Source organism: Aurantimonas sp. E1-2-R+4 (assembly GCF_036549515.1).
GTDB classification, from domain to species: domain Bacteria; phylum Pseudomonadota; class Alphaproteobacteria; order Rhizobiales; family Rhizobiaceae; genus Aurantimonas; species Aurantimonas coralicida_A.
Window position 1 is genome coordinate 1 of the sequence record NZ_JAZHLK010000023.1, and the last position, 56,431, is coordinate 56,431.

The window sequence follows — 56,431 nt, forward strand, 5'->3', positions numbered from 1 at the left end:
GTGTGAAGGGGAACCGGTGCTGCCATGACAAACCTCCGTTTGTCACAGTGATTCAGAATTCTGTCAGCTTGGGAATCCCCGAAGAGTCGGCCTTCGCTCCCGTTGGTATAAGATGCTGATCGAAGTGCCGGACACAGGAATCCGCACGCTTTGGGACAAGCTCTACTTCGATGCCATATTCAAGCGTGCGCGAAAGGAAGGACTTGGCCGCCACGACGCCAAGGAAGTGGCCAGAACTTTCATTGGACAAGTTCGGGACTTAGCGAGGTTTCAGATGAGATCCCGCGCTTCTCATGACAGCCTATAGATATGAGCCCCCTCGCGGACATTCGCCTGCCGATCCACAACGCCCTCATCTACGTCCGGAACACCGGGGACTGGGATGTGCCGGGGATCGACGGCATCGGACATCTGTGGACGAGCAAGACCTGCGTCGCGGTAGGGTGCCTGCCGGACATCGACGGAGCCACACGGATCATCGTCGGCGATGCCGCCGACGTTCCGCGAACCGAGCACGAAACCTTCGATGGGCGGATTGAGACGCCGTCGAAATCCGTGACCGTCGAATCTGTCTACGACCATGACCTTGCGGTCGTCACGACAGGGACATCGTCGACGCGCGTTCAGATCTGGACGGACGGAACGTCGCTTTCCTCAATCATTATCGTCGGCGTGCATCGACATGACTGAGATCATTCACTGGACCGCCCGTCATCCCATCCAAAATTCTCTTATCTTTATCCACGATGACGGGAATTATGATCTTCCCGAGATCGATGGAATTGGGCGGCATTGGATTACGCCGACATGCGTCGCGGTCAGTTGCAGCCCCGGCTGCGACGCGGATACGATCGTCGAAATTGGCGACCCATCCGATGTCCGGCAGTCCGAACCCGACTGACGATTTGGACAGACGGACATAAATGCTCCGAATTCGTGTCGATCGGCGTCAGCCTCAGACAGAAATAGCGAACGGGAACGATATCGGCACCGCAGGAAGGAGGTCGGAATTGACGGATTCCATTCAACTCGCTCCTCCAAACTCCCTCTTCTTTCTGTCGGACATAGAGGATGACGGAACGGGACCGGAATTCGTCCCGGATCGCCTGATCCTGTCGACCCCATCCTGCATCTCGATCGGATGTCTCGCCTTTGTCGACGGCAAGACGACGTTGACGCTGGCGCCATCGACGGAACTCGATCTGAAGCTGCCGCCAGCGTTCACCGGCTTCCTGAAAACACCCAATCGTGGTGTACGTATCTCGACGGTCGAGCATCCCTCGCTGCTGAGACTGACAACGGGCACAGTGTCGAGCAAAGTCCGAATCTGGGTCAATCGGCCCATCGAGCCGGACCGCATTATCATCGGGATCGGAGCGGCCTCCTGAGAGCCCCTCCCCCGCGTGACCCGGCCGCCTTACGCACTCTCCGGCACGAATGCCTGCTCCATCTCGCGGCGCAGATCATAGGCCCTGGAGCCGGTGGGCGCCGCGACGTCGGCGTAGGTCACCGGCGAGCCGGCGCTGACCGGCCGGGTCAGCGTCACGCGATGGGCGAGGCCGATCGGCAGCGCGCCGTTAGCGAAGCTCCGGGCCGCCGGTATGGCCTTGCCATAGACCGTGTAGCCACCTTCCCCGTCGAGAACCTCGCCCACGCGAAGCTCTCGCTTGGCGATCGCCACCGCGTCGCCGCGCCAGGTTTCCGACACGCCGGTCGCCTCGCCGCGCAGCGCCGCGTTGAGCACCGAGATCGACAGTTCCAACCCGATCAAGTGAAACGGCTTGTACATCGACGCGTAGCGGCCGGTGGCGTCGGTCGGCAGCCCATATTGCTTGAAACAGGCGGCGGCGTAGTCATTCGGCGCTTTCAGGACGACATAGACGCCCCAACGCAGATCCCGGTAGACGGGACGGCCGTCCCGCTCCAGCGAGGAGACGACCTCGACCATGCCGTCGCGGTCGAGTTGCCCGCCAACGTCCCGGGGGCGAAGGATGTGGGCGAGATCGTCGACGCCGCAGGGCGGAAATGTCAGCCCGTCATCAGGCACCGACAGGTCGCAGGCATTGGCGATGGCGGCCATCTCGATCGCCGACTTGGTGCCGTCGAGAAAGGAGTTGAACATCTGCGGGTTCATGCCGGCCGCGGCCGCCTCCTCCGGCGACAGGCCGTAATGGGTCCAGACGTCGTCGGGCGTCACCTGGTGATAGGCTGGCAGATATTTCGTACCCTTGCCCGCCGCCGCGATGGTGAAGCCGGCCGAGCGCCCCCAGTCGACCATCTCGGCGACCAGCGCCGGTTGGTCGCCATAGGCCATCGAATAGACCACACCGGCCTCGCGGGCGCGCCGGGCCAGAAGCGGACCGCAGAGAACGTCCGTCTCGACATTGACCATGACCAGATGCTTGCCCGCGGCGATACATGCCAGCGCATGGGTAACGCCGGCCTCCGGCATCCCCGTCGCCTCGATCACCACCTCGACCCCCTCGGCCGAACAGGCATCGACACCGGAATCGACGAAGCGCGTTTCGCCGATCCGCGCCTCATCCCAGCCGACGTTTCGGCAGGTCTGGCGCGCCCTGTCGGTGTCGAGGTCGGCGATGACCGCGATCTCGAGGCCCGGAATTGTCGGCACCTGCGACAGGAACATCGAGCCGAATTTGCCGGCGCCGATCAGCGCGACCGTAACCGGCCGGCCATCCTCATGGCGGCGGCGAAGCAGATGTTGCAGATTCAAGCGGTCGGCTCCTCTCCTCCCGGCGCGTCTCGACCTCCATCGAACGAAGCGCCTGTCCTCACCGGCCGGACGGTACGCGGAGCTTACGTTTCAGGCAACGGGGCGTGCCCTAGCCGAACCGCGCCGCCAGTTCCGCCGCCAGCGCCGCGTCCTCGCAATCCCGCTCGACCGTCTTCGAGCGCACCAGACAGGCTTCCGACTTCAGGATCACGCCGTCGGTAAGGATCTTCAGATGGTTGGCGGTCAGCGTCGATCCGGTCGAGGTGATGTCGACGATGATGTCGGCCGAACCTGCCGCCGGCGCACCTTCGGTAGCACCCAGGCTCTCGACGATCCGATAGCTCTGGATGCCATGCAGGCGGGTGAAGAAGCTCTGTGTCAGCCGCCAGTATTTGGTGGCGATCCGCAAGCGCCGCCCATGCCGGGCGCGGTAGGAGCCGGCGACGTCGCTCAGATCCTCCATCGTCTCGACATCGACCCAGGCATCGGGGACGGCGACGACCACGTCGGCATGGCCGAAACCGAGCCGCGCGATGATCTCGACGGCGGCGTCGGGCTCCGCGATCGTCTCCCGGACCAGATCCTCGCCGGTGATGCCGAAATCGATCGCCCCGTCGCGCAGCTCCCGCGCGATTTCCGAGGCCGACAACAGCAGCACCTCGAGGCCCGGCGCGCCGCTGACCACGGTGCGGTAGCTGCGGGCGTTCTCCGCCGTCGCGACACTGATCCCGGCCGCCGCCAGCGCCGCGATCGCCTTTTCGTTCAACCGCCCCTTGGACGGGATCGCCAGCGATACGGTCATGACTTTTCTCCCGCCTGGCCGGTCGCGGCGCCAATGCGGTCGAGCCAGAGCGCGAAGCCCACGGCCGGGATCGGCGCAGCGGCACCCAGCATCGTCAGCAGACGGTCGTAGCGCCCGCCGCCGGCCAGCGTCTCGTCGGAACCCTTTTGCCGCGCCTCGAAGACCAGCCCGGTATAATAGTCGATCGGCCGGCCGAAGGCGGCGCGATAGCGCACCGAGGCCAGATCGACGCCGGCGGCGCGCAGCGCCAGATTGCGGGTCTCGAAGAACAGCGCCGCGCGGCCGAGATCGAGATCGGCCGATTCCGCCAGACCGCGCAGCCGGTCGCCGGCCTCCCCGAGCGGGCAGTCGATCGCAAGGAACTGCCGCAAAAGGTTCAGCGGCGCGTCGTCGAGCCGCGCCTCGGCGACAGCGAGCTTTTCGATCAGCCGCACCGCGACCTCGCCGGGCGAGCGGCCGGCATGGGGCGGCAGTCCCGCCTCCTCCATACGCGTGCGGATCGTCCGGGTCAGCGCGCCCTCCTCGCGGCGGCGGGCGAGATCGGCAAGCTCCGGATTGAGCCGCTCCAGCGTGCCGGCACCGCCGGTTGCCAGCGCGTTGAGCGCCGCGTCGAGCAGCCCGTCATGGCCGAAAGTGCGCACCAGCCGGCGCTGCCAGCCCTCGGGCAGGCCGAGCGCCTTCAAGAACGCCTCGAACAGACCCTGATCGCCGAGCACGATGTCGAGGTCGGCCGGATCGATGCCGCAGGCGGCAAGCCCCGCCAGCGCATCGGCCAGCGCCCTTGCGTCGGCGGTGGCGCGGTTGGCCTCGCCGAGATCCTCGATGCCGGCCTGGAAGAACTCACCCGGCCCGCTGGGGCGCTGGCGGAAGACGAGGCCGAGATAGGAATAGCGGCGCGGCAGCGCCTCGCCCGCGCCGACATGGCCGAGGCAGACGGGAATGGTGAAATCGGGGCGCAGGCACAGATGCTCGCCGGCCTCGCCGCGGGTGAGAAAAATGCGGCGGCGCAGCGCCTCGCCGGCGGTGTCGAGATAGGGGTCGGCCGGCTGGATGATCGGCGCATGGACGCGGCGCGCCCCGCGTGCCTCGAACAGGGCGCCGAGCGCGGTCTGGAACGGAGCGGGCGCGGTGTCGCTCACTGGCTCAGGCTCCGGAAGCGCCGGACGCGCGATCCTCGGCATGGCGGGCGAGGATGCGGCGTACGGCTTCGATCATCTCACCTTCGTCCACCATCTCCTGGCCGGCGCGGGCCTCGCGCCATTCGGCATTGTCCTCGATGGTTTCGGCGATGCGCTTGCCCTCGATCAGATCCTTGATCTGGACCTTTCCGGCCGCCTTCTCGTCGCCGCCCTGGATGATCACGACGGGCGCGTTGCGGCGGTCGGCATATTGCAGCTGCTTGCCGAACTGTTTCGGGTTGCCCTGAAAGACCTCGACCGGCACCGGCGGCTTTGACGGATCGCCGTTGAGCGCGTCGCGCAGCTTCGTCGCCATAGCCTGATAATCGGCCATGCGGTCGCGATCCATCACCGTGACCACCACCGGGCCGGGTCGTTCCGACACATCGAGGCGGCCGAGATTCTTCAGCGCCGTCTGCAATCGCGAGACGCCGATGGAAAAGCCGGTCGCCGGCACCGGCTGGCTCATGAAGCGCGAGACGAGGCCGTCATAGCGCCCGCCGCCGCCGACCGAGCCGAACTGGACTTTCTGGCCCTTGTCGTTGACGACGTCGAACAGGAGCTCGGCCTCGAAAACCGGGCCGGTGTAGTATTCGAGACCACGGACGACTGAGGGGTCGATGCGGATTCGGTCGGGGCCGTAGCCAGCCGCATCGAATAACTTCGCCATATCTTCCAATTCTTTTGCACCGTCCGCGCCAATTTGTCGGAAATCGACACGATCGCCAAATCTCCGAGCGATGGCGGCATTCACGTCATAGCCATCTTCTTTGAAAGTACCGAATTCCCATTCAACGCCATCCTCACCGGTGACGATCCGTGTGTCGGCTGGATTGCCAGGAACCAGCCTTTTAGTATCGAATTTGAAATCTGAGATTGTTTTCAATACCCAGCCTATTGACCTAGCGTTGAGCTCCGCCCCCGGCGTGAAATCGCCCTCGCCCTCTTTGCCTCCGTCCCAACGGCCCTCACCCAGCAACAGCCGCACGCCTTCGATGCCGAACTTGTCGAGTTTGTCGATCGCCCGCAGCACAGTCAGCCGCCTCCCGGCGTTCTCCGCGCCGCCGAGGCCGATCGCCTCCAGGACGCCGTCGAGCACCTTGCGGTTGTTTACCCGGATCACATACTGGCCGCGCGGAATCCCCAGCGCCTCCATCGTGTCGGCCATCATCATCGCCATTTCGGCGTCGGCCGAGACGTTCGGCGCGCCGACGATGTCGGCGTCGAACTGCATGAACTGGCGAAACCGCCCCGGCCCCGGCTTCTCGTTGCGGAAGACATGCCCCGCCCGGTAGCTGCGATAGGGTTTCGGCAGGGTCTCGTAATGTTCCGCGACATGGCGGGCGAGCGGCGCGGTGAGGTCGTAGCGCAGGCTCAGCCACTGCTCATCGTCGTCCTGCAGCGAGAACACGCCGGCATTCGGCCGGTCGGCGTCGGGCAGGAATTTGCCGAGCGCGTCGGTGTATTCGAATAGCGGGGTCTCGACCGGCTCAAAACCATACGTCTCGTAGACGCGCCGAATGGTGGCGAGCATGTCCGCCTCGGCGCGCAGATCGTCGGCGGTCCGATCGACAAAGCCGCGCGGCACCCGCGCCTGGACCCTCGTCGGTTTCTTCTTCTTTTCAGCCATGATGACGCAGCGATCCGGATGGGTTCGATGGGCGCGCGGGGCGCCGACAGTTGCGGGCGTTCCCGTAACCCGTGCGGCAAATTTCGGCAAGGCGACGGGTTTGGGTGGGGGCGCCATCGGGCATGGCTGGGTGACATCGGATGGCTGGACGTCGCCGAGATCGGCGCCTTCTCGCCCCTTGTGGGAGAGAAAGCCTTTTCGCGGGCTTAGGGCGAGCGCAGCGAGGTCTAAACCGCAGAAAAGGCAAGAGCGGGGTGTCACCAGACCAACCGCCGCCGCGATGGCGGACAAGTCGCCCAACACCCACCCATCCTTCACCCTCGACGATGAGGGCGCCGGCATCCAAACCTCGTCATCCCGGCCTTGAGCCGGGATCCATGCCGCGACGTTTATTCCCTCTCGTCCGTCACCGGATTGGCGGCTCGCACGGCCTGGAATGGGTCCCGGCTCAAGGCCGGGATGACGACCGTGTTTGGTGTCGCGGCCTTCCTATCCACCGTGGCAACAGACACTATGGCTCTGACGAAGTCGGCCTAGAGGCGCTTGTTGAACAAGGAGTTCTGAAACCGTGACGCTAGTGTCAGAAAAGAATCTCGGCGGGATGGCAGTTGATGAGCTTTTGGCAGCCTACGTCGCTTTGTGTCTGCGGCAGTTCGATGCAAACGAGGTCGAGGATTCTCGCCGCTACAACGCGACATTTCCCATCATGATGGCGATCGAGACGGAACTTGAGAGCCGCGCAGGCGATCAAAGACGGGCGCTGAAGGGGCTGTTCGATCATCAGAACATCCAGGTGCGACTACAAGCCGCTCGTGCATGCCGCTCAGTCGCCCCCGTAGCTGCCGCCGCGTTGTTAGAGGAAATCAGAGCCTCCCAACGTTTCCCACAAGCAGCCGACGCCGGCATGTGGCTTCGCGGCGGGCGGAAAGATGCGGCCAAGCGGAAGCACTGAAGCCATGACACGAGCGAAAAGCGGCGATATGACGATCGAACAGTTGGTCGCCCACTACTCCGAAATCGGAGTGGCGCAGGACAGGGCCCTGCTGGATAATTTCGTCGGTCAGTTCAACCGGCTCTACGATGAGGCGCAGGCGGTTGAGGACGAACTGAAACGCCGCGAAGGCGACCAGCGCCGCGCGCTGCTTGCGCTCTATGGGCACCCTAATTGGCAAGTCCGTCTCAACGCGGCTCAGGCTACGCGACCGGTGGCTCCGCAGGCCGCACGCCGGATGATCGAGGAGATCGCAGACTCGCGGCACTTTCCGCAGGCAGGCCATGCCGGCATGGCGCTCTATGCTATGGACAGGGGTATCTACAAGCCGGAGTGAGGCTCATGGCAACCATTCGGCCCGACGATCAAACGGTTCCGGAGCTCGTCGCGGCGTTCGTCGCCGTCAGCCTCGCCCAATCGAAAGCCATCGATGACGACAATCACCGGCGCTACAACAAGCTGGTCGATGACTATCTTGCCTTGGAAGCGGAGCTACGGTCACGCCAAGGCGACCAACGGCGAGCCTTGCTGCCCTTGTTCAATCACAGGAACGTCCAGGTCCGTATGAACGCGGCTCTCTCGACGCTGGCCGCATTACCGGACGAGGCGCGAGAGACGCTTCGACTGATCCATGCCCGGCGCGAATATCCGCAAGCCGCCGATGCGATCGGTCTGCTCAATGCATTGGAGCGGGGAACCTACTTGCCGACATAAGGCGATGCCGGCGCTACGAAATGCGAAGGTTCTGAAATGGCGATCGTCCCCCAACTTACCGAACTCACGGTCGACGAGATCGTCCGAAAGTACATCGCGATCGGCCTTGCCCAGGACAAGGCGATAGAAGCGGACGACACCAGCACGTTCAATCGGCTGGCGCGTCGCCAGTTCGCGTATGAGAAAGAACTGAAACGCCGCGAAGGCGATCAGCGACGGGCGCTGGTTCCGCTTCTCGAACATTCCAACGCGCAAATCCGTTTGAACGCGGCCCATGCGACACTCATTGTGGCACCGCTCCTGGCGCGCGAGACGCTGGAAGCCGTCGCGGCATGGGAGTCCGGCCCCCAGGCTCTCGATGCGGGGATGGCGATTCAGATGCTCGACGAGGGACGGTTCGTTCCCAAGTGAGGCTCGCCGTACGCAGCGGGAACTGACAGACGCGATTTGCAGATCGGCCTAGCCAGGCTCAGGAACGAAGGGATTCTCAAGCCGTGAGACCGATCAATCTGACGACCGCGAGCGTCGACGATCTCGTCGCCTATTTTGCCGAATTGGGGTTGGCGGAGGACGAGGCGGAGTTGCGAGCCGCCCAAACGACGATCAACCGGCTGGTGCGGCGGCGATTTGCCGTGGAGAACGAATTGAAGGCGCGCGCCGGCGACCAGCGGCGCCAGCTCAGCCGCTATTTCAACCATCCGAACATTCAGGTGCAGCTGAACGCGGCGACCGCGACGCTGGCATTGTTTCCGGCGGAGGCGCGCAGCAAGATCGAGGAGATCGCGAGCTGGAGGGTCGGACCCTATGAGCTGGAGGCTGGCATGCGATTGGCCGCTTTGGACGACGGAACCTTCATCCCGCAGTAGCGATCCTACGTTCGCACCGGCCGCGCGAATGCCGCGCGCTCGGCCTCACAGGCCACACGCACGCAACACCCCTCGACATGGTCGTTGACGAAGCCCATCGACTGCATGAAGGCATAGACGGTGGTCGGACCGACGAAGCTGAATCCGGCCTTCTTCAGAGCCTTGGACAGACACGTCGAGGCCGGCGTTACCGGGTTGGCGGCAAGCCAGGCGCCGGTCAGGACCTCCGGCCGTTCGTCGGAACCGGGTTCATGCGCCCACAGGAAGGCGGCGAGCGAGCCGTGCTCGGCGCGGATGTCGCGCGCGCGGCGAGCGTTGTTGATCGCCGAGACGATCTTGCCGCGATGCCGGATGATGCGGGCATCGAGAACGAGGCGCTCGATGTCGGTCTCGGTCATCGCCGCGACCCGGTCGATGGAAAAGCCCTGGAAGACTTCGCGAAAGGCATCGCGCTTTCTGAGGATGGTCAGCCAGGAGAGCCCCGCCTGAAACCCTTCCAGGCAAAGCTTTTCGTAAAGCCGGTCGTCGTCGGCCGAGAGGCGGCCCCATTCGCGGTCGTGATAGGCGCGATAGGCCGGGTCGCCGCCGTGCCAGGCGCAGCGCAAGAGGCCATCCTCGCCGCGGATCAGGCCGGCGGGAACGGGTGCGTCGAGGGCGGACGGCTGCGAAACGGTGGCGTTCATCGGGGCAGTCATCGCAGCCCTCATTGTGGGGGGCAAGTACGCTCTTGTGCGCTCCTGCCAACCTACGGCGATAAGGAAGCATTAACCCTACCGCGATCTTGCTGAGCGTCCGCATTCGATCCGTCCGCGAATTTACGGTTTTCTCGTTCTTTCCCGCCAGTCTGGGCATCAAGGGGCCTCGTGCCCCGCGACCGATCAACGGAACGAGTCCCATGAAGCGAACGAAAGCCTGCTTGATTCTCGCGGCCTTGGTGGGGGCGTTGGCGGCCCCTTCGACCACCCTGGCCCATGACAGCTATCACGATCTGGCCGCCGTGCCGCTGCCGCCGCATCTCAGCGCCGAGCGGGTGTTGCAGCTAACGCCGGGCAGCGGCGTCGTACCGGGCTATTATGGCGCCGCCGTGCGACGCCCGGACGTCGCCCGCTCCGGCGTCATTCTTGCGACGACGCCGGTGCTGATCGAACAGCCGGTGCGGATACCTACCGTCTACGCCGCGCCGGGGGCGGTCGCCGCTCCGCAGGGCGTGGTTCTAGCGCACGCCCAAGGTCGACCCGTGGCGCCGCAGCGCGCGCTCGACCCCGTGTATTTGCCGCAGGACGTCGCCTATGGCGGCAAGGAGGCGCCCGGCACGATCGTCATCGATACAAAATCGAAATTTCTCTATCACGTCGGCAAGAACGGCAAGGCCCGCCGCTACGGCGTCGGCGTCGGCAAGCAGGGCTTTAGCTGGCGCGGCACCGAAAAGATCAGCCGCAGGGCCGAATGGCCGAGTTGGACGCCGCCGAAGGAAATGATCGCCCGCGAACGCAAGAAGGGCCGCATCCTGCCGGCGCGCATGGAAGGCGGCGAGGCCAATCCGCTCGGCGCCCGCGCGCTCTATCTCGGCTCGACGCTTTACCGCATCCACGGCACCAACCAGCCCTGGACGATCGGCAAGGCCGTCTCCTCCGGCTGCATCCGCATGCGCAACCAGGACGTAGTGGAGCTCTACAGCAAGGTAAAGGTCGGCACCAAGGTCATCGTCCGCTGACCGGACGGCCGGCGCGCAGGCACGGATCCGTGTAGCGCTCTTTCCGAAACAGCACCGAATAACATAACGTAGCGGCAGGGATCCGCTTGGGACGCGGCATCCGCGCTGGAAGAGGGAACGCAAGCAATGAACAAATGGACGCAATGGGCGGCAGCCGGCCTGGGAGCGGCCTTGGCGCTGGTGCTGACCGTCGAGGCCGGCGCACAGGAAACCCGGCGCTACGATTACGCCACCAACTCCTGGGTGACGGCAAGCGCTGCCACGCCCCAGGGCCGGCGACTTTCCCAGCGCCGCCCGGCGGCCAAGTTCGAGCGGACGCAAGTGCGCATCGAAACCAAGGAAAAGCCCGGCACGGTGATCGTCGATTCGAGCAAGAAGTATCTGTATTTCGTCGAGGGCAACGGCATGGCGACCCGCTACGGCGTCGGCGTCGGCAAGGAAGGCTTCGGCTGGTCCGGCCGCATGAGCGTTGGCCGTAAGGCGGAATGGCCGGGCTGGACACCGCCCGCCACGATGATCGCGCGTGAGCGCAAGAAGGGGCGCATCCTGCCTGCCTACATGAAGGGCGGCCCGGCCAATCCGCTCGGCGCGCGGGCTCTGTATCTTTATCGCGGCGGTCGCGATTCGCTGTTCCGCATCCATGGCACCAACCAGCCCTGGACCATCGGCCAGAACATGTCGTCGGGCTGCATCCGGATGATGAACGAAGACGTCGAGCACCTCTACAGCCGGGTGCCGAGCGGCTCGAAGGTGGTCGTCATCGGCCCTCGCGGCGAGGGATCGAAGGGCGTTTATGCCGAGCGCGGCGCGGTCAAGACCGACGTCCTCTCGGCGCTGTTCGGCGGCTGATCGCCGCATCCGATCCGAACCATATATCTCGGCCCGCCGGCGACGGCGGGCCGTTTCGCGTTCGGCGACAACGTTTCTTATTCAGCGGCCTGCAGAGCGGGCTCGACGCGTGGCTCGACGCCGGCAAGGCTGGCCGGTTTCTCGCCGCCGAACGCCCAGTCCAGCAACTCGACCGTGTGCAGGATCGGGATCGCCGTCGCCGAGCCGATCTGCGTCATGCAACCGATATTGCCGGTGGCGATCGCTTGCGGTGCGAGACTCTCGATGTTCTTCACCTTGCGGTCGCGCAACGTGGCGGCGATCTCCGGCTGCAGGATGTTGTACGTGCCGGCCGAGCCACAGCACAGGTGCCCTTCCGGGACATCGCGAACCGTGAAACCGGCTTGGGCGAGCAGCACCTTCGGCGCCATGGTGATCTTCTGGCCATGCTGCATCGAGCAGGCCGAGTGGTAGGCGACGACGAGGTCGGTCACGTTCACCGGCAGCGGCAATGCGAGGTCCGACAAAAACTCGGTGACGTCCTTGGCCAGCGCCGAGACCTTCGCGGCCTTTTCGGCATAGGCGGGGTCGAGCCGGAGCATGTGGCCGTAATCCTTGATCGTCGTGCCGCAACCGGACGCCGTGATCAGCACCGCGTCGAGCCCGTCTTCCTCCGCGGTGCGCGTCCAGACATCGACATTGCGACGGGCGAAGCCGAGCGCTTCGTCCTCCTGGCCCATGTGATGGACGAGGGCGCCGCAACAGCCCTCCCCCTTCGGCACCACGACCTCGACGCCGAGCCGGTTGAGCAGCCGCACCGTCGCCTCGTTGATCTTCGGGTCGAGCACCGACTGAGCGCAGCCGGTGAGAAGCGCGACGCGTTTTTGGCGTGCTCCCTCGGCGATGTGGACCGCCGGATCGTTGATCGCCGCTTTCGCCGGCACGCTGGACGGCGCGAGCCTGAGCATCGCGGCGAAGGGTTTCAGCGGCTTGATCGCGGCAAAGAGCGGCGCGAGCGGGCGGCCGAGCCGCGCCATCGTCAGGCTGGCGCGGAAGCGGGCCGGATAGGGCAGCGTCATCGCCAGGACGCGGCGGATCATCCGGTCCATGAACGGCCGGCGATAGGTCTTGGCGATATGGACGCGGGCGTGATCAACGAGGTGCATGTAGTTCACATCGGCCGGGCAGGTGGTCATGCAGGCAAGGCAGGACAGGCACCGGTCGATATGGGTGACGGTCTTTGCGTCCGCCGGCCGGTCGTTCTCCAGCATCTCCTTGATCAGGTAGATGCGGCCGCGCGGGCTATCGAGCTCGTTGCCGAGCGTGACATAGGTCGGGCAGGTCGCGGTGCAGAAGCCGCAATGCACGCATTTGCGAATGATCTGTTCGGAATGCGCGACGTCGGGATTGTCGAGCTGGGCGGGTGTGAAGGTGGTTTGCATGGTTATCCCATCTTGCCCGGATTGAGCACGCCCATCGGGTCGAACTGCTCCTTCAGCCGGCGCGACAGCGCGGCGAGCGGACCGGGCTGCGGCTGGAACACCTCTGTCGCGGTCCTGACGCTGTCGGATGCGCGCACCAGCGTCGCGTGACCGCCACCAAAGCGGGCGATTGTCTCGCGCACCAGCGCCGCTGCGGGCTCGCCCTCCAAGCGCATCCAGACGAGACCGCCCTGCCAGTCGTAATAGGCGTCGATGCCAGTTTGCACCCGTAGGCTCATGACGATCTCATGGCCGCGCGTCGGCATGACCGACAGGCGCCAGACCGGCTTGGTCGTGCCGTCGACGAAGGGCCGCACGTCCCGGACGTCGCGCCAGACCGCGCGGGATGCCTCGGCCTCGAGCGTCTCCAACGGCGCCACCTTGGCGAGCGCCGCGCCGAGATAGGCGGCGCGCGCCTTGACCGAAGGGCCGAAGCCCTCGAGCCGGATCAGCGTCGCCGCGTCCTTGCCGAGCGCCCCGTCCGCGACGCGCCCCGCCACATAGGCCGGCAGATGCGCGGCCCCCGATGCCTCGGCGGAGGAGCCCATCGCCGCCGCCATCGCTCCGGCCGCCGCGTCGTCGTCGAGACCGCGCAGCACCAGCGTCGTCTCGGTTTCGGTTTTCGGCAGCACCTTGATCGTCACGTCGGTCAGCACGGCGAGCGTGCCATAGGAGCCGGTGAGCCCCTTGGACAGGTCGTAGCCGGTGACGTTCTTGACCACCCGGCCGCCGGACTTGAACATTTCGGCGCGACCGGAGACCGCGTGAACGCCAAGGATGTGGTCCCGCGCCGCGCCCTGTTTCAGGCGGCGGGGACCGGCAAGATTGCAGGCAATGACGCCGCCGATCGTCCCCTGCCCCGGCTCCAACCCGTGCAGCGGGCCGTAGTCCATCGGCTCGAATTCGAGGCGCTGGTTGTTGTCGTCGAGCAGGCGCTCGATCTCGGCCAGCGGCGTGCCGGCCCTGGCCGACAGCACCAGTTCCTCGGGCTCGTACAAGGTGACGCCGGTCATCCTGGCCAGCGACAGCGTGCGCGCCGCCTGCACGGGACGGCCGAGGCCGCGCTTGGAGCCGGAGCCCTCGACGACGAGCGGCGCTTCCTGCGAAACCGCCGCGGCGACGATGTCACGAAGATCGCCGGGCGTTTCAGGGCGGAGCGTCGCTTGAGCGACCTCGCTTGCCTTACGGGAAGGAATAACGGTCATGCCAGATCCGTCCGCGCGTAAAGATCACGAAGGGCGCAGGAGAAGCCGAATTCAGGCAGTTCAATGCGATCGTCGCCCGAACGGAAGACGCGGCCCCGCCACTCGTCGGACCGCGACCAGACTTCGACGGCCATGTCGGTCTGCGAGAGGATCAGGACGTGCAGGCAGTCAGGGTGATCGGCATAGCGAAGGCGTTTGGTGCTGATGTAATCGCGGGTGTTGGTGTCCGACAGAACCTCTCCGGCCAAGTAAAACCTTTCGGCGAAATACACACCTGTCGGAATGCGATCAACGACAGCGACATCGACCTGAGGACGGAAGCCCGGATGGGCCGGAACCGACAGGCCGATTTCCCGCATGGCGTCGAGATCGTGTCGCGACGCGTCGAGCGCGTCGTTAAGAAGCCGTTCCAGATTCGATCCAATTCGTTGATGCTTCAAACTCGGCGGATGCATCATCTGGATCGGCTCCCCATCGATCAACTCCCATCGTTCGTCCTCCGAACGTGCCTCCAGAAATCTGAGGAAGCGCGCCTCGTCCATCGGCGGGTCGTCTTTCAGCGACGGCAGCATTTCGATCGCGCCCATGATCAGAACCTCGGCAGGTCGGGGAAAGCGACCTGCCCCTTGTGAACATGCATGCGGCCGAGTTCGGCGCAGCGGTGAAGAACGGGGAACATCTTGCCCGGGTTGAGCAGGTGCTTGTTGTCGAAGGCGCATTTGACCCGCTGCTGGTGCTTCAGATCGTCCTCGGAGAACATCTCCGGCATCAGATCGCGCTTTTCGACCCCGACCCCATGCTCACCGGTCAAGACGCCGCCGACTTCCACACAGAGCCGCAAGATGTCGTTGCCGAATTCCTCGGCCCGGTGCAGTTCGCCCTCCTTGTTGGCGTCGTAGAGGATTAGCGGATGGAGGTTACCGTCGCCGGCGTGGAAGACGTTGGCGACACGCAGATCGTATTTTTCCGACAGCGCCTTCATGCCGGCGAGCACCCTCGGCAGCTGCTTGCGGGGGATGGTGCCGTCCATGCAGTAATAATCCGGCGAAATCCGCCCGACCGCCGGGAAGGCCGCCTTGCGCCCGGCCCAGAAGGCCGTGCGTTCTTCTTCCGACTGCGAGACCTTGGCGGTGACCGCACCATTGGCCTTGGCGATCGCCTCGACCTCGACAAGCAGATGGTCGACCTCGGCGGCGGGACCGTCGAGCTCGACGATCAAGAGCGCCTCGACATCGCGCGGGTAGCCGGCATGAACGAAGTCTTCCGCCGCATTGATGGCGAGGCGGTCCATCATCTCCATGCCGCCGGGGATGATGCCCTTGGCGATGATCGCGGCAACGCATTCGCCGGCCTGTTCGGAGGTCGGGAAGCCCAGCAGCACGGCACGCGCCGTCTCCGGGCTTTGCAGGATGCGCACGGTCACCTCGGTGACGACGCCGAGCAGGCCTTCCGAGCCGGTCATCAGGCCGAGCAGATCGTAGCCTTCGGAGTCGAGATGCTTGCCGCCGAGGCGCATCACCTCGCCCTCGATAGTGACCAGTTCCACCCCGATCACGTTGTTAGCCGTCAGCCCGTATTTGAGGCAGTGGACGCCGCCGGAGTTCTCCGCGACGTTGCCACCGATCGAACAGGCGATCTGCGAGGACGGATCGGGCGCGTAGTAAAAGCCCTGGCCCTCGACGGCCTTGGTGATGCCGAGATTGGTCACGCCCGGCTGCACCACCGCGCAGCGATTGTCGTAGTCGATCTCGAGGATACGGTTGAACTTCGACAGGACCAGCAGGACGCCGTCCTCGAGCGGCAGCGCGCCGCCGGACAGTGACGTGCCGGAGCCGCGCGGCACCACTGGGATTTCCTCGGCGTGACAATATTTCAGAACCCTGGCGACCTGGGCGACCGTCTCCGGCAGCACCACGACCAGCGGCATCTGGCGATAGGCGGTCAAGCCGTCGCTTTCGAAGACGCGCATCTCGTTCGCTGCATCGACGACGCCTTCGCCGGGCACGATCGCCCTGAGCGACGTAACGATCGCGGCGCGGCGATCGAGGATCGCCTGGCTCGGCTTCGGCATCATGACCGACATGGACGGAACTCCCTAAACTGCGGCCCGAAGGTAAGCCCGCGGCGGCGCTTCGTCCACCGCGACCGCCCTTCTGTCCATCATTCTCAATGGTCGGCGGCGGAACGGTTCATATGCCGCTTGCGGATGCGGCGCACGACCAGCCAGACGCCGAGTAGCGCGACCGGCACGAAGGCGGCGATCAACACCGGCTGGGCGATCGGGAAACCTTCGTATTCCAGACCCTTGGCGACATAGGCGAAGAGGCCGACCACGTAATAGCCGATCGCCGCGACCGACAGGCCCTCGACCGTCTGTTGCAGGCGCAGCTGCAGCTGCGCGCGGTTGTCCATCGAGCGCAGGAGATCGCGATTCTGGTGCTCCAGCTCGACGTCGATGCGGGTGCGCAGGAGATTGGCTGCCCGCGCCAGCTTTTTCGACAGCGTCGCCTGGCGCTCCTCGATGGACCGGCAGGTGCGCATCGCCGGCGCCATGCGTCGTTTGAGAAACGCCGACCAGCTTTCCTGACCCGGGATCGGCTGTTCCACCAAGGCGTTGAGCCTTTCGCGGACGATTTCGTCATAGGCCCGGCTCGCCCCGAATCGGTAGAGAACCGAGGCTGACGACGCTTCGACCTCGGCCGCGGCGAGAGTGATTTCCTGAAGCAGCGAGCGGCTGTCCTCGCCGCCCTCCCGCATCTCCTCGGTAATGCCGGCGAGCCGCGCCTCCAGCTGCGTGACCACCGGGCCGATGGATTGCGCCAGCGGCAGGCCGAGCAGCGCTAAAGTGCGGTAGATCTCGATTTCGACCAGCCGCATGGCGAGCGCCCCGGCGCGTGCGGGCGGCAGGCCGTCGTCGAGCACCAGGATGCGGGTCAGTCCATCGCCGTCCTGACGAAAGTCGGTCGCGGCATGGGCCAGCCCGCCATCCATGATGGAATAGCAAAAGCTCGCCTTGTCGAAGCCGGTCAGCGAGGCCTCGCCGGCCTCGTCATGGGGCCGGATTTCCAGGCGGACGCCGGCGATGAAGGGACCGGGCGCGCGAAACTCGGCGCCGAAAGGATGCCCCTCGAACGGGTCGCCGAAGCGCGCGGGCGGCGGCCCTTCCCAGGAATAGGTCGAAAACTCGGTGTGACGCTCCCAACGCAGCCGGCCCTTGCCGAAGTCGAAGGAGTGGGTTCGGGCACCGGAGGCGGGCGGCGCCACGCCTCGGCGCGTCGACATTTCGGAGAGGATCGCGATGTCGCGTTCGCCTTGATCTTCCATCATGAAAGCCAGAACGATCAGCGCGCCGGGCGTCTCGATCAGCGGGAACGGGCGCGCGTGCAGTTCACCGAGTACCGCCGCGCGGCGCGGATCAGGCTCGAACGTCTCGAAGGCGCTTTGCTTGAATGTCGTTTTGGCCATCATCCCTTGCGCCTTTCGTGTCGCGAGCGTGCTAGCCGAAACGAGAGATGAACGGAAGCCGCCGAGCGCGGGAAGATATTGCAGCGCAGACAAAACGAGCCCAAAAGGAGCGGAATGGGCGCCTGGGCGCCGGGAGCTTGGCGGGCGGCATATGTGCCGCAGGAAATCATCTGGGAGAGGGCATGGCCGACATCGACCATACAACCGATCAAAACGAAGCGAGGTCCACCACGCCCGAGGTGGCGCTCTTCGTCACCTGCCTCGTCGATTTGTTCCGGCCGAGCGTCGGCTTCGCGGCGATCAAGCTGATCGAGGATTCCGGCTGCCTGGTGAGCGTGCCGACGGCACAGACCTGCTGCGGCCAGCCCGCTTATAATTCCGGCGACCGGGCCGATACGCGCGCCATTGCCGAGCAGGTCATCGCCACGTTCGAGGGCTTCGACTATGTCGTGGCGCCGTCCGGCTCCTGTTCGGCGATGCTGAAGAAGCATTATCCCGAACTCTTCACCGGCGACGCCGAATGGGAGGCGCGGGCGGCGGCGTTTTCCGACAAGGTCCACGAACTCGTCAGCTTCCTTGCCGATGTCCGTGGTGTCACCGCCGTCGAAGCCAAGGTCGCGGGCACGGCAACCTATCACGATTCCTGTTCGGGCCTGCGCGAACTCGGTGTCAAGGCGCAGCCGCGAAAGCTGCTCGAATCGATCGATGGGCTCGAACTGACCGAACTGAAGGAAGCCGAGGTCTGCTGCGGCTTCGGCGGGACCTTCTGCGTGAAATATCCCGATATCTCCAACGCCATCGTCACCAAGAAGGCCAAACATGTCGCCGCCAGCGGCGCCGACATGCTGCTGGCCGGCGATCTCGGCTGCCTGATGAACATGGACGGCAAACTGAAGCGCGAAGGCATCGCCGTGGAAGTACGCCATGTCGCCGAGGTGCTGGCCGGCATGACCGACACGCCGCCGATCGGCGGCAGGCTATGACACGGATCGTCAACGGCGAGACCTTCTTGCCCCTTTCCAAGTTCCCCGCCGAATGTCCCTATACGATCGAGCAATCGCGCGATCACGACTGGATGCCCGAGTAACCGATGCAAATCACCTCCCAGACCTTCAAGGCCAATTCCGTCAAGGCGCTCGCTGACGTCGAGCTGCAGCGCGCGCTCGGCAATGTCGAGCGCGGCTTCATCGCCAAGCGGCAGAAGGCCGTCGATGCGTTGCCCGAATTCGACGCGTTGCGCGACAAGGCGCGCGAGATCAAGAATCACACGCTGAAGCACCTCGATCTCTACATCGAGGCCTATGTGGCGAAGGTCGAGGCATCCGGCGGCATCGTGCATTTCGCCGAGGATTCCGAGCACGCCCGGCGGATCTTCCTCGACATCGCCAAGCGGCGAAAGGCGAAGACCGTCACCAAGGGCAAGACGATGATCTCCGAGGAGATCGGGCTCAACGAGTTCCTCGAGGCCAATGGCATCACCCCGGTCGAGACCGACCTCGGCGAATACATCATCCAGCTCCGCGGCGAGCATCCGAGCCACATCATCGCGCCCGCCGTCCACGTCAACCGCGACCAGGTCGAGGCGGATTTCCGCCGCGTCCATGTCGATCTCGACCCGAAACGCGACCTGACCGCGCCGGAGACGCTGCTCGGCGAAGCCCGGCAGATCCTGCGCCAGAAATACGGCGAGGCCGACGTCGGCGTCACCGGCGCGAACTTCCTGATCGCCGAAACCGGTTCCTCGGTGATCGTCACCAACGAGGGCAATGGCGACCTCACCCAGCTTCTGGGCAAATGCCACGTGGTGCTCGCCTCGATCGAGAAGCTGGTGCCGACGCTGGAAGACACCGCCCAGATTCTGCGCGTTCTCGCCCGCTCCGCCACCGGCCAAGACATGAGCGTCTACACCACCTTGTCGACCGGGCCGAAGCGGGCGGAAGACCCGGACGGGCCGGAGGAATACCACGTCATCCTGCTCGACAACGGCCGCTCCAACATGCTCGGCACCGAGTTCGAGGAGATGCTACGCTGCATTCGCTGCGGCGCCTGCATGAACCACTGCCCGGTCTATCACGCCGTCGGCGGCCACTCCTATGGCTGGGTCTATCCCGGCCCGATGGGCGCCGTGCTCACCCCGTCGCTGATCGGCGTCGACAAGGCCGGGCATCTGCCAAATGCCTCGACCTTCTGCGGCCGCTGCGAGAGCGTCTGCCCGATGCGGATTCCGCTGCCGAAGATGATGCGGCACTGGCGCGAGAAGGAATTCGAGAGCCATCTGCAGCCGACCACTCAGCGCGCCGGCCTTGGCGCCTGGGCGTTTTTGGCGCGGCGGCCGAAGCTATACCGCGCCGCCGTCTCCGTCGCGATGCCGATGCTCAAAGCCCTCGGCGGCAAAAAGCGCCGCTTTACGTCGCTGCCGCTGGCCGGCGGCTGGACCAAATGGCGCGACCTTCCTGCTCCGGAGGGCCGCACCTTCATGCAGGAATACGCGCAACGAACGGGCGGAACGGAGGCAAACCGATGAGCGGCTCGACACGCGACGCGGTGCTCGGCCGCATCCGCCGGTCCAACGGCGCCCGGCCCGGCGACCCGGAGCGCCAACGCATCGTCGAGGAGCGGCTTGCCGGCGCGCCGAAAGGCATCGTGCCGCAGCGCGGGCAGTTGCCGCATGCGGATCAGGTGTCGCTGTTCGTCAAGATGGCCGAGAAGGCTGACGCCACGACGGCGCGGATCGCCAGCTATGGCGATCTGCCCGCCGAAGTCTCGCGCTGGCTGCGCGACAACAATTTTCCCGCAGATCTACGTCTCGCCGAGGATCCGCGCCTCGCCGGCGCCGATTTCGGCGCCACCGCGCTGACCCTGCGACGCGGCGCATCGGACGGCAACGACCTTAACGCCCTCTCCCATGCCGAAAGCGGCATCGCCGAGACCGGCACGCTGGTGCTCGTCTCCGGCGCGGAGAACCCGACCAGCCTCAACTTCCTGCCCGAGAACCACATCGTCGTCGTCAAGGCCGAGGACATCGCCGGCGACATGGAGGCGACCTTTCCCGCGGTCAGGCAGCGTTACGGCAAGGGCGAGATGCCGCGCTCGCTGAACTTCGTCACCGGCCCGTCGCGCTCCGGCGACATCGAGCAAACGCTGCTGCTCGGCGCGCATGGCCCGCGGGCGCTGCACATCATCGTGGTGGGGTGATGGAGGGGCGGCAGGCGATCAATCGAAGCGATTTCCGGCCGACATTCCCTCAGGCGAGATAGGGTCCTGTCGGAAATTCGACGCCGTCGAAAATCTCCGCCAGCGGCAGTTCGATGCCGAGCGCCGGGACCGGCGCGGCCGTGTCCATACCGGCGAGACGGCTCTCGATCCATTCGCCGCCTTCGTTCCGCTCGAAAACGAACACCTCCGGCCGGTTCGGCTCGACATAGAGGATGGTGCGGAGCGAGGCGACAGTCTTGTATTCGGCGAGCTTGCCGGCCGTGTCGAAATCCCGCGTCGTCGGCGAAAACACTTCGACAACCAAGACCGGGTCACTGGCAATGAGCCCGTCGGGATCACGAGGACCGCAATCGACGCCGGCGTCGGGGCGGCGTATTTGGCCCGGCAGGGTCTCGACGCACAGGTCGGCCGTAAAAGGTCGGCACGGTTTTCCACGCTGCCTCTGCCGGAGTTCCGCCAAGATATTCAGAACAATGTCATCATGCCGGATCGTGGCCCCCGTCATCATTTCGACCGGAAATCCGCCGACGAGCTCGAAACGCCCAGGCCGGCCCAACTGCCAGGCGAGAAATTCCTCCACCGACCAGTGACGCGCTGCCGCCTGGCTCATCGTCTCGATGTCTCCCGGGATCGTCGATCTAGGCGGGAAATGTATCACGAAACAAGCTTGCCGCCATAGAACGGGCAAGGCGTCCTGCCCGCATCGCACAGCGATGTCGGTCGGCCCCGCCAAATCGCACGACCGTCTTGGGCCGGAGTCCACCTCTGGACAAAGGCCCCGAAAGCAGGATTTGTGGCGCGGAAATCCATTCCCCGGAGTTTCTGGCCATGCCCGTCGATCCCACCGTCCTCGCCGCCTTCGTCCTCGCCTCGGCGATCCTTGTGGTCATTCCCGGCCCGACCATCGTCATGGTCGTCGGCCAAGCGCTTGCCCATGGCCGGCGCACGGCGCTCGCCAGCGTCGCCGGCGTCGGACTCGGCGATCTGATCGCGGCCAGCCTGTCGCTGGCCGGCGTCGGGGCGCTGCTCGCCACCTCGGCCGGCGCCTTCGCCGCGCTGAAATGGCTGGGCGCGGCCTATCTGATCACTATCGGCATCAGGATGTGGCGCTCCCCGGTGAGCTTTACCGCCGAAGCGGCGACTATCGTCGAGACGCGCCGACGCCTCGTCTTTCGCGACGCCTTCCTGGTCACCCTGTTCAACCCCAAGGGCATCGTGTTCTTCGTCGCCTTCGTGCCGCAGTTCATCGACCCGGCGAAGCCCTATGCGGCGCAGGCAATGGTCTTCATCGGCATATTCGTGCTGCTTGGCATTGTGAACGCGTATCTCTACGCGCTGCTGGCAACGACGGCCCGCGGCTTCATCCGGCGACCGCGCGTTCTACGGTCGGCGACGCGCACCGGCGCCGCCTGCCTCATCGGCGCGGGCGTTCTCTCCGCCTTCGCGCCCCGGCCGGCTTGAGAAAGGTCCGTCCGCAGATGCCGAGTCATGACTTCCGGAGCCCGCGGCTGTTTGTTGAGAGCGATTTGTCCGAAGGGCAGGCCGTGCCCGCAACGCCGGTGCAGGCGAACTATCTCCACAATGTCATGCGCCTCGGCGAAGGCGATACGGTGCTTGCCTTCAACAGCCGCGACGGCGAATGGCGCTGCGATCTCACCAAGCCGTCCAAGAAGAAGCTCGAACTTTTGCCGCGCGAACGGGTGCGCGACCAGACGCCGCCGGCGGGTCTGCATTATCTGTTCGCGCCGCTGAAGCACGCCCGCCTCGACTACACGGTGCAGAAGGCCGTCGAGATGGGCGCTGGCGTGTTACAGCCGGTAATGACGCAGCATGTGCAGGCCTCGCGGCTCAATATCGAGCGGATGCGAGCGAATGCCGTCGAGGCAGCGGAACAATGCGGCATCCTGTCGATCCCCGAATGCCGCGAGCCGGTGAAGTTCACCGACATGATCGCCGGTTGGGACCACGCCCGGAGTCTGGTCTTCTGCGACGAGCGCGAGGAGGCCGAGAGCCCGATCGATACGCTGCGGGCGATACCACAGGGGCCGCTGGCGCTGCTCATCGGCCCCGAGGGCGGCTTTTCGGCGAAGGAGCGCGCAACGCTCCAGACCGCCGAATTCGTCACCACGATCTCGCTCGGGCCGCGAATCCTGCGCGCCGACACAGCGGCGGTCGCCGCTCTGGCCGTGCTGCAGGCGAGCATCGGCGACTGGCGTGAGGGATGATGCCATCTGGAGCTGGCCGCCATTGAGCCACAGATGGCGACGCACAGGTCCGCCTCATTCCTCAGAGGATAGCTTCAATGCCCTTCTTCTGAGCCAGCGAGAGCAGCTTCAGGGAAGGACCACCAGGCCTCTTTTCCCCCTGTTCCCATTTGCTGACCACGGATTTGCTGACATTCAGCACCTGCGCAAAAACCGCCTGGCTCATCTGCGCGGTCTCTCGAATCCCTCGGATGTCGTCAGCCGCGAGTTCCTCGACTGTCGTCAGACAGGCGGCGTCAAAGCGCCTCTTGGTTTTTCGATCGACGGCGCCGACCTTGTAAAGTCCGGTGACAGCCTCGTGAGCGGAGCGAAGCGCATCACTCCGATAAGCCCGCTTGCTCTTTTCCATGGTCAATCTCTATCCATTCCTTGGTTTCGAGCAGGCGTTCGACTTGCTCGGGGGCGAGATCGGCAATGATCTTGGCAAGGTCCCGATAGGTCTCCAATTCCTCGCCGGTAAGGTTCGCTCTCGCGCTCTTTGCAAACAGGTGAACGAAAACGATACGGTCCCCATACTTGTGAACGATGATGGCGCGGTGGCCTCCCGTCCGGCCTCCTTCGCCCTGTGAAACTCTTTGCTTGACGAGGTGCGCTCCAAGATCGGCATCGATCTTTCCCGCCAAGATGCGGGCCACCGATTTCCCCAACTCGGCGTCTGCCACCCCCGCCTTCCGGGCACCGCGGTTAAATGTCTTCGTCTTGAAAACCCGCATTGTAGCCTCGCGATGAACTCGTGATCAAAAACATAGCGTTCTATCCGATTCCAAGGCGACCATTCAAAATGGGCCATTTGGTCGACTGCCCAACCAGCGCTAACCGCACCCCGAAATCTATATCACTTAGTCCTATATTTCAATCGCAATTTCCGAACCCAGGTCTAACTCGGTGCCGGAACCGCAAGCACTGGCCGCACCGTCAACCCGAATTATGTTGCGATCGGGCGAAAAACTGGGCACGTCCCCACCTGAACGATGAACTCGTCCGTGCGGGCGACTCCAGGCGAAGATTTTAGAGGGCTCCTGCATGGCGCGCGACACGACCGATCTGACGCCGGTCACCTCGGTCGAGGATTTGACCGCCTATCTGAAAGGCGGCGAAAAACCGGCGTCGCTCTTCCGGATCGGCACCGAGCACGAAAAGTTCGGCTATTATATCGACGACCTCTCGCCGGTGCCTTACGAGGGCGAGCGCGGCATCGGAAAGCTTCTGGAGAAGATGCAGGCGCTGTCCGGCTGGGAAGCGATCGTCGATGACGGCCGCATCATCGGCCTCTACGGCAGCGATGGCCAGGGCGCGATCTCGCTGGAGCCCGGCGGACAGTTCGAGCTGTCCGGCGCGCCGCTGGAGACCATCCACGCGACCTGTCAGGAATCCAACGGGCACCTGGCCCAGGTCCGCGCGGTCGCCAAGGATCTCGGCATCGGCTTTCTCGGCATCGGTTCCTCGCCGACATGGACGATCGATGAAACCCCGATCATGCCGAAATCGCGCTACGAGATCATGCGACGCTACATGCCGAAGGTCGGCACGCGCGGCCTCGACATGATGTTCCGCACGGCGACGATCCAGGTCAATCTCGACTTCGCGTCGGAAGCCGACATGCGCCGCAAGATGCAGATCGGCATGCGGCTGCAGCCGGTCGCCTCCGCGCTGTTCGCCCATTCGCCCTTCACCGAGGGCAAGCCCAATGGCCTGTGTTCCTGGCGCTCGGAGGTGTGGTCCGACGTCGACAACCAGCGCTCCGGCCTCCTGCCCTTCGTCTTCAAGGACGATTTCACCTACCGGGATTATGCCGAGTGGGCGCTCGACGTGCCGATGTATTTCGTCACCCGCGACGGCCGCTACACCGACGCGACCGACGTCACCTTCCGGCAATTCATGGACGGCGCCCTCAAGGGCCGGGTCAGCGACCCCGAGCCGCAGATGGGCGATTGGGTCAACCATCTGTCGACGCTGTTTCCGGACGTCCGCCTGAAGCGCTTCATCGAAATGCGCGGCGCCGACGGCGGCCCGTGGCGGCGGATCTGCGCCCTGCCCGCCTATTGGGTCGGCCTGCTCTATGACGAAGCGACGCTCGCCGCGGTCGAGGCGCTGACGCGCGACTGGAGCTTTGAAGAAGTGTCGGCCATGCGCGCAGAGGTCCCAAGGAGCGGCTTCCGCACACCGTTCAGGGACGGCACGGTGCTCGATCTCGCCCGCGAGACGCTGAAACTGTCGCGTCAGGGCCTCGTCGCCCGGCGTTGCCTGAACGAGGAAGGCAACGACGAGAGCCATTTTCTCGCGCCGCTCGAGGAAGTGGCCGCCCGTGGCACAACGTCGGGGGAAGAGCTGATCCGGCTTTACGAAGAGCAATGGGACCGTTCGATGGAACGTGTCTTCAAGCACCTCAGCTACTGAGCCGTCGGCGGCCGCGGTCGCACGAGACGCCGCCGGGTCCCGTTCGCGCGACGTTTTGCCGCTGATGGGAGAAGAACCGGTTGCTCCGCTTTGACAGGGAGCGCATGGTGTGCCCGGATGTGGACGGGCACGCTGCGATCGAGGTCACAATGACCGATTTCTTCGACTGGCTGACTGTAGGCGATTCCGGCCTTGGCGCCGATCGTCTGGCGGATGCTTTCAAGCTCAGCCATCGGGAGATGCGAGAGACGACCGAGGCGCTGGCCCCCGCCTTCACCCTGGCGCTGCAACGCGCGATGTTGGATCCCGCCGCCTGGACGGAGCTCTCGCACCGGTTCCTGCCGTTCATGGACGGCACCACCATGCCGGGACCGGAAACCGCCAGGAGCCCGGCTGCGAAGGATCTGGCCAACGCGCTGTTCGGCTCGCGCGACATTTCCAACGCGGTGGCGCGGAAGGTCTCGCTTGCCAGCGGAATCGCTCCGGACACGGTCGAGAAGCTGATGCGCAACCTCTCGATCATGACCATGCAGACCATGGTCAAGATGATGCTCGCCAATGTCGCGCGAAATCAGCCCGCGGGGCTGGCCGACGGCAATTATCCCGGGGCGATCGCGGAAATGATGCGGCGCGGCGCCAATGCGATGGAAGCCATGGGGCGCCCATCCGACAGTCCGCAGCGCCGGCAGCCGAGCTTCCCGGGCGCGGCCGGATCGGATTATCTCGCCGGTCTTTTCGCCGATGCGCTGAATGGCAAGCTGCCCCTCATGCCGCCGGTCGCCGAGGCAACCGAGCGCCCGCCTTCGGCAAGCCGGCGCACAAGCGACGACGCCCCGCCAGCGTCAGATTTCATCCCCTTCCAGCCCTTCGAGGCTATGATGGAAGGCTTCGCGCGCGGGCTGCAATCCGGCGACGGTGCCGCGACGGACGAACCCGAAAGTCAGGCGCCCGCTCCGGAGCCCGAAGCCACCGCCGCCAGTACCTTCGACGATCTGGCCCGCGCCGGCCAGAAAATGCAGGACGACTACGCCCGCCAGATGACCGAGCTGTTCCAGCGCTTCCAGGGTGGGCTCGGAAACGACAAGGACCACTGATCGTCCGCGCTCGGGCCGGGACGAGCGCCAGTATCGTGATGCGGCAACGGGGGACGGGCGCCATGCCCGTTTGCGAACCGCGCCTCGCGCCGAGCGGCGGCTGAATGCCTTGCCGCTTGCTTCGGGTCGTCGCGCCTCCATCTTCAAGCGCCGGTCCCGCATCCACCTCAAGGTCGCCTTTTGCTCCTCACCAAATTCCTGATCATCCTCCTGCTCATCGTCCTCAACGGCTTCTTCGCCATGTCGGAGATCGCCATCGTATCGGCACGCAAATCGCGGCTGGAACAGATGCGGAAGGAAGGGCGACGCGGCGCGGCCAGCGCCATCCGTCTGATGGAGGACCCGACGGGCTTCCTGTCGACCGTCCAGATCGGCATCACCCTCGTCGGCATCTTCGCCGGCGCTTACGGCGGATCGGTTTTCGCCGCGCCGTTGGCCGAAATGATACGGGACTGGCCGGTGGTCGGCCCCTATGCGGGCACCGTCGCCTTCGTCCTTGTCGTCGTCGTCATCACCTATCTGTCGCTAATTGTCGGCGAGCTGGCGCCCAAGCGCTTCGCGCTGAGCCGTGCCGAGGCGATCGCCGTCAAGGTCGCGCCGGTGATGGCGCTGATCGCAAAGGCCGGGGCACCACTGGTCTGGTTGCTGCGGGTCTCGACCAACGCGGTGATCCTGCTGCTGGGCGGCGATCGCGAGGAGGGCGACGGCGTTACTGAAGAAGACGTCCGGGCGATGATCGCCGAGGGGACACAGACCGGCGTGTTCAAGCCGAAGGAACGGGAGATGCTGGAAGGCGTCATCCGAATCGCCGATCGCACCGTTCGCTCGATCATGGTGCCGCGTCCGGACACGACATGGCTCGACCGGCGGGACGACGCCGACACACTTTTCGACAAGATCCTGAAGTCCGGCCATTCGCGCTATCCGGTAATCGACACCGACACCGACACGGTCGTTGGCATCGTCCAGACCAAGGATCTGCTCGAACAACAGCGCCGCACTGGCACGATCGACCTAGCCGAGGCGATGCGCGAGCCGCTCTACGTCCATGAGACGATGCCGATCCTCAAACTGCTGGAGCGGTTTCGCACCGCCGCGATTCATATCGCGATCGTGCTCGACGAATACGGCTCCTTCGAGGGCGTTGCGACACCGACAGACATTCTGAAAGGCATCGCCGGAGCCTTGCCGGAAGGCGAGGATGACGATCCGCGCGTGATCTCGCGCGACGACGGCTCCTGGCTGATCGACGCGGCGATGCCGATCGACGCTGTTGGAAACGCCGTGCCCGGCCTACTCTTTCCCTCCGAGCGAGATTACGAGACCGCCGCCGGTTTCATCCTCAATCATCTGGGACATATTCCCGGTGTCGGCGAACGCTTCCGTTGGCAACGCTGGGACTTTGAAATCATGGATATGGACGGCCAGCGGATCGACAAGCTGCTCGTCACGGAGGCGCCGGCGGAACCCGCTGCGGGACCGGGAAGCGTTGCTCCGCGTGACGCGCGATACGACGGCTGACGTCGGGATTTTATCCGCCACAACGCGAACGACCGAATGTCTGGACCTTCGGTCGTTCGCTCCGATATCACGATGGGAACGCGGGGTTGAGGCCGCTTCGGTCGTCAGTAGCAGCGGGAGTTGCGACGGCGCGCCGCGGTGAGCGCCAACCGATAGGTCGGGTCCTGGCGCCAATCGCCGCGCAGGGCGTCGTCGATGTCGCCGCGGCGAATGCCGATGTCTTTCAGCATATAATCGGGCAACTCGGTCATGGCGCGCGCATGGCGGCGATTGGCCATGGTTTTGACCATCGCACGGGCCGCTACGAGCGAAAGACGGATCGCCTGGAGGGGATGGGCGAGCGGTGTGCCGAGCCGGGGCTTGCTGATGATCGTCATGGCTGTTGTCCTTTCATAGCCATCGGTTTCAGGAAAAAATGGGAGCGCCGACGCAACGCTGTTTGCGACAGTGCCGAAACGCTCCCGAGTGGTTCCTGACACGATGAAAGCTATGCGATCCGAATTGATCATTCCAACGAATGTTGGTAATGTCTCGCATCGCTTTCGTTGATGGACAATCTGATGAACACACCCCTCGATCTCGATCATCTGCGGACCTTCGTCGCCATCGTCGATGCCGGCAGCTTCACCCGCGCGGCGGAGGACGTCTTCAAGACCCAATCTGCGGTGTCTATGCAGATGCGGCGACTGGAGGATCGGCTCGGCGCAACGCTGTTCGAGCGCACGGGGCGGACAATCCGGATCACCGACGACGGCTCGCGGCTCCTGGCCTATGCGCGGCGCATGTTGGCACTCAGCCAAGAGACCTTGTCGGCCTTCGACGAGGAGGCGATGCAGGGCCATGTGCGGATCGGCCTACCGGACGACTATGCCGAACGCTTCTTGCCGGAAATCCTCGCCCGCTTCTCGCGCTCCAATCCGCTGGTCGAACTTCAGATCGCCTGCGAGCCTTCGTCCAACCTGGCCGAGCACATCGACAAGGGTCGGCTCGACGTCGCGTTGGTTTCCGACTGCTTTCCCGGCGCGACACTCAGCGAAGTGGTACGGCGCGAACCGTTGCATTTCGTCACGTCGGCCTCGCACGACGTCCACAATGAAGCGGTGCTGCCGCTGGCGCTCGGTCGGCCGGATTGCGTCTGGCGGACCGAAGGTTGCAAAGCACTCGACCGCATCGGGCGGCGCTACAAAGTGCTGTTCACCTCATGGTCGGCGCAGATCGTCACCTCGGCGGTACTGTCCGGACTGGCGGTGAGCGTCCTGCCGGAATGCGCGCTGCGGCCGGGCATGCGGGTGCTCGGCGAGTTCGACGATTTTCCGGTGCTGCAAGATACCGAGATCGGCGTGCTCAGATCGCGCAACGCCGACGGGCCGGTGGTCAGCGCGCTGGTCGAGCATATCCGCGACAGTTTGGCGAACCTGTCGCCGGCGACGCAGGCCGCGCCGACGCATCTGCCGGAGACCCGGACGCCGCGTCCGCAGCGGGTGCGCGGGGCAATGGTCGCGGCGGAGTAGACCGTCGGCAATCCATGCGACCGCATCGACCGGATGGAGGCTTGCGCCTCCACCGGGACGACCTTCACGCCCGAGCCGGGCAAGACCATTGAGGATTACCTGAAATTTGTCGCAACCCAAATGGATCGAGAGTGATGCTGTCCATGAGCATCTAATTTCTGAACTCGGTGGCGTCGTTCCGAGAGCTGCCTGGGGCGAGATGGCGTACTTTTACAATCCTGGTTCTCGGTTCTCACGGGGCACCTATTTCGCTACGATCAAGGATCGGAACGGCGAGAATGATCGCGCCTCCGATCTTGATCGAACCGAGGTTTGGCGGCTTAATATCGGAGTTTCAAAAAAGACCTATCAGAGCCTCTTCGGCCCGCCTCCGCCGCGTCCTGACAAGGGCGGCATAATCGATGGTCCTTGGGACTTTATCGAGCGCGATGTCCTGATGCCGCATCCCATCTACGGATGGATGTCATGGATCGCTGTATTGTCCCCGTCCGAAAAGACATGGATGCAATGCATCCCGCTTCTGGCCGACGCGCACGGGCGAGCGCAAGAGACATTCACCAAGAGATTGCGGCACAGGAACGCCGCCCGTTCCGGCGCGATCGATACCGCCTGAAAGTTCTGAATTGTGACCGCCCAGCAAGTAAATTCCCCCAGCTTGAAATACGAGCGTGTTGATCCCATATATTCCGAGTTGGCAATAATTTATGCGCGCTAGGGTTTTCAGGATTTTTTCTCGCAATCTTTAGTATTCGCCATCGACCACAAAATACCGTAGCGTTTAGCGTTGCGAGTTTCAGACTTCATTCTAGAAAGGTTTTCCCATGGCTACGGGAACAGTGAAATGGTTCAACGCTCAAAAGGGCTTTGGCTTCATCGCGCCGGATGACGGCGGCGCCGATGCATTCGTTCATATCAGCGCGGTCGAGCGCTCCGGTCTCAACGGATTGGACGAGGGCCAGAAGGTCAGCTTCGAGCTCATGTCCGATCAAAAGAGCGGCAAGATGTCGGCCGAAAATCTGAAGACGATCGCCTGATCATTCGAGCAGGATAAAACCGCAGGCCCGCCGCGAGGATTGAGTCTTCGCGGCGGGCCAGCAAGCGCAAGCGCCCGGAGGCTTTGGATACGGCGATATTTCGTCAGGCCGCCGAATGCCGCGGCGAAAGGGGAAACCGAGCATGCCGATCATCAATTTCGATCTGCCGGCAGATCTTTTCTGGGCGAGATCCGCGCGTCGCGTGGTGCCGAAGGGTGGCGTGGCCCACCGGCGTTTCGAGACGCTCGCCGAGGGCATATGTTTCGTGGTCGAAGAGGATCAGGCCGAGCGCTACGGCGTATCGATCGACACGGACGAAAATTCTTTCTCCAAGGACGAAATCGAAGCCCTGTATCGAAGCGAGGGTTTTTCGGCCTATCGGGAGAAATCTCAGGGATCGCCGTCGGCGAAACCATAAGCCCCTCGCGGGGCTCGCGCACGTCACCTGATGCGGAACGCCCTTGTGCCCCGTTCCTCAGGGGACACCTTCCTCGTCATTGAGCGGCCGCAGGAGTTCGGCAATGATTCCGCGCATCCATCGGTGCGCCGGAGCGTTGGTTGCCCGGCACTGATCCCCCTATCGTTCCAAATTCTTCGCCGTGCCCTTGGCCTTGTCGAGCTTGGCGGATTGCAGGTCGGCGTCGGCGAAATCCGCGCCGTCGAGATTGGCGCCGTCGAAGCGGGCTCCCGCTGCCTCCATGCGCCGCATGTCGGCGCCTTCGAAATTCGCGTCAGTGAAATTGGCAAACTCGCCGGCGGCGCGCGACAGATTGGCGCCGGAAAAATCCGCCCCGGTCAGATTGGCCGAGTTCAGGACGCCGCGCACCATGCCCATCGACTGATTGCGCATGTCGGCGGAAAAATCCGCGCCGCTCATGTTCGCGCCGACCATCGAGGCGCGTGTGAAATCGCTGGCAAGTCGCGCGCCGGACAGATCGGCGCCGTCGAATTGGGCATCGATCATCTGCGCCTGAAACAGATTGGCCCCGGATAGATTCGCGTTGGTGAAGACGGCCTTCAGCCCCCAGGCTTGATCGAGCTTGGCGCCAACGAGACTGGCGTCGGACAAATCCGTGCCGTTGAGATAGGCGCTGGTCATGTCGGCGCCGTCGAAATTCAGCCCCGAGAGATCGAGGCCGTTCAGCGCCTTGCGGTTGAGATCGGCGGGCTTGTCGGGCGTCGCTTGGCTCAGCAGTGCCTCGACCTCGGCCCGGCTCATTTCCGCTTCGGTCATGCGCGGCGAGGTCAGGTCGAGCCCGCTCATCATGTCCTGCGCCGCCGCCGGCGCGGCGAGCAGCATCAAGGCCAGCAGCGTGAAACCAAGCGTTTCCACGAATTTCCGCATGGACATCCTCCTGGATGGTCGGGCACCCGGCTCCCAGCTTGCACCGGAATGGCGCGCCGTCAAAACGCATCCGATTGATCAGCATCGCTTGGCATCGCCGGGTTTCGCCTTGACCCGTGCGCGCGGCTCACCAAGATTGCGGCCATGAGCCGTCTCGACGAATCCCCCGCCGCCTCGAATGTCGCCGAATATAGCGTCTCGGAAATCTCTGGCGCGCTGAAGCGCACCGTCGAGGACGCCTTCGGCCATGTCCGGGTGCGCGGCGAGGTGTCCGGCTATCGCGGTCCGCATTCCTCCGGCCACGCCTATTTCTGCCTCAAGGATGACAGGGCCCGCATCGACGCCGTGGTCTGGCGTACCGCCTTCGCCAAGCTCGCCTTCAAACCCGAGGAAGGGCTGGAGGTGATCGCCACCGGCAAGCTGACCACCTATCCCGGCTCGTCGAAATACCAGATCGTCATCGAGACCATCGAGCCGGCCGGCGCCGGGGCGCTGATGGCGCTTTTGAACGAGCGCAAGCGCAAGCTGGAGGCCGAAGGGCTGTTTTCGCCCGACCGCAAGCAGCGCCTGCCCTACCTGCCGCGCGTCATCGGCATCGTCACCTCACCGACCGGCGCGGTCATCCGCGACATCCATCACCGCATCGCCGACCGCTTTCCGGTGCGGCTGATCGTCTGGCCGGTGCGGGTCCAGGGCGAGACGTCGGGAGACGAGGTCGCGCGCGGCATCGACGGCTTCAACGCGCTGGAGCCGGACGGCGCGATACCCCGCCCGGACCTGATCATCGTCGCGCGCGGCGGCGGTAGCCTGGAAGATCTGTGGGGCTTCAACGACGAGGCGGTGGTGCGCGCGGCGGCCTGCTCAACGATTCCGCTGATCTCGGCGGTGGGGCACGAGACCGACTGGACGCTGATCGACCATGCCGCCGACCGGCGCGCGCCGACGCCGACCGGCGCCGCCGAAATAGCCGTGCCGGTGCGGGCCGAACTGCTGGCCAATTTGGCCGGTCTTCACGCCCGGCAGGCCGGCGCGATCTCGCGGCGTCTGGAGCAGGAGCGCAAGTCCGTCGCCGCGACCGCCCGCGCCCTGCCCTCGCCCGACATGCTGCTGGCACTGCCCCGGCGCCGGCTCGACGAGGCCACCACCGCGCTCGGCCAATGCCTGCGCGTGGCGATTTCGGAAAAGCGCCGCCACTACGGCGACATCGCGAGCCGGCTGTCACCGTCGCGCCTCGACAGCCTGGTTCGGGACAAGCGCGCGGATCTGCGCCATCACGAGACCCGTGCCGCCCATGCCTTGGAGATCAAGCTTCATGATTTGCGGCAGCGTTTCGAGCGGACGGCGGCGGGGCTGCAGCCGCATCAGATCAAGGCCCGCAGCGAGGCGGCGCGGTTGCGGCTGGACACGCTCGGCGAGCGGCTGTCGACGGCGCAGGCACAGGCGACGGAAGCCCGCCGCCAGCGGATCGCGGCGGCCTGGCGCATGGCGGACAGTCTCAATCCGCTGCGCGTCCTGGAACGCGGCTATGCGATCATTCGCGGCGGAGACGACCAGCCGATCATCCGCGCCGCCGGCCTGACGCCGGGCATGGCCTTCACCGTGCAGTTTGCCGGGAACGAGCGGCGCTCGGCCGTCGCGACGGAGGACGGCGATTGGGGCGCGAGACCCGCGGCCGCGACGAGCAGCGCGATGCTCCAGGACAAACCGAGCCCGCGCCGCCGCGCCGCGGCGAAAAAGCCCGCCGAGGGCCAAGGCTCGCTATTTTGACATTCGTATCAGGGAAGAAATGGTACGGTTGGGTGGTCTCGAACCACCGACCTCCGGAGCCACAATCCGACGCTCTAACCAACTGAGCTACAACCGCACGGCGGACTCTCGCCCGCGCCAAGGTGCAGATAAAATCTTTCGCCGTCCTACGCAAGCCCGGATCGTCGATCGATCACGGCAAAACCCGGCTGCCGAGACAGGCCGGGTCTTCCTCGTGCGCATGGCGGCGGCGGGGCGACAGGCGTCCCGCCAGCATTTCGGCGGCCTGATTACTTGGCGTTCTTCTGCGCCTTCTGGAAGGCGTCGCGACCAGGCTTCATCATGTCCTGCGCGACCGACTGGGTCAGCGCCTGCATGTCCTTGCTCTGATCCGTGGCCAGTTCGATCTGCTTGCGGACGTAAGCCGTCTGCATCTCGATGACCTCGGCGAACGACTTGGCCGACATCATCTTGTCGAGATGCTGGAAGCCCGTCTCGGCGTTGCTGCGCAGGGCGTCGATGGCCTTTTTCGACAGCTGGAGCGAACCCTGATGGGCGTTCTCCATCGTCGATTCCAAAGCCTTGGTCGCTTCGTCCGCGGCGGACTTCATGCGGCTGTAGGCTTCCTTGGACTGCTCCATCGACTTCTGCGTCATGGCGCGGAAGGTTTCGGACATCTGCGACGGGTCCATGCCCATCATCGACTGGGTGTTCGGCATCGCGAACGGATCCTGGTTGGTTTTCGAGTCGGCCATGTGACAGTCTCCTGTTGTTGGGTGTCGCCCGAAAGAGTGCCGGCGACTGCTCAATCATATAACATCTGAATTTGTGCAGTGCAACATAAACGCCTAAACTTTTTCGCATTTGCGAAGACATTAACCCTTAAACACGACGAACGACCCCAAAAGCCGGAAGATTCTGGATTCGGCGGGAAGGCCCTATTATGAATCCTTTCTTAAGATCGGCTCTGGAACCGTGCATGATGCGTTAAGGCGTGGAGGCGCGGCAAGCTTGAAAGCGTTGCCCATGGCGACATCGATAGTGCCCGTCGCGATAGCGATCATGGCGCATCCGCATGTCCGCGAAGCCAATATTGCTTCGACGGCTCTGGCCGTCTTCTCGTCCGATCTCACGCAACTCCTTTGGATCAATACCGCCGGGGCGCGCCTCCTGCAACTCGACGCGGCCAGGCCGCAGCCGGCGGATACGCCGTTGAACACCGCGCCGATCCGCCAAATTCGCGCCGCGGGCCGCATGCTGGCAGCCGCTGGCCGCGCCAAGGCGCTGGTTCGTCAGCCCGGCGGCGGGCTGGGCCCCCCGGCGACCGCCGAACTCCAGTCGATCTCCGGCGGTGACACGCTCGGCGATGTCGTTCTCGTCACCGTGGCGGGCCCGCAAGACCAGACGGAGGCGGCCGAAGCGGCCAACCGGCGGCTCCTCGCCGAAGCTGGCCCCGGGATTGTCGCGATTCACTCCCCGAACGGCGATCTGACCGTTGACGACGCCGCAGAATCTGCGGGCGAAACGCCCGATCCGGAGACGCTCGCCGCCTTCCGCGCCTCGGGAGAGGCGCATCGCGTGGTCGCCCGCGAGGACGGCGGCGTCCTGATTCTGGCGAAGCTCGCCGACGAGCGTGTGCTGGTTTGGGCCGGCACCGGACCGGAACGGCAGGAGACGGTGGCCGATGCGCGAACCGGCGATGACGCGCCGGAGATCAGCGTGGCGGAACAATCCCCGCCTCCAACCCTGGCGCCGGAGCCACAGGCCGATCCCGAGAATGACAGGTCCGATCAGATCGGCAAGACGGGGATGAGCGCGCTGCTCCAGCGCTGGTACTTCAGGAACCGCGATGGCGAAGCGTCGTCGCCGGAGCCGGAAACGGCGGCGGAACCGAGCGAAGTCGACATCGCCGAAAATACTATCGACGCGGCGGCAGAAGAAGGCGAAGACACCGCCGGACAGGCCGGTGATGAGCGCATTATCGCGACCTCCGATGCCGATGGCCCGACGACAGAGCAAAAGGACGAGCCCACCGCCACCGATGGCTACTCCTCCCATGATGGGGATGCCCAGACCGCCACCAGCGAAAGCACGCTCATGCCATCGCCGGGTCCGCAGCAGCCCTACGACGCCCATGCGGCGGCGGCTTCCGCTCCCCACCCGCTGCGATCCAGCTGGGGCACGCCGGTGCTCCCGGAACCGGAAGCGGCGTCGACGGATGAAGCACCGAAGAGCGACAGTGGCGTCGATGAAGGACCATTGTCCCCGCCCGAACCGGTGACCGACACCACCGGATCGCCGCGCCGTGAGCTGACAGGATCGATGCCATTCGGCGACGGACCGGAAAGCCGACCTGTTGCCTTGACCGGTGAACTGGAGGGGCCGGACCACCGCGATGCGGAAGCGCCGTTCGTGCCCCGCCTCGATGTCGTTTCGGTCCGCTTCGTCTGGCGCATCGACAGTGACGGGCGGTTCCGCTCCCTGTCGCCGGAATTTGCCGCCGCCGTCGGCCCGCGTTCCTCCGACGTCATCGACCGCAGCTTTCACGACGTTGCCGCGGCCTACCGGATGGATGCCGATGGCGAGGTCCGACGGCTCCTCGATCGCCGCGACACCTGGTCCGGCCGCACCGTCTTCTGGCCGCTGGAAAACACCGACAAGCGGGTTCCTATCGATCTCGCGGCGCTTCCCGTCTATGCTCGCGACCGCAGCTTCGACGGCTTCCGCGGCTTCGGCATTGCCCGCCTGGCCGACTCCGTCGAGGATCCCGAAGCGATTGGACTGCGTCTGGGCGCCGTCTCCGGTCTGGCCGACGAAGCACTTGAGGAATCACTCGCCGACGAAGCCGTCGGCAGATCGCGTGAGATCGGCGGGGGCGCCCTGCTGAAACGGTTTTCGTCGGAGGAGCGCGATGTCTCCTTCGGGCGCCGCGATCCGGCCGATCGACCGGACACGGCCGCCGAACGCGAGGTGCCGAAGATCATCCGCCTGGAGGAGCGCCGGCGTCCCAAGGACGGCGATCTTAGCCATGACGAAGAAGCGGCGTTCCGCGCGATCGGTCAGACCCTGGCCCACGAAGACGCGCCCAATCGACTCGAGCAGGCGATCCAGACGGCGACACGGCGCATCGACGAGTTGGAGAATGCTCGCGCCAACGGGCAGGCATCCGCCGAGGCGGCAAACGATGCCGGCGGAGCGTCCGATCCCGAAGACGCGATGACGCCCCCGATTCCGAAGGCGCCGGTCGAGGGCGCAGGCGACCCAAGCCAGACGCCGGTCGAGGCGGTCGTCGATCCCAGCGGTGACGACGGTGACGATCCCGACTCCGCCGATATGCTGCCGTCGGACAAATCCGCCCTGCTCGCGGAGCTGGCCACCGTCTACGCGGAGCTGCCGCTGCCTGTCCTGGTGCAGGTCCGCGAGGACCTCATCTATGGGAACCGCGAATTCCTTGATCTGACCGGCTACGAAACCGTCACGGCGCTGGGCGACGCCGGCGGGCTCGCTCATCTGTTTACCGATAGCCCGGAGCCGGACTCGGAGAATGAGGCGCTCACGATCCGGCGCGCGAGCGGAGAGACGATCGCCGTTCGCACGCACATGCAGCGCTCGACGATCACCGGGCGCTCCTGTCTGGTGATGTCCTTCTTCACCTCACAGCACGTCAGCGCGGCCACCATGCGGCACGATTCCGCCGGGGTGATCAAGCCGGACACGGCGACCGATGACCGCGAACACGAGACGCTGCGCCAGGAGGTCGAGGACCTGAAGGCCGTCATCGACACGGCGGCGGACGGGTTGGTCCTGCTCGATATCGCGGGCAACATCCGCTCCATGAACGGCTCCGCCCATAAGCTCTTCGCGATCGCCGAGGGTGACAGCGCCGGACGCCCCTTCATCACGCTCTTCGCCCACAAGAGCCAGAAGGCGACCAACGATTATCTGGAGAATCTGCGGCACGACGAGACTCCGTCTGCCGACGACGAAGGTCGCGAGGTCATCGGCCGCGTCGCGGAGGGTGGCTTCGTTCCGCTGCTGCTGCACTTCGGCCAACTACCGGGCGGACGCGGCTGGTACGCCGTCGTTCGGGACATCTCGCATCGCAAGCGGGTCGAGGAGGAATTGACCAACGCAAGGCGCGAAGCCGAGGCAGCGAGCCTCCAGAAGAGCCAGTTCCTCGCCAATATCAGCCATGAGCTGCGCACGCCGCTCAACGCCATCATCGGCTTTGCCGACGTCATGGCGACGGAGTGTTTCGGCCCGATCGGCAATGAGCGCTATCTGGAATATCTCGACGACATCAAGCGGTCCGGCCACCACGTGCTCGATCTCGTCAACGATCTGCTCGACATCACCAAGATCGAGGCCGGCAAGCTCGATCTCGCCTTCGAGGCGGTCTCGCTGACCGAAGTGATCTCCGATGTCGTGGCGCTGATGCAGCCGCAGGCGAACCGCGAGCGCGTCATCGTGCGCTCCAACCTGCCCTCGTCGGTGCCGCCGGTGGTCGCCGACAACCGCTCGATCCGCCAGATCGCCATGAACCTCGTCTCGAATGCCATCCACTTCACACCGGCCGGCGGTCAGATCATCGTGTCGACGAGCTATTCGCCGGGGGGCGACGTCGCCCTCAGGTTCCGCGACAGCGGGATCGGCATGAGCGAACGCGAGATTGAAATCGCCATGATGCCATTCCGGCAGGTCAATCCGGGCGCGCGCCGACGCGGGGAAGGCACCGGCCTCGGCCTGCCGCTGACCAAGGCGCTTGTCGAAGCCAACCGGGCCACATTCGCGATTTCCTCGACCCCAGGCGAAGGGACGCTGGTCGAGATTCTGTTTCCGCCGCAAAGAGTTCTGACCGACTGAACCGCTTCACGACCCTCCCGCTTTAGAATGATTCAACATTAGAATACTTCTAAACCATTGATTTTATTCATTATTTTTACCAAAACCTCTTGTGTTGGCCAAGTCCATGCGGCATGAGTGCGCCGGGTCGCATCCCCAGGCGGCTCTTTCACCGCAAACGGGCGGGTCCGGTCGCGTCGATAGGATCTACCCGTTCCGACCAGCCCAAGCCGCGTGAGGCGATCGCCTCCGCGGATCGAGGAGAGTTTTAATGACGAAGCGTTGTTTGCCACGGCTCGCGCGCGCCCTGACCCTGTCCGCCGGCTTCATCGCCGTGTCCTTCGCCGCGGCGACCGCCAACGCTGCGGACGTCAACATCTATACCGCGCGCCAGCCGGAGTTGATCCAGCCGCTGCTCGACGCCTTCACCGAAGAGACGGGCCTGACGACAGCAACGATCTTTCTCGACAAGGGTCTGGAAGAGCGCATCGCCGCCGAGGGGGCCAATTCCCCGGCCGATCTCATCATGACCGTCGACATCGGCCGGCTCGATGCCGCCAAGCAGGCCGGCGTGGTGCAGCCGGTGGACGACGCGGCGCTGGCTGAAAACATTCCGGCCGAATTCCGCGACGCCGGGAACGAATGGTTCGGACTCACCGCCCGCGGCCGGGTCGTCTATGCCTCGAAGGAGCGAGTCGACGTGGACCAGATCACCTACAAGGACCTTGCCGATCCGAAGTGGAAGGGACGGCTGTGCGTGCGCTCGGGCCAACACCCCTACAATGTCGCGCTGATCGCCGCCTATGTCGCCCATTACGGCGAGGACGCTGCGCGCGAATGGGCCGCGGGCCTGCGTGACAACCTGGCCCGTCGGCCCGAGGGCGGCGACCGCGACCAGGCCAAGGCGATCTTCGCCGGTGAATGCGACATCGCGCTCGGCAACACCTATTACGTCGGCAAGATGATGACCAACGACAAGGAGCCGGAGCAGAAGGAGTGGGCCGAGGCGATCAAGGTCATCATGCCGACTTTCGACAACGGCCTGACCCATGTGAACCTGTCAGGCGTCGCGCTGGCCAAGAACGCTCCGAACAAGGACAACGCCCTGAAGTTGATGGAATTCCTGTCGGGCGACGAGGCGCAGCAGATCTATGCCGAGCTCAACTACGAATATCCAGTCAAGCCGGGCATCGCGACCTCCGATCTGGTCAATTCCTTCGGCGAAATGAAGCCGGACGACATGCCACTCGCCGAGATCGCCAAATTCCGGGCCAAGGCATCCGAGATCGTCGACGAGGTCGGCTTCGACAACGGACCGCAGAGCTAAACGCGAAGCCAAAACCGGTCACAACGAGCACTCGGCGTCCGGGCGGATTTCCGCTTCGGGCGCCGAGCCGTTTATTCGCCGGCGAGCGCCTGCTAAGCCCTGTGGCCAGTCGCGATCGATTCCGGATTTGCCGGGCCGATCGCGTTTCGATCGTTTGTCGCAGGATTGCCCCGCCGTTCTATGTCCAACGCCGCCCCACTCCTGAAGCCGCTCATCCGGAACCGCCTGCGTCTCAAGCGCGGGCGGGATCGCGGCTACCTCGTCGGCGCGACGGCGGTGGCGCTAACGGTGATCCTGCCGTTGGTCGCTCTGGCGGTCATCGCGGCGTCCGGCACGTCCACCAACTGGCGGCATCTTGCCGAGACGATCCTGCCGGAGGCCAGCCGGGTGACGCTGCTCCTGATGCTGGGAATCGCCCTTCTGGCCGGCTCGATCGGCGTGGTGACGGCCTGGCTCGTCGCCAGCTTCCAGTTTCCCGGAAGGCGGATTTTCGCCTGGGCGCTGGTGCTGCCGCTGGCGGTGCCAACCTATATCGCCGCCTACAGCGTCGTCGAGTTTCTGCATTTCGCCGGCCCGGTGCAGACCGCCATCCGCGACATTTTCGGCTTTCAAAACTCGCGGGAATACTGGTTCCCGGAGATCCGCTCGCTCGGCGGCGCGATCGTGATCCTATCCTCGGTGCTCTACCCTTACATCTTTCTGACCGTGCGGCTGGTGTTCGTCATGCAGGGCCGCAAGGCCGGCGACGTGGCGCGCACCCTCGGCGCCTCGCGGGCCGCCGTGTTCGTCAAGATCCTGCTGCCGATGGCGCGGCCGGCGATCGCGATCGGCGTCGCGCTAGCGCTGATGGAAGCGGTCAACGACATCGGCGCGGTGGAGTTTCTCGGCGTCCGCACGCTGACCTTCGCCGTCTATTCGACCTGGCTCAACCGCGGCGATCTCTATGGTGCGACGCAGATCGCGCTGTTCATGCTCGCCGTCATCGTCTTCCTCGTCCTGGTCGAGCGCTTCGCCCGGCGTCAGCAGCGCTTCACCATTCATCGCGGCGACCGTCCGCAGGAAGGCCATGAGCCATTGCGCGGCTGGCGCGGCGCGCTCGCCGCCCTCGCCTGCGCCGTCCCCATCGCGGTCGGCTTCGGTATTCCGATTCTGGTCCTCGGCGGCTTCGCCTTGCGGCGGCTCGATCAACTGGCCGATCCACAGCTGTGGCGGGCGCTCCAGCATACCGTCGTCATCGCCACGGCGGCGGGGCTGGCGACTGTCGGCGCGGGTTTCGCGATGGCCTACGGCATCCGCCTCACCGGCAGCCGGCGGCTGGCGGCGCTGGTGCGGGTCGCCGCCCTCGGCTACGCGGTGCCGGGCACCGTGCTTGCCATCGGCATCCTGATCCCGCTCGCCGCCTTCGACAACGCCGTCGACGCCGTGATGCGCGACTGGTTCGGCATCTCGACCGGGCTGCTGCTATCGGGCTCGGGCTTTGCCATCGTCTATGCCTGTTTCGTGCGGTTCATGGCGATGGGCCACGGCGCCATCGAGAGCGGCTTTTCCAAGCTGTCGCCACATCTCGACATGGCCGCGCGCACGCTCGGACGCGGCCCCGGCGGGACGCTTCGGCAGATCCTGCTGCCGCTGATGCAGCCGGCGCTGCTGACCGCGTTCCTCCTGGTCTTCGTCGATGCGACCAAGGAACTGTCGGCGACGATCCTCCTGCGCCCCTTCGACTTCGAGACGCTGGCGACCTTCGTCTACGCGCAGACCTCGCGCGCGGCCTTCGAGGACGGCGCCCTGGCGGCGCTGATGATCGTCATGGTCGGGATCGTGCCGGTGGTGCTCTTGACCCGCTCGATCCTGAAGGAGACCGTGCGGGCGTGAGGGGGCGGCCGATCGGTGGCGTCGAGCCGCGCAGGTTGGTATTATCCAAGGCCGAACAGAAGATACCACGCGACACCCGCGACGGAGGATGCGGCGAGCACCTTGATCATCCCGATCCGAAAGCCAAGGACGGCAATGGCGGCGGTCAGCGAGAAGATGAGGGCCGGGCCGTTCACGCTGCTCCCTACCGGCAGATCGATCGTCCCGCCCAGGAGGGATATCTCGCGCACCTTGCCGAACAGGACATGCAGGCCGAACCATACGGCGAGGTTGAGGATCACGCCGACGACGGCCGCGGTGACGGCGGCCAGCGCCGCCGAGAGCGCCCGGTTGCTCCGCAGCTTTTCGATGAACGGCGCGCCGAGGAAGATCCACAGGAAGCAGGGAACGAAGGTGACCCAGGTGGTCAGAAGGCCGCCCAACGTTCCCGCGACGAACGGATTCAGCCCTCCGGGGTCGCGAAAGGCGCCGAGGAAACCGACAAACTGCGTCACCATGATCAGCGGCCCCGGCGTCGTCTCCGCGAGGCCCAATCCGTCGAGCATTTCGCCGGGCACCAGCCAGCCGTAACCGTCGACGGCCTGCTGGGCGACATAGGCAAGAACCGCATAGGCGCCGCCGAAGGTCACGACCGCCATCTGCGAGAAGAACAGGGCGATGTCGGTGAAGACGTTGCCGGCGCCGAGGGTGAAAAAGAGCAAGGCGACCGGCGCGAGCCAGAGCGCCAGGAGCACGCCGGAAACGCGGATCGCCCAGGCCAGGCTCGGCCGGGCGTGAAGCGGAATCGTCTCGCCCAGCGCCGAGTCCGCATCGGCAAGCGGTGCTCCCTTAGACGTCCCGTGTCCGCCGCCGACGAGGAAGGCGCGATGCCCGGCGCGACCGCCGGCAAAGCCGATCGCCCCGGCCGCCAGAATGATCAGCGGGAACGGTACGTCGAAGTGAAAAATCGCGACGAAGGCCGCCATGGCGATGCCGAGCATCCACCGGTTCTTCAGCGCCCGCCTGCCGATCCTGACCACTGCCTCGATGACGATCGCCAGCACGGCCGCCTTCAGCCCGAAGAACAGCGCGCCGACGATACCGACATTGCCGAAGGCGGCGTAGACCCAGCTCAACGCCATGATGCTGACGAGGCCGGGCAGCACGAACAGCGTGCCGGCGACGAGGCCGCCTTTGGTCCCGTGCAGCAGCCAGCCGACATAGATGGCCAGCTGCTGCGCCTCCGGGCCGGGCAGAAGCATGCAATAGTTCAGCGCGTGCAGGAACCGGTTCTCGCCGATCCACTGCTTCTCCTCGACCAGAATGCGGTGCATCACGGCGATCTGGCCCGCCGGCCCGCCGAAGGAGAGCGCGGCGATGCGCGTCCAGACCCGTGTGGCCTCGGCGAAGGAAATGCCGTGGCCCTGCCCCAATGCCGGAGAAGGCGGCTCGCCGCGGAGACTGTCCATCATCTTATGTGTTCCGATCGGCGATTGGCGGGAAGCCGCCACTTTGAGCGCCGGGCTTCCATTGAGAGGCACAAGGGACGCTCTGGCACTTTGATTGTGCACCGGAATGATCCAAAAATCGGATTCCACTTTTTGATCCGATGCTCTAGCTCGCCAATTCCTCCCGTCCGGCGAAGTCGTCCAGCGCTTCTGGGTTGGCCAGCGCCTCCTTGTTCTTGACCTCCCGGCCCTCGACCACCTCGCGCACGGCGAGTTCGACGATTTTGCCGGACTTGGTCCGGGGAATGTCCGAAACCTCCAGGATTTTCGCCGGCACATGGCGCGGCGAGGCTCCGGCGCGGATCCCCGACTTGATGCGCTGGGTCAGTTCCTCGGTCAGCGCGACGCCATCGGCGAGCCGCACGAACAGGACGACGCGCACGTCGCCGTCCCAGGGCTGGCCGATGCAGATCGCCTCCTGCACCTCGTCCATCTGCTCGACGATGTTGTAGATCTCGGCAGTGCCGATCCTGACCCCTTGCGGGTTGAGCGTGGCGTCCGAGCGGCCGTGGATGATGATGCCGCCATGCTCGGTCCACTCGGCGAAGTCGCCATGACACCACACGCCCGGAAACTGGTCGAAATAGGCATTCTGGTAGCGCTCGCCGGTCGGATCGTTCCAGAAGCCGACCGGCATCGCGGGAAACGCCTCGGTGCAGACGAGATCGCCCTTTTCGCCGCGTACCGGCTGGCCCGCCGCGTCCCACACGTCGACCGCCATGCCGAGGCCCGGCCCCTGGATCTCGCCCTCATAGACGGGGCGCCATGGAACCCCGAGGACGAAGCAGGAGACAATGTCGGTGCCGCCCGAGACCGAGGCGAGATGCACGTCGGCCTTGATGCCCGCATAGACGTAGTCGAAGCTCTCCGGCGACAGCGGCGAGCCGGTCGAGGCCAGCATCTCGACCGCCGACAGATCGTGCGTGTCGATCGGCGTCAGCCCCTCCTTGCGGGCGGTATCGATGAATTTGGCACTGGTGCCGAAGAACGTCGCCTTCTCCTCCGCCATGTAGTCGAAGATGACGTTCGGGCCGGGGTGGAAGGGCGAGCCGTCATAGAGCAGCAGCGTCGCGCCGGTGGCGAGCGCCGAGACCAGCCAGTTCCACATCATCCAGCCGCAGGTAGTGAAATAGAACACCCGGGAACCCGGGCCGGCCCCGCAATGCAGGCGGTGCTCCTTCAGGTGCTGGAGCAGCGTGCCGCCGGCCGAGTGGACGATGCATTTGGGGATGCCCGTCGTGCCGGAGGAAAACAGGATGTAGAGCGGATGGGCGAAGGGCAGCCGCTCGAAGGCGATCGTCGCCGGCGCGAAAGGGGCGAGGAAGGCGCCGAGGGCGACGCCGTTGGTCACCTTGGACGCGACCGCTTCGGCCTGGCCGAGATAGGGAACGACGACGGTTCGCAAGGGCCGCAGTTCCGCGGTGATCGGGCCGAGCTTGTCGGCGATCTCGATGGCCTTGCCGGCGTAATAATAGCCGTCGACCGTCACGAACAGCTTCGGCTCGATCTGGCCGAAGCGATCGAGCACCCCGCGTTCGCCGAAATCCGGCGAGCAGGACGACCACACAGCACCGATCGACGCACAGGCGAGCATGGCCGCGATGGTTTCCGGCATGTTCGGCATCATCGCCGCGATCCGGTCGCCCGCAACGACGCCCTCGGCGCGAAAGGCCTGCGCCAGGCGCGAGACGAGGTCGGTGAGCTCGCCCCAGCTCACCCGCCGCCGCACCTTGTCCTCGCCGCGAAACACGATGGCGTCGGCGTCCGAAGGTCGGGCCAAAAGGTTTTCCGCGAAGTTCAGCCGCGCGTCCGGGAAGAAGCGATCGTGGCGCATCGAATCACCCTCGGCGAGGATGGTGTCTCCCCGATCGCCGACGACGCCGCAAAAGTCCCAGACCGCCTCCCAGAACGCCGGCCTGTTGTCCACAGACCATCGATGCAGTGCCTCGTAGTCGGCGAATTCGCGGCCCTCGCGCTCGCCGGCCATGACCGCGAACGCCGTCATCGGATGGCGCGCGACGCGCGCTTCGCCGGGTGTCCAGAGCAGTTTGCCGCCCATCGTCTATCCTCTTCATGACCGCCCATGCTGGTGCCATAGCGCTTCCTTGATGGCAACGATCGGCGCGATGTCATCCTTCGCCCGAGGGACAGCGACCGCGGCGGCCTTGGCTTTGCGCCGCGCCGGGGTCTAGAAGGGTCGGAGTTGAAGAAGGAAGCTTCGTGACGCGCATTTCTCCCCGGGACCGGCTCGAATCGCGACCCGAACCCTCGGGCGAAAGACCCCGGTTCAAGCGCCTTTCGCGTATTGCGGCCGCGATCGCGGTCCTGCTTGTCCTGATCGCGCTTGCGGCCACCCTTCCCGGCCTCGCGCTGGGTTCTGACGCGGCCCGTCAAGCCGTCATCGCCCGACTGGAACGCATGACCGGCGAACCCGTCACCATCGAGGGTGACATTGCGTTCACGCTGCTTCCCAGAACCCGGATGGTTCTGGACCGCGTGCGCATCGGAAGCGGGGGCTCGCTCACCGTCGGCCAGATCGTCGCCGATCTCGACGCCATGAGTGCGTTGACAGGGACGGCGAACATCTCGAGTCTGGTGCTGATCCGGCCCGACATCAAATTGGTGGCAGACCGGCCGGAGGCTGATGCGGCGCGGTCACAAAGCGACCCCAAGCCGCGGCAACTCGCCAAGATGCTCCTCGGTCGGATCGAGGGATTGCGGCGCATCGAGATCCGCGACGGGATCGTCCGCCCCCATCCGCGGATGCCCGGCGGAGACGTCAGCGATATCGACCTGATCGTGGCTCGCGCGTCCGCCGGGGCCGCGCTGCGCCTGTCCGGTTCGTTCTTCTGGAATGGGCAGCCGGCGGATGTTGATATCGATATCGGCGCCCCGGACGCGCTCATGGCCGGCGGATCGAGCGACGTCGACATCAACCTGGCCTCGCCGCCCTTGTCCGCGAACTTCGACGGAACCGCGAGCCTCGACAGCAACGCCACGATCAACGGCAAGATCAAGCTGACGGCCGCTTCGCTGCGCAGCGGCATCGGGTGGTTTGCCGACCCCGACTTGCGAATACCGGATGTCGGGCCGTTTTCGCTGAACGGCGACTTGCTGCTCGCCGGCCTCCAGGCCAATCTGCAGCAGGCCGACATATCGATTGCCGGCAGCCAGGGGCATGGCGCGCTGGAGGCGAGTTTCGCCTCGGCGACGCCTGTCGTCGGGGGCACACTGGCCTTTGCGAGCCTCGACTTCAGCCCGTTTGCCCGTGCGGTCCTGCCGCTGCCCGACGATCCCTTCGACCTCAAACGGCCGATCGACATCGCATTCGCCAAGGCAGTGAAGCTCGATATCCGTCTGTCGGCCGCGCAGGCGAATGTGGGTCCGGTGCCGCTGACCGATGTCGCGGCGATCGTCAGGCTGGGCGAGGGTCGGGCTGAACTCGATATCGGCGACGCGGCCGTCTTCGGCGGCCGCAGCCAGGCCAACCTCGTCTTCGACGCCAATCCGGCGACGCCCTCAGCGGCAGGTCATCTTTCCGCCACCGGGGTCGATACCGCCAGCTTGCTGAAGGCCCTGAAGGTCGAAACGCTCGCCATGACCGGGCGCTCCAACCTTTCCGCCGACGTGACAGCCCCCTTCCGCGACTGGGCATCCATTCTTGGTGGCGCCCGTATCGACGCCGAATTTGTGTCACGCGACGGGACGATCCGCGGTTTTTCTCCAAAGGTTTTCGCCTCATCCGGGACGCGGCCACTCGCCGACGGTCTGACCGGGACCACGGTTCCCTACACGGCACTTGAGGCAAAAATCGCGACGGCCGGCGCCAACGTCCGTTTGAATGGCCTGACGATTGAAGGCGGCCCCGGCGTCCTCGCAGCCTCCGGAGACCTGTCGCTCGTCGATGGCGGCGTCGCCATCCGCGGGCGGTACGATTCCCAGGCGGCCAAGACCGCCTCCTCCCAAGCCGCGTTCACCACATCGAAACCGATTGCGTTCACCATCGGGGGCAAATGGCCCAACCCGGACGTGACGACGCAATAGGCTGACGATCCGGTCTGACACGTATCGAACGTGATGACCTGACGATCGATCGAGCTTGCCGCCGGCGTCCGACAATCGGATCGAAAACGTCGCATGTCTGGCAAATCCCTCACCGACGCTCTACACCGCGCCCGCCGCCGGATCGCGCCGATGCTCGCCGGAACGGTTGTGCTCGCCGGAGCGGTTGTGCTGACGGCGAGCGGGTGGGCGTTCGCCGCACCGCCAACGGCCGAGGCAAGCGCGGATCCGAGCGCATGCGTCGGCCGCTATCACGCAGCGCTCGTCGCGATCGGACAATCCGAATACCCGAAGATCAAGGCGGCCCGCACGATCGCTTTCAAGCGCGACGACAACTTGGCCGGGGCGTTGATTTTCGCGCCACTTTCCCGGCCCCGCAACTCAGATGAGATGGCGGCGCTGCGGCAGGCCACCGCCCAGGCCCGCGCCCGCGGCCGCGCCACCTGGCTCGCCAGTTCCGACAAGCGGTGGATCGCCGATCGGATCGTAACCGAGCTCGGCGAATATCTCACCCAGGACGAATCCCCCTATCTGTGCGGCGGCGTGCCCGACTATCTCGCCACGGTGCGGAGCTATGCGAGCCGCGTCGCCTCCGTGCCGGCGGAACCGGCCGAGTCCCTGACAATTCAGCGTGAGGCGGCCCGGCGCGCGATCCGCCAGGCTTACGCGGCGATGCTGCCGGTGCCGGTGCCACGTTTCGCTCCAACGGCGAGAGGCGACGACCTCATTGCCGGGCTTCGCCCCTCCAAGGGCGCCGAGCGTATGGCGGCGTTCCTCACCCCGGCCGCCCATTCGATCAGGAAGCGGGTTTACGGGCCGGTGATCGATCCCGATCTGCCGCCGCTCGCCATGGCCGAAGTGACGCCGCTGGCGAGCGACCGCGACCGGCTCGCCGCGATCGATGGCCTTGTCGCGGCAGCACGGGCCGGTGGATTCACACATCCACCGGAGCGCGACGTGGCGGCAACCGGCTCCGTTGGCGAAAAGCGCGATGCTCCGGAAACCCGGACACGCCCGGTGCTGGCACCGTTAGCCGTACTGATACCCTTGGTTGTCGGCAAGCAGGCCGCGATCGGCGACCCGCTGGTCCGGCGCGCGCTCCTCGCGGCGTTCGCCGAGATCGAGGCGCTTGACTATCTCGCCCACCGTCCGGCCGGCGGCGACCCGATGCTCGCGGCGATCGAAGCGACGCTTAGCGCGATCGAAGCCGCCCATGCGAAAGCCTGCGACTGCGCCGACTGACCAACATCAGCCGCCCGCGGCCAAACGCTCGTCCCGGCGTCTGCGTACCTCGCGGCGTTTGGTGACCAGCGCGGCGGCGATGACGCCCACGGCAACGACCGCGACGAGGAGCGTGCTGACGGCGTTGATTTTCGGCGTGACGCCGAGACGGACCTGGCTGTAGATTTTCATCGGCAGGGTCGTGGCACCGGGTCCAGAGGTGAAGCTGGCAATGACGAGATCGTCCAGCGACAGCGTGAAGGCGAGCATCCAGCCGGCGGCGACGGCAGGCCAGATCACCGGCAGAGTGATCAGAAAGAACGCCTTCCAGGGCGGGCAGCCCAGATCCTGCGCAGCTTCCTCCAGGCTGCGGTCGAAGGTCACCAGCCGCGACTGGACGACCACGGCGACGAAGCACATCGAAAAAGTGACATGGGCGATCGTCACGGTCCAAAAGCCCCGGTCGAAATCGAGCGCCACGAACAACAGCAGCAGCGACAGGCCGGTGATCACCTCCGGCATCACCAGCGGCGCATAGACCATGCCGGTGAACAGCAGCCGGCCGCGAAAATCGAAGAACCGCACCAGCGCCGTCGCCGCGAGGGTGCCGAGGATCGTCGCCAGGCTCGCCGACAGGAGCGCCACCCGAATGGTGACCCAGGCGGCGTCGAGGAGCGCCTGATCGTTCCACAATTCCCGGTACCAGACGGTCGAGAAGCCCGCCCAGACCGTGACCAGCCGCGAGGCGTTGAAGGAGTAGATGATCAAGAGGACGATCGGCAGATAGAGGAACGCGAAGCCGAGCACCACCGAGACGATATTGAACGGGCTCCAGCTCTTCGACATCAGGCGTTCCCGGTGGCTTTTGCCTGCGCCCGCTGAAACCAGACGATCGGCAGCACCAGGGCGAGCAAGAGGAGGATCGCCACCGCCGAGGACACCGGCCAGTCGCGGTTGGAGAAGAACTCGTTCCACAAGGTCTTGCCGATCATCAGCGTGCGCGAGCCGCCGAGAAGGTCCGGGATGACGAACTCGCCGACGGCCGGAATGAACACCAGCATGATGCCGGCGATGACGCCCGGTCGCGACAGTGGAAAGGTGATCGCCCAGAACGCCTTGACCGGCGGACAGCCGAGATCGTTGGCCGCCTCGACCAGGCGATGATCCATACGCTCCAGCGAGGCATAGATCGGCAGCACCATGAACGGCAGGTAGGAATAGACGATGCCGATATAGACGGCGAGGTTGGTGTTCATGATCACCAGCGGCGAGGAGATCAGGCCGAGCCACATCAGGAACTGGTTGAGCAGCCCGTCGGTCTTCAGGATGCCGATCCAGGCGTAGACCCGGATCAGGAAGCTCGTCCAGAACGGCAGGATCGTCAACAGCACCAGGATTGGCCGCAGGCCGCGTGGCGCCTTCGCCATGCCGTAAGCGAGCGGATAACCGACCAGCAACGTGACGGCGGTCGCGATGGCGGCGATCCTCAGGCTGGACAGATAGGAATTGATGTAGAGCGGATCGCCGGCCAGCCACCGGTAATTGTCCAGCGAGAACTGTCTCAGATTGCTCCAGAATTCGGGCAAGCTTTCCAGTGGAAAGGCCGGCAGATAGGGCGGCTGCGCCAGCGCGATCTGCGACAGCGAAATCTTGAAGACGATGAAGAACGGCGCCAGGAAGAAGACCAGCAGCCAGAGAAACGGGAGGCCGATGACCAGCTTGCGGTAGAGCCGGCCGGTCTTCGTCCGAAACGGCTTCGTCGCGGATGCCGCCTCGACCGACATCATCTAGTTTCCCAGCACGATGCCGGCGTCGGCCGGAAAGGTGAGCCACACCTCCTCGTCATAGCCGATCGGCTCGTCCGAGCCGCGCGCCGCGTTCAAAGTCGCGGCGCGGACGATGTCGCCGCTTGCCAGCTTGACGTTGAACAGCGTCATGTCGCCGAGATAGGCGATATCCCAGACCTCGCCGCGAAAAGCGTTCACCTGTTGATCCGCAGGCGCACGACGGGACAGGCGCAGCTTTTCCGGCCGGATCGCGAAGAAGACCGTCTCGCCGGGTGTCACGTCGAGGCTGCTTTCGGCTTCGATCGTCACGCCGGTTTTAGCCGCGATGCGGGTCAACCCGTTGCGGCTATGCTCGACCTCGCCTTCCATGATGTTCACGCTGCCAATGAAATCGGCGACGTAGCGTGTCGCCGGCGCCTCGTAGATGATCTCGGGCGTTGCGACCTGCACGATCTTGCCCTCGCGCATCACCGAAATGCGGTCGGCCATGGTCATTGCCTCCTCCTGGTCGTGGGTGACGATTAGGAAGGTCAGATGCATCTCCTGCTGAAGGTCCATCAGCTCGAACTGGGTCTCCTCGCGCAGCTTCTTGTCGAGCGCGCCGAGCGGCTCATCGAGCAGGAGCACCTTGGGCCGCTTGGCCAGCGAGCGGGCCAGCGCCACCCGCTGCTGCTGGCCGCCCGAAAGCTGCTGCGGCTTGCGGCCGGCAAAGCCGTCGAGCTTGACCAGCTTCAGCATCTCGGCAACCCGGTCGTCCCGCTCCGACTTTGCCATGCCATCCTGCTTCAGGCCGAAGGCGATGTTGGCGGCGACGTCCATATGCGGAAACAGCGCATAGCTCTGGAACATCATGTTCACCGGCCGGCGGTGCGGCGGCATGCCGATGAGGCTCTGGCCGTCGAGGCGGACATCGCCCTGGCTCGGTTCCTCGAAGCCCGCCATGATCCGCAGGAGCGTCGACTTGCCGCAGCCAGACGGCCCGAGCAGCGCGTGGAATTCGCGCTGGTAGATCGTCAGCGAGAGATCGTCGACCGCCTTGAATTCGCCGAACCGCTTGGTGACGCCGTCGAACTCGATCAACGGCGTTGCGGATGGCTCGTTCCAGGGCTCGAAGCTGCGGCGAATATTGCCAAGAGATTTTTGCGCGCTCGCCATCACCGTCCGAACCAAAGCCTCATGTGCCCCCGGCGGCGAGCGCCGGGAGCGGCCGTTATCACTGACCGGTGGTGACCGTCGTGAACGCGCGATTGACCAGACGCTGGGTCCCCGCGTCGTAGGCCTCCTTTGTATAGAGCTTGGCCAGGGTGGCATCGTCGGGATAGACGGCCTTGTCGTTGAGAATGGCCGGATCGACGAACTCCTGACTGGCCTTGTTGCCATTGGCGTAGACGACGTAATTCGTCGCCTTGGCGATCACTTCGGGCCGCATCAGATAGTTGATGAAGATGTGAGCGTTACCGGGATGCGGCGCGTCGGCCGGGATCGCCAGCTGGTCGAACCACATGCGGGCGCCTTCCTTCGGGATCGAATACTTGATTTCGACCCCCTGCCCGGCTTCCGCCGCCCGGTCCCGCGCCTGGAAGATGTCGCCGGAATAGCCGTAGGCCACGCAAATATCGCCGTTAGCCAAGGCGTTGATATATTCCGAGGAATGGAATTTGCGCACATAAGGACGGACCTTGAGCAGTGCGTCTTCGGCAGCCTGAATATCCTCGGGCTTGGTCGAATCCGGATCGAGGCCGAGATAGTTCAGGGCGGCCGGGATCACTTCGGTCGCCCCGTCCAGCATCATGATGCCGCAATCGGCAAGCTTCGCGGCATATTGCGGGTCGAAGATCAGGTCCCAAGAGTCGGTCGGCGCGTTCGGAAGGCGTTCATCAACCATTTTTTGGTTATACCCGATTCCCGTAGTCCCCCACATGTAATTAACTGAATAATCGTTTACCTTGTCATACTCGGCAACGCGTTCGGAAATGACATCCCACATATTGCCGAGATTGTTCAGCTTCGACTTGTCGAGCGGCTGCATCAACCCGGCCTCGATCTGGCGCACCAGAAACTCGGTCGATGGCACCACGACGTCATAGCCGCTGCCGCCGGCGAACAGTTTGGTGTCGAGAATGTCGTTGGAATCATAGACGTCGTAGACGACCTTGATCCCGGTCTCCTTGGTGAACTCTTCGAGAATCGAATCGTCGATATAGTCCGACCAATTGTAGACGTTGACGACCTTTTCCTCCTGTGCGGAGGCCGCGCCGATTCCGGCGGCGCCCATGGCAAGCACGGTCGCTCCGATCACTGCGATGGTTCGTCTCATCTGGTCCGACTCCCTATCCGAATTGAAAGACCGGTCATGCCGTCGGCAGGACCCGGTTCGCATCCTGATCGAGAGTTAAGAACATCGGCGAGCCGATTCCTAGAGGCTTGCATCGGGAGCAGCGGAAGAATTGCGGGGCAGCTATTATCGCCTCGCTCGCATCATGAACCGCGCATCCGCCCCATAGGCGCCGAGGGCGCCGGGTGGCAGCGTCTCGCTGGCATCACGAAAGCCGAAACGCGACCAGAACGGCACGGTGCCATAGACGGACACCAAGGTCGCGCAGCGATAGGAGGCGGCAAGTTCGAGAAGCTGTTCCACGACAACGCGCGAATGGCCTGTTTTGCGGGCTTCCGGCGCGACGACGACATCATGGATATAGAAGCAGGCGCCCGGCTCGGGCAAGACGCCGAGAACGCTGTCGAGCTTCGGCGGCGGACCGTCCAGCCAGGGATGACCGACGGCATAACCGGCAATCGGACCCTGCGCCCCGTCGGCGAGAACCAGGCATCCACGCGGGAAAAGCCGCAGGCGGTCATGAAATACGGCCGCGTCCTCCGGCAGGTCGGGATGGACACGCTCGGCCAAGACGACGACCTCGGCGAGATCGCCCGTGAGCATGGGCCGCCAGAAGAGCTTCATCCGAGCATGGCAACGGAAACGCGCAAACTGGTGACGAACAGTGCGCGCGAGGCGTGGCGCAACGACAGCCGGCGCCTCACGCGTGATGCTTGGCGTACCAAGCAAGTACCAGGGCGGAGCCCAACATGAGGGCTGGCGCGCCGAAATATGCGAAAAGCTCGAAATTCGTCATCGGTCGAGCCTTCTCAAGAGCGATCGTCCCGCTGAATGTAGGAGATAACCTACGGCCAGGCAAATGAGCGAGCCCAGTAATCCTCCCGCCAAACTGACGACGGATGTCTGGAAGATCGCCGCGATGAGCGGCGCAACGCCGCCCGTGATGACGGTGCCTGCAGCCAGTATGTTCAGAAAGTTGGCCGTGAGTTTCAGCCGCTCCCTGTCGCCTTCCGTCATTCGATCCCGAGCCCTTCGAAATCTCCTCTACACGTCGACGCCGACTGGAGACCACCTGAAGTTTGCGGATGGTTCATTATCGGTGTTTCTGACCCTCGCCGTAGAACAGCTTTTCCCAGGCCTTGTGTGCCTTGTAGCCCTCGCGGATGAACGGTGTGAACACCGCCATGTTCAAAACCGCCTTGTTAGTCAGATTGGCCGGAAAGCGCGTCGGTTTCTCGAAATCGACGAACAGCACCACCCGCACCTGCTCGGAATGGTTCCAGGCCTCGTGCTCATAGGCGTCGTCGAAGATCAGCGCCTCGCCCTCGCGCCAATGGCGGGTCTGATCATCGATGCGGATCCCGACCTTATCGGGCGCGTCCGGCACGATCAGCCCCAGATGAAAGCGCAGCACGCCGTTGTAGGGTCCGCGATGCGGCGGCAAATGCTTGCCGGGCTCGAAGATCGAGAACATCGCCGATTTGAGCCCCGGGATCTTTTGCAGGATCCGCCAGGTCTCGGGACACTGCCGGATCGCCTCCTGCGACTTGATGCCGTAACCGCACAGGAAGAACGTCTTCCAGTTCTGGTCCGACGAGATCGAACGCACCTCGGACGAGATTTCGTGGAAGGCGGGAAGCTCGCCCTTGCGCACCAGGATCTTGTCGAGTTCGGCGCGGATCAGCCGCCACTCCGCCTCGACCTCCCTGGCCCAGGGAAAATCGTCGGTGGGAAACACCGGCGGGTTGCCGACCGCCGAATGCTTGAGGTTGAGCTTTTCCGCGCCGTCGACGAGGCGCTGGACCGATCGGGCGACGAACCCGTCCCCTCCCATCGTGTCCTCGAGCCCTTCGGTCTTCTGTTGCTGCTGGCTGACGCTCTTGTCCATCGGTTCCTGCTTTGCATTCATCGGCCAGGGCCGCGTTTCTGGTTCCGGCGGCCGACTTCGACAAGCCATGTGACGATCGTGTGACCGCCCGACGTGGCTCGCAAGAATTTGGGCACTTGCTACTGAAAATCAAACGCGCTGAGCCCGGTGACCATCTCGTCGAGACCGAGCGGCCGGGTCAGCGGAGGCTCGGCGCGCGCAAGACAGCCTTGCCGCTCGCACAGGCGGCACGCCGGCCCGATCTTGGTTGCCACCGATTTCGAGCCGAGATGGCGGCCATAGACCGTCTCGTCCTTGAAGCCGATGTCGCAGCCGATCAGGATCGCGGTCCGCCGGGGGCGTTCCTCGAAACCCGCCTGCAGACCTTCCAGGGTCCGCGCGAACAGCAAGAACTCCGCCCCGTCCGGCATCTCGGCGGTCTCGACCAGGATTTGCCCCGGCTGGGCGAACGCGGCGTGGATCGGTAGCTTGGGACAGCCGCCGCCGAAACGCTGGACCGGAAAGCCCCGCGCGCCGGCGCGGCGGAAGCGATTGCCAGCATTGTCGACCTCCAGCATGAAGAAGGGCACCCCCGGCGCGCCCTGCCGCTGCAACATGGTCAGCCGGTTCGCCACCTGCTCGAACGAGACCTGGAAGCGCCCGCGCAGGACGTCGATGTCGTAGGCCGCGCGCTCGGCCGCGGACTGAAAGGCGCCATAGGGCATCATCAGCGCATGCGCGGCATAGCGCAAAAGCTCGAAACGGCCGAGCCGCCGGGCCTCGTCGCTGGAAAAGCCGAAGATCTCGGTCTCGGTGGCGATGACGTCGCCGAACGCGAGCTGACAGGCCTCCAGGGCGGTCTCGCGAATGCGGTCGGCCGGCGCCAGCCGCTCGGAGAGGAACAGTCGACGAGAATGGCGGTCGAAGCGGCGGCGCCAGTTCGGCATGGTTTGCACCGGCAGGACGCGCACGGCGACGTCGTGCTCCTTGCGCATCCACGCTTTCAACGCGGCCATCAGATCGTCACCGGGAGAGAGAGCCTGATGAAAGCCTTCGGCCGCTGTCTCGATCGCCGCCAAATAGTTCGGCCGGGTTTCGAAGACCTCGCGCACCTCGTCGATCGGCAGCCGCGCGCCGGAAAGCCGCGTCTCGCGGCCCTCGCGCGCCAAAAGCTCGGACAGATCGGTGAGCCGTCCCTGCTGCTCGCGGTAGGCCCGATGCAGCTTGACGATGCCGGCGGCGGCGTTCGGAGCCGCGTCGGCGATCTCCAGAAGCTCCTGTTCGCCCGGCAATTCCCCCACCAGCAGCGGATCGGAGAAGACCGCCTTCAATTCGTTGACCGAACCCCGCGATTCACCGCTCTGAAGATCGCTCAGGTCGATGTCGTAGGATCCCGACAGGCGCAGGATGAGCTGCACCGTCAGCGGCCGCTGGTTGCGTTCGATGAGGTTGAGATAGGAGGGCGAAATGCCGAGCCCTTCGGCCATCGCCGTCTGGGTCAGGCCGAGTCCGTTGCGAATGCGCCGGATGCGCGGCCCGGCGAAGATCTTGTTCTCGGCCATCAGCGCCGGCCGTCGACAGCCGGCGCTGCACCGGCGCCGTCGGCGCTACAGGATTCGCTCCCTCGCCGACACCGAAGCGCAGCGTGGCTCAGGCGCCGGTCCGCAGACCGCCTGTACGCTTGAGGCAGGCCGGGCCGGGACCGCGCATGTAATAGCGCTCGGGGTGATAGCTCGGCCGCAGCAGGCCGCGAACCACCTCGACGTAACGCACCAACACCGAAACCGTATTCATTTTCCGCTCCATCGGTCGATCGACCGTGTCTCGTGACAGAGTGGGAGGATCGCAGGAAAAGATTGAGATTCATGGAATCCGTGGCGAATTTGTGTGGCGGT

55 protein-coding genes and 1 tRNA gene are annotated in these 56,431 nt (G+C 64.9%); 28 read left to right on the plus strand and 28 right to left on the minus strand.

The features are described from left to right. Positions 1–309: 309 nt before the first annotated feature. From VQ045_RS11875 to VQ045_RS11885, 3 genes are all read left to right on the plus strand, one after another. The gene (locus VQ045_RS11875; protein WP_331830247.1) at positions 310–690 is read left to right on the plus strand and encodes a hypothetical protein; all 381 of its coding nucleotides are present in this window, start codon (positions 310–312) and stop codon (positions 688–690) included. Continuing rightward, positions 683–901, plus strand: coding sequence for a hypothetical protein (locus tag VQ045_RS11880; protein ID WP_331830248.1), 219 nt, complete (start codon positions 683–685; stop codon positions 899–901). Before VQ045_RS11875 ends, VQ045_RS11880 begins: the two co-directional genes overlap by 8 nt. 109 nt (positions 902–1,010) lie before the next feature. Next, a complete protein-coding gene (locus tag VQ045_RS11885) occupies positions 1,011–1,388 on the plus strand; it encodes a hypothetical protein (protein WP_331830249.1) in 378 nt (125 codons plus the stop codon). Between the two features lie 29 nt (positions 1,389–1,417). Here VQ045_RS11885 and VQ045_RS11890 read toward each other — a convergent pair whose 3' ends face one another. The 4 genes from VQ045_RS11890 to VQ045_RS11905 form a co-directional block, all read right to left on the minus strand. Continuing rightward, a complete protein-coding gene (locus tag VQ045_RS11890; protein ID WP_331830250.1) occupies positions 1,418–2,734 on the minus strand; it encodes an NAD(P)H-dependent oxidoreductase in 1,317 nt (438 codons plus the stop codon). A 109-nt stretch (positions 2,735–2,843) separates the two neighbouring features. Further along, positions 2,844–3,536: an ATP phosphoribosyltransferase gene (gene hisG / locus VQ045_RS11895; protein WP_331830251.1), complete on the minus strand. Its 693-nt coding sequence runs from the start codon at positions 3,534–3,536 to the stop codon at positions 2,844–2,846. Further along, positions 3,533–4,675: an ATP phosphoribosyltransferase regulatory subunit gene (locus VQ045_RS11900; RefSeq protein ID WP_331830252.1), complete on the minus strand. Its 1,143-nt coding sequence runs from the start codon at positions 4,673–4,675 to the stop codon at positions 3,533–3,535. Before VQ045_RS11900 ends, hisG begins: the two co-directional genes overlap by 4 nt. A 4-nt stretch (positions 4,676–4,679) precedes the next feature. After that, the gene (locus VQ045_RS11905; protein WP_331830253.1) at positions 4,680–6,344 is read right to left on the minus strand and encodes a histidine--tRNA ligase; all 1,665 of its coding nucleotides are present in this window, start codon (positions 6,342–6,344) and stop codon (positions 4,680–4,682) included. A gap of 568 nt (positions 6,345–6,912) precedes the next feature. Here VQ045_RS11905 and VQ045_RS11910 point away from each other — a divergent pair. The 5 genes from VQ045_RS11910 to VQ045_RS11930 all read left to right on the plus strand — a co-directional run bounded on the left by VQ045_RS11910 (position 6,913) and on the right by VQ045_RS11930 (position 8,915). Beyond that, positions 6,913–7,296 carry a DUF2019 domain-containing protein gene (locus VQ045_RS11910; RefSeq protein WP_331830254.1) on the plus strand — a complete coding sequence of 128 codons (384 nt, stop codon included), beginning with the start codon at positions 6,913–6,915 and terminating at the stop codon, positions 7,294–7,296. 4 nt (positions 7,297–7,300) lie between these two features. Further along, entirely contained in the window at positions 7,301–7,672 is a 372-nt protein-coding gene (locus VQ045_RS11915) for a DUF2019 domain-containing protein (RefSeq protein ID WP_331830255.1), read from the plus strand. A gap of 5 nt (positions 7,673–7,677) precedes the next feature. Further along, positions 7,678–8,049: a DUF2019 domain-containing protein gene (locus tag VQ045_RS11920; protein WP_331830256.1), complete on the plus strand. Its 372-nt coding sequence runs from the start codon at positions 7,678–7,680 to the stop codon at positions 8,047–8,049. A 36-nt stretch (positions 8,050–8,085) separates the two neighbouring features. Then, complete coding sequence (locus VQ045_RS11925; protein WP_331830257.1) at positions 8,086–8,460, plus strand: DUF2019 domain-containing protein; 375 nt, start codon at positions 8,086–8,088, stop codon at positions 8,458–8,460. Between the two features lie 83 nt (positions 8,461–8,543). After that, positions 8,544–8,915 (plus strand): DUF2019 domain-containing protein, encoded by a 372-nt coding sequence (locus tag VQ045_RS11930; protein WP_331830258.1) that lies wholly within the window; start codon positions 8,544–8,546, stop codon positions 8,913–8,915. 5 nt (positions 8,916–8,920) lie between these two features. Here VQ045_RS11930 and VQ045_RS11935 read toward each other — a convergent pair whose 3' ends face one another. After that, on the minus strand, positions 8,921–9,598 hold the full coding sequence (locus VQ045_RS11935) for a DNA-3-methyladenine glycosylase I (RefSeq protein WP_331830291.1): 678 nt from the start codon (positions 9,596–9,598) through the stop codon (positions 8,921–8,923). A 212-nt stretch (positions 9,599–9,810) separates the two neighbouring features. Here VQ045_RS11935 and VQ045_RS11940 point away from each other — a divergent pair, with 212 nt between their 5' ends. Both VQ045_RS11940 and VQ045_RS11945 read left to right on the plus strand, forming a co-directional pair. Beyond that, complete coding sequence (locus VQ045_RS11940) at positions 9,811–10,629, plus strand: L,D-transpeptidase (protein ID WP_331830259.1); 819 nt, start codon at positions 9,811–9,813, stop codon at positions 10,627–10,629. Positions 10,630–10,755: 126 nt separating this feature from the next. Further along, on the plus strand, positions 10,756–11,478 hold the full coding sequence (locus VQ045_RS11945) for a L,D-transpeptidase (RefSeq protein WP_327647172.1): 723 nt from the start codon (positions 10,756–10,758) through the stop codon (positions 11,476–11,478). A 77-nt stretch (positions 11,479–11,555) separates the two neighbouring features. Here the strand turns inward: VQ045_RS11945 and glcF are convergent, their stop codons facing one another. The 5 genes from glcF to VQ045_RS11970 form a co-directional block, all read right to left on the minus strand. After that, positions 11,556–12,899 (minus strand): glycolate oxidase subunit GlcF, encoded by a 1,344-nt coding sequence (glcF, locus tag VQ045_RS11950; protein WP_331830260.1) that lies wholly within the window; start codon positions 12,897–12,899, stop codon positions 11,556–11,558. A 2-nt stretch (positions 12,900–12,901) separates the two neighbouring features. Beyond that, positions 12,902–14,143, minus strand: a complete 1,242-nt coding sequence (gene glcE / locus VQ045_RS11955; protein ID WP_331830261.1) for a glycolate oxidase subunit GlcE — start codon at positions 14,141–14,143, stop codon at positions 12,902–12,904. Further along, positions 14,140–14,730 (minus strand): Uma2 family endonuclease, encoded by a 591-nt coding sequence (locus tag VQ045_RS11960; RefSeq protein WP_331830262.1) that lies wholly within the window; start codon positions 14,728–14,730, stop codon positions 14,140–14,142. The genes glcE and VQ045_RS11960 overlap by 4 nt, the downstream gene beginning before the upstream one ends. A gap of 2 nt (positions 14,731–14,732) precedes the next feature. Continuing rightward, positions 14,733–16,226 (minus strand): FAD-linked oxidase C-terminal domain-containing protein, encoded by a 1,494-nt coding sequence (locus VQ045_RS11965; RefSeq protein WP_331830263.1) that lies wholly within the window; start codon positions 16,224–16,226, stop codon positions 14,733–14,735. Positions 16,227–16,309: 83 nt separating this feature from the next. Further along, entirely contained in the window at positions 16,310–17,608 is a 1,299-nt protein-coding gene (locus VQ045_RS11970; RefSeq protein WP_331830264.1) for a DUF3422 family protein, read from the minus strand. Between the two features lie 182 nt (positions 17,609–17,790). Between VQ045_RS11970 and VQ045_RS11975 the strand changes: the two genes are divergently transcribed. The 3 genes from VQ045_RS11975 to VQ045_RS11985 all read left to right on the plus strand — a co-directional run bounded on the left by VQ045_RS11975 (position 17,791) and on the right by VQ045_RS11985 (position 20,803). Then, positions 17,791–18,591: a (Fe-S)-binding protein gene (locus VQ045_RS11975; RefSeq protein WP_331830265.1), complete on the plus strand. Its 801-nt coding sequence runs from the start codon at positions 17,791–17,793 to the stop codon at positions 18,589–18,591. Between the two features lie 107 nt (positions 18,592–18,698). Next, a complete protein-coding gene (locus VQ045_RS11980) occupies positions 18,699–20,132 on the plus strand; it encodes a LutB/LldF family L-lactate oxidation iron-sulfur protein (protein WP_327647185.1) in 1,434 nt (477 codons plus the stop codon). Beyond that, positions 20,129–20,803 carry a LutC/YkgG family protein gene (locus VQ045_RS11985; protein WP_331830266.1) on the plus strand — a complete coding sequence of 225 codons (675 nt, stop codon included), beginning with the start codon at positions 20,129–20,131 and terminating at the stop codon, positions 20,801–20,803. Before VQ045_RS11980 ends, VQ045_RS11985 begins: the two co-directional genes overlap by 4 nt. 49 nt (positions 20,804–20,852) lie before the next feature. Here VQ045_RS11985 and VQ045_RS11990 read toward each other — a convergent pair whose 3' ends face one another. Further along, positions 20,853–21,434: a Uma2 family endonuclease gene (locus VQ045_RS11990; RefSeq protein ID WP_327625413.1), complete on the minus strand. Its 582-nt coding sequence runs from the start codon at positions 21,432–21,434 to the stop codon at positions 20,853–20,855. Between the two features lie 218 nt (positions 21,435–21,652). On the opposite strand from VQ045_RS11990, the gene VQ045_RS11995 reads away from it, so the two are divergent. Both VQ045_RS11995 and VQ045_RS12000 read left to right on the plus strand, forming a co-directional pair. Then, positions 21,653–22,285 (plus strand): LysE family translocator, encoded by a 633-nt coding sequence (locus VQ045_RS11995; protein ID WP_327647189.1) that lies wholly within the window; start codon positions 21,653–21,655, stop codon positions 22,283–22,285. 17 nt (positions 22,286–22,302) lie between these two features. Next, on the plus strand, positions 22,303–23,049 hold the full coding sequence (locus VQ045_RS12000) for a 16S rRNA (uracil(1498)-N(3))-methyltransferase (protein WP_327647191.1): 747 nt from the start codon (positions 22,303–22,305) through the stop codon (positions 23,047–23,049). Positions 23,050–23,110: 61 nt separating this feature from the next. Here the strand turns inward: VQ045_RS12000 and VQ045_RS12005 are convergent, their stop codons facing one another. Both VQ045_RS12005 and VQ045_RS12010 read right to left on the minus strand, forming a co-directional pair. Then, positions 23,111–23,437: a helix-turn-helix domain-containing protein gene (locus tag VQ045_RS12005; protein WP_327647193.1), complete on the minus strand. Its 327-nt coding sequence runs from the start codon at positions 23,435–23,437 to the stop codon at positions 23,111–23,113. Continuing rightward, a complete protein-coding gene (locus VQ045_RS12010) occupies positions 23,406–23,801 on the minus strand; it encodes a type II toxin-antitoxin system RelE/ParE family toxin (protein WP_327647194.1) in 396 nt (131 codons plus the stop codon). Before VQ045_RS12010 ends, VQ045_RS12005 begins: the two co-directional genes overlap by 32 nt. 310 nt (positions 23,802–24,111) lie before the next feature. Between VQ045_RS12010 and VQ045_RS12015 the strand changes: the two genes are divergently transcribed. The 3 genes from VQ045_RS12015 to VQ045_RS12025 all read left to right on the plus strand — a co-directional run bounded on the left by VQ045_RS12015 (position 24,112) and on the right by VQ045_RS12025 (position 28,100). After that, entirely contained in the window at positions 24,112–25,485 is a 1,374-nt protein-coding gene (locus tag VQ045_RS12015) for a glutamate--cysteine ligase (RefSeq protein WP_327625418.1), read from the plus strand. A 149-nt stretch (positions 25,486–25,634) separates the two neighbouring features. Beyond that, on the plus strand, positions 25,635–26,579 hold the full coding sequence (locus tag VQ045_RS12020; protein ID WP_327625419.1) for a hypothetical protein: 945 nt from the start codon (positions 25,635–25,637) through the stop codon (positions 26,577–26,579). 180 nt (positions 26,580–26,759) lie between these two features. Beyond that, positions 26,760–28,100, plus strand: a complete 1,341-nt coding sequence (locus VQ045_RS12025; RefSeq protein ID WP_327647195.1) for a hemolysin family protein — start codon at positions 26,760–26,762, stop codon at positions 28,098–28,100. A gap of 104 nt (positions 28,101–28,204) precedes the next feature. On the opposite strand, the gene VQ045_RS12030 is transcribed toward VQ045_RS12025, so the two are convergent. Next, positions 28,205–28,687 (minus strand): DUF1127 domain-containing protein, encoded by a 483-nt coding sequence (locus VQ045_RS12030; RefSeq protein WP_327647196.1) that lies wholly within the window; start codon positions 28,685–28,687, stop codon positions 28,205–28,207. On the opposite strand from VQ045_RS12030, the gene VQ045_RS12035 reads away from it, so the two are divergent. The 4 genes from VQ045_RS12035 to VQ045_RS12050 all read left to right on the plus strand — a co-directional run bounded on the left by VQ045_RS12035 (position 28,661) and on the right by VQ045_RS12050 (position 31,063). Next, entirely contained in the window at positions 28,661–29,611 is a 951-nt protein-coding gene (locus VQ045_RS12035; RefSeq protein ID WP_327625422.1) for a LysR family transcriptional regulator, read from the plus strand. The genes VQ045_RS12030 and VQ045_RS12035 overlap by 27 nt on opposite strands. Positions 29,612–29,717: 106 nt before the next feature. Beyond that, entirely contained in the window at positions 29,718–30,224 is a 507-nt protein-coding gene (locus tag VQ045_RS12040) for a DUF6194 family protein (protein ID WP_327625423.1), read from the plus strand. A 208-nt stretch (positions 30,225–30,432) separates the two neighbouring features. Then, positions 30,433–30,645: a cold-shock protein gene (locus tag VQ045_RS12045; RefSeq protein WP_206452965.1), complete on the plus strand. Its 213-nt coding sequence runs from the start codon at positions 30,433–30,435 to the stop codon at positions 30,643–30,645. Positions 30,646–30,787: 142 nt separating this feature from the next. Next, positions 30,788–31,063 carry a hypothetical protein gene (locus tag VQ045_RS12050; protein WP_327625424.1) on the plus strand — a complete coding sequence of 92 codons (276 nt, stop codon included), beginning with the start codon at positions 30,788–30,790 and terminating at the stop codon, positions 31,061–31,063. Between the two features lie 159 nt (positions 31,064–31,222). Here VQ045_RS12050 and VQ045_RS12055 read toward each other — a convergent pair whose 3' ends face one another. Then, positions 31,223–31,990 carry a pentapeptide repeat-containing protein gene (locus tag VQ045_RS12055; protein WP_331830267.1) on the minus strand — a complete coding sequence of 256 codons (768 nt, stop codon included), beginning with the start codon at positions 31,988–31,990 and terminating at the stop codon, positions 31,223–31,225. A gap of 144 nt (positions 31,991–32,134) precedes the next feature. Between VQ045_RS12055 and xseA the strand changes: the two genes are divergently transcribed. Continuing rightward, positions 32,135–33,757 (plus strand): exodeoxyribonuclease VII large subunit, encoded by a 1,623-nt coding sequence (gene xseA, locus VQ045_RS12060; protein WP_331830268.1) that lies wholly within the window; start codon positions 32,135–32,137, stop codon positions 33,755–33,757. Positions 33,758–33,777: 20 nt separating this feature from the next. Here xseA and VQ045_RS12065 read toward each other — a convergent pair. Continuing rightward, a tRNA-His gene (locus VQ045_RS12065) sits at positions 33,778–33,854 on the minus strand. A gap of 172 nt (positions 33,855–34,026) precedes the next feature. Then, positions 34,027–34,491, minus strand: a complete 465-nt coding sequence (locus tag VQ045_RS12070; RefSeq protein ID WP_327625427.1) for a phasin — start codon at positions 34,489–34,491, stop codon at positions 34,027–34,029. Positions 34,492–34,762: 271 nt separating this feature from the next. Between VQ045_RS12070 and VQ045_RS12075 the strand changes: the two genes are divergently transcribed. From VQ045_RS12075 to VQ045_RS12085, 3 genes are all read left to right on the plus strand, one after another. Further along, the gene (locus VQ045_RS12075) at positions 34,763–38,599 is read left to right on the plus strand and encodes an ATP-binding protein (protein WP_331830269.1); all 3,837 of its coding nucleotides are present in this window, start codon (positions 34,763–34,765) and stop codon (positions 38,597–38,599) included. A gap of 250 nt (positions 38,600–38,849) precedes the next feature. Then, positions 38,850–39,905, plus strand: a complete 1,056-nt coding sequence (locus VQ045_RS12080; protein WP_331830270.1) for a Fe(3+) ABC transporter substrate-binding protein — start codon at positions 38,850–38,852, stop codon at positions 39,903–39,905. Between the two features lie 180 nt (positions 39,906–40,085). Then, entirely contained in the window at positions 40,086–41,777 is a 1,692-nt protein-coding gene (locus VQ045_RS12085; RefSeq protein WP_331830271.1) for an ABC transporter permease, read from the plus strand. 41 nt (positions 41,778–41,818) lie between these two features. Here the strand turns inward: VQ045_RS12085 and chrA are convergent, their stop codons facing one another. Together chrA and VQ045_RS12095 are read right to left on the minus strand one after the other, a co-directional pair. Further along, on the minus strand, positions 41,819–43,228 hold the full coding sequence (gene chrA, locus VQ045_RS12090; protein ID WP_331830272.1) for a chromate efflux transporter: 1,410 nt from the start codon (positions 43,226–43,228) through the stop codon (positions 41,819–41,821). A 142-nt stretch (positions 43,229–43,370) separates the two neighbouring features. After that, positions 43,371–45,323, minus strand: a complete 1,953-nt coding sequence (locus VQ045_RS12095) for an acetoacetate--CoA ligase (protein WP_331830273.1) — start codon at positions 45,321–45,323, stop codon at positions 43,371–43,373. Between the two features lie 161 nt (positions 45,324–45,484). Here VQ045_RS12095 and VQ045_RS12100 point away from each other — a divergent pair, with 161 nt between their 5' ends. Then, complete coding sequence (locus tag VQ045_RS12100) at positions 45,485–47,308, plus strand: AsmA family protein (RefSeq protein ID WP_331830274.1); 1,824 nt, start codon at positions 45,485–45,487, stop codon at positions 47,306–47,308. 93 nt (positions 47,309–47,401) lie between these two features. Further along, on the plus strand, positions 47,402–48,568 hold the full coding sequence (locus VQ045_RS12105) for a hypothetical protein (protein WP_331830275.1): 1,167 nt from the start codon (positions 47,402–47,404) through the stop codon (positions 48,566–48,568). 6 nt (positions 48,569–48,574) lie between these two features. Here VQ045_RS12105 and VQ045_RS12110 read toward each other — a convergent pair whose 3' ends face one another. The 9 genes from VQ045_RS12110 to VQ045_RS12150 all read right to left on the minus strand — a co-directional run bounded on the left by VQ045_RS12110 (position 48,575) and on the right by VQ045_RS12150 (position 56,330). Beyond that, positions 48,575–49,393 (minus strand): ABC transporter permease, encoded by an 819-nt coding sequence (locus VQ045_RS12110; protein ID WP_327625834.1) that lies wholly within the window; start codon positions 49,391–49,393, stop codon positions 48,575–48,577. Beyond that, entirely contained in the window at positions 49,393–50,331 is a 939-nt protein-coding gene (locus VQ045_RS12115; protein WP_442879862.1) for an ABC transporter permease subunit, read from the minus strand. Before VQ045_RS12115 ends, VQ045_RS12110 begins: the two co-directional genes overlap by 1 nt. Before the next feature lie 3 nt (positions 50,332–50,334). Then, a complete protein-coding gene (locus VQ045_RS12120) occupies positions 50,335–51,489 on the minus strand; it encodes an ABC transporter ATP-binding protein (protein WP_331830277.1) in 1,155 nt (384 codons plus the stop codon). 58 nt (positions 51,490–51,547) lie between these two features. Continuing rightward, positions 51,548–52,651 (minus strand): polyamine ABC transporter substrate-binding protein, encoded by a 1,104-nt coding sequence (locus VQ045_RS12125; protein WP_331830278.1) that lies wholly within the window; start codon positions 52,649–52,651, stop codon positions 51,548–51,550. Positions 52,652–52,795: 144 nt separating this feature from the next. Continuing rightward, a complete protein-coding gene (locus VQ045_RS12130; protein WP_331830279.1) occupies positions 52,796–53,272 on the minus strand; it encodes a GNAT family N-acetyltransferase in 477 nt (158 codons plus the stop codon). A 189-nt stretch (positions 53,273–53,461) separates the two neighbouring features. Next, a complete protein-coding gene (locus tag VQ045_RS12135) occupies positions 53,462–53,686 on the minus strand; it encodes a hypothetical protein (RefSeq protein WP_331830280.1) in 225 nt (74 codons plus the stop codon). 76 nt (positions 53,687–53,762) lie between these two features. Continuing rightward, positions 53,763–54,557, minus strand: a complete 795-nt coding sequence (locus VQ045_RS12140) for an aspartyl/asparaginyl beta-hydroxylase domain-containing protein (protein WP_331830281.1) — start codon at positions 54,555–54,557, stop codon at positions 53,763–53,765. A gap of 119 nt (positions 54,558–54,676) precedes the next feature. Beyond that, on the minus strand, positions 54,677–56,098 hold the full coding sequence (locus tag VQ045_RS12145; RefSeq protein WP_331830282.1) for a helix-turn-helix domain-containing protein: 1,422 nt from the start codon (positions 56,096–56,098) through the stop codon (positions 54,677–54,679). Positions 56,099–56,186: 88 nt separating this feature from the next. Beyond that, entirely contained in the window at positions 56,187–56,330 is a 144-nt protein-coding gene (locus tag VQ045_RS12150; RefSeq protein WP_331830283.1) for a hypothetical protein, read from the minus strand. Positions 56,331–56,431 lie beyond the last annotated feature (101 nt).

Coding starts and splice junctions, on each gene's coding strand:
- VQ045_RS12020 (WP_327625419.1), top strand. CDS start 25,635: ATGACCGATTTCTTCGACTGGCTGACTGTAGGCGATTCCGGCCTTGGC.
- VQ045_RS12055 (WP_331830267.1), bottom strand. CDS start 31,990: ATGCGGAAATTCGTGGAAACGCTTGGTTTCACGCTGCTGGCCTTGATG.
- VQ045_RS12015 (WP_327625418.1), top strand. CDS start 24,112: ATGGCGCGCGACACGACCGATCTGACGCCGGTCACCTCGGTCGAGGAT.
- VQ045_RS12130 (WP_331830279.1), bottom strand. CDS start 53,272: ATGCTCACGGGCGATCTCGCCGAGGTCGTCGTCTTGGCCGAGCGTGTC.
- VQ045_RS12070 (WP_327625427.1), bottom strand. CDS start 34,491: ATGGCCGACTCGAAAACCAACCAGGATCCGTTCGCGATGCCGAACACC.
- VQ045_RS12125 (WP_331830278.1), bottom strand. CDS start 52,651: ATGAGACGAACCATCGCAGTGATCGGAGCGACCGTGCTTGCCATGGGC.
- hisG (WP_331830251.1), bottom strand. CDS start 3,536: ATGACCGTATCGCTGGCGATCCCGTCCAAGGGGCGGTTGAACGAAAAG.
- VQ045_RS11925 (WP_331830257.1), top strand. CDS start 8,086: ATGGCGATCGTCCCCCAACTTACCGAACTCACGGTCGACGAGATCGTC.
- VQ045_RS11935 (WP_331830291.1), bottom strand. CDS start 9,598: ATGAACGCCACCGTTTCGCAGCCGTCCGCCCTCGACGCACCCGTTCCC.
- VQ045_RS12115 (WP_442879862.1), bottom strand. CDS start 50,331: ATGTCGGTCGAGGCGGCATCCGCGACGAAGCCGTTTCGGACGAAGACC.
- VQ045_RS11975 (WP_331830265.1), top strand. CDS start 17,791: ATGGCCGACATCGACCATACAACCGATCAAAACGAAGCGAGGTCCACC.
- xseA (WP_331830268.1), top strand. CDS start 32,135: ATGAGCCGTCTCGACGAATCCCCCGCCGCCTCGAATGTCGCCGAATAT.
- VQ045_RS12035 (WP_327625422.1), top strand. CDS start 28,661: ATGAACACACCCCTCGATCTCGATCATCTGCGGACCTTCGTCGCCATC.
- VQ045_RS12030 (WP_327647196.1), bottom strand. CDS start 28,687: ATGATCGAGATCGAGGGGTGTGTTCATCAGATTGTCCATCAACGAAAG.
- VQ045_RS12050 (WP_327625424.1), top strand. CDS start 30,788: ATGCCGATCATCAATTTCGATCTGCCGGCAGATCTTTTCTGGGCGAGA.
- VQ045_RS12000 (WP_327647191.1), top strand. CDS start 22,303: ATGCCGAGTCATGACTTCCGGAGCCCGCGGCTGTTTGTTGAGAGCGAT.
- VQ045_RS11980 (WP_327647185.1), top strand. CDS start 18,699: ATGCAAATCACCTCCCAGACCTTCAAGGCCAATTCCGTCAAGGCGCTC.
- VQ045_RS12080 (WP_331830270.1), top strand. CDS start 38,850: ATGACGAAGCGTTGTTTGCCACGGCTCGCGCGCGCCCTGACCCTGTCC.
- VQ045_RS11940 (WP_331830259.1), top strand. CDS start 9,811: ATGAAGCGAACGAAAGCCTGCTTGATTCTCGCGGCCTTGGTGGGGGCG.
- VQ045_RS12120 (WP_331830277.1), bottom strand. CDS start 51,489: ATGGCGAGCGCGCAAAAATCTCTTGGCAATATTCGCCGCAGCTTCGAG.
- glcF (WP_331830260.1), bottom strand. CDS start 12,899: ATGCAAACCACCTTCACACCCGCCCAGCTCGACAATCCCGACGTCGCG.
- VQ045_RS12095 (WP_331830273.1), bottom strand. CDS start 45,323: ATGGGCGGCAAACTGCTCTGGACACCCGGCGAAGCGCGCGTCGCGCGC.
- VQ045_RS12135 (WP_331830280.1), bottom strand. CDS start 53,686: ATGACGGAAGGCGACAGGGAGCGGCTGAAACTCACGGCCAACTTTCTG.
- glcE (WP_331830261.1), bottom strand. CDS start 14,143: ATGACCGTTATTCCTTCCCGTAAGGCAAGCGAGGTCGCTCAAGCGACG.
- VQ045_RS11995 (WP_327647189.1), top strand. CDS start 21,653: ATGCCCGTCGATCCCACCGTCCTCGCCGCCTTCGTCCTCGCCTCGGCG.
- VQ045_RS12005 (WP_327647193.1), bottom strand. CDS start 23,437: ATGGAAAAGAGCAAGCGGGCTTATCGGAGTGATGCGCTTCGCTCCGCT.
- VQ045_RS12010 (WP_327647194.1), bottom strand. CDS start 23,801: ATGCGGGTTTTCAAGACGAAGACATTTAACCGCGGTGCCCGGAAGGCG.
- VQ045_RS12140 (WP_331830281.1), bottom strand. CDS start 54,557: ATGGACAAGAGCGTCAGCCAGCAGCAACAGAAGACCGAAGGGCTCGAG.
- VQ045_RS12045 (WP_206452965.1), top strand. CDS start 30,433: ATGGCTACGGGAACAGTGAAATGGTTCAACGCTCAAAAGGGCTTTGGC.
- VQ045_RS12105 (WP_331830275.1), top strand. CDS start 47,402: ATGTCTGGCAAATCCCTCACCGACGCTCTACACCGCGCCCGCCGCCGG.
- VQ045_RS12150 (WP_331830283.1), bottom strand. CDS start 56,330: ATGAATACGGTTTCGGTGTTGGTGCGTTACGTCGAGGTGGTTCGCGGC.
- VQ045_RS11880 (WP_331830248.1), top strand. CDS start 683: ATGACTGAGATCATTCACTGGACCGCCCGTCATCCCATCCAAAATTCT.
- VQ045_RS11985 (WP_331830266.1), top strand. CDS start 20,129: ATGAGCGGCTCGACACGCGACGCGGTGCTCGGCCGCATCCGCCGGTCC.
- VQ045_RS11965 (WP_331830263.1), bottom strand. CDS start 16,226: ATGTCGGTCATGATGCCGAAGCCGAGCCAGGCGATCCTCGATCGCCGC.
- VQ045_RS12110 (WP_327625834.1), bottom strand. CDS start 49,393: ATGTCGAAGAGCTGGAGCCCGTTCAATATCGTCTCGGTGGTGCTCGGC.
- VQ045_RS12145 (WP_331830282.1), bottom strand. CDS start 56,098: ATGGCCGAGAACAAGATCTTCGCCGGGCCGCGCATCCGGCGCATTCGC.
- VQ045_RS11905 (WP_331830253.1), bottom strand. CDS start 6,344: ATGGCTGAAAAGAAGAAGAAACCGACGAGGGTCCAGGCGCGGGTGCCG.
- VQ045_RS11915 (WP_331830255.1), top strand. CDS start 7,301: ATGACACGAGCGAAAAGCGGCGATATGACGATCGAACAGTTGGTCGCC.
- VQ045_RS11970 (WP_331830264.1), bottom strand. CDS start 17,608: ATGGCCAAAACGACATTCAAGCAAAGCGCCTTCGAGACGTTCGAGCCT.
- VQ045_RS11920 (WP_331830256.1), top strand. CDS start 7,678: ATGGCAACCATTCGGCCCGACGATCAAACGGTTCCGGAGCTCGTCGCG.
- VQ045_RS11875 (WP_331830247.1), top strand. CDS start 310: ATGAGCCCCCTCGCGGACATTCGCCTGCCGATCCACAACGCCCTCATC.
- VQ045_RS12085 (WP_331830271.1), top strand. CDS start 40,086: ATGTCCAACGCCGCCCCACTCCTGAAGCCGCTCATCCGGAACCGCCTG.
- VQ045_RS12075 (WP_331830269.1), top strand. CDS start 34,763: ATGGCGACATCGATAGTGCCCGTCGCGATAGCGATCATGGCGCATCCG.
- VQ045_RS11990 (WP_327625413.1), bottom strand. CDS start 21,434: ATGAGCCAGGCGGCAGCGCGTCACTGGTCGGTGGAGGAATTTCTCGCC.
- VQ045_RS11960 (WP_331830262.1), bottom strand. CDS start 14,730: ATGGGCGCGATCGAAATGCTGCCGTCGCTGAAAGACGACCCGCCGATG.
- VQ045_RS11945 (WP_327647172.1), top strand. CDS start 10,756: ATGAACAAATGGACGCAATGGGCGGCAGCCGGCCTGGGAGCGGCCTTG.
- chrA (WP_331830272.1), bottom strand. CDS start 43,228: ATGATGGACAGTCTCCGCGGCGAGCCGCCTTCTCCGGCATTGGGGCAG.